Consider the following 44,024-nt stretch of genomic DNA (forward strand, 5'->3'; position numbering starts at 1 on the left):
ACACCACGCGCCGCAGCTTGCCGGACAACGCCGCGCCGGGCATTGCGCCTTTCCCCCAATGAGGGGCTGAACGCTGGCGCAGTCAAAGCCATGCAAGGCGTAGCTTTTTTGTAGGTGCCCACCCCGGGGGCGATGGGCGTGGCACACGACCTCAACAACGTCGCTCTCAACGGCATCGCCCTGAAAACCATCGCCCTACAAAACATCGCCCACGGGGTGGACTCCTACAACAAAAAAAAGGCTGACCTGCTCAAGACCTGAGGCCAAAACAGCCAAGGCATTTTCGAGCACGCTCAACCAAAGGCGTTGAGCGTTTGTCCTCCCGCCTCCACCGGGTGGGCATGCACCAGCACCACCGCCATCACACAGGTTTCAGTGCCCCGGTTGATCCAGTTGTGCACCGTGCCGCGCTGCACCATGACGTCGCCGGCCTTCAGGTGGACTTCCTCACCGGATTCGAGTTCCATGTCGATTTCGCCGGACATGACCACGATGTAATCCACCGAATCGGTGCGGTGCACGCGTTGCTGCACACCGGGGTGAAAGTCCAGAATGCGGAACACGGTGCCATTTTCAATGACCGAAAATTTGCCCTCACGCCGGCCTGCGTCCACATGGCCGTTGTTGTTGGCGGGGCTGGTGTCGGTGGTCCAGACGTTGCACACAAAACCGTTGGGGCGGCCTTGGCGGTAATGGCTGCAGACTTCGTCGATCTCGACGATGGCTTTGCCTTGGTCGTCGTGGCCGGTGACGACGCGGCGAATGGACGGGTTGATCGGGTTGGACATTCAATGGGCTCCTAGGAAAATAGGTTCAGTGGGCATCATGGGCCACGCGGCGCATGAAATCGGTCATGGCTGTCGCCAGGGTTTCTTCGTGCGGGCCCCAAGCCGAAAACGGCAAAGCAGGCACGTCTTCGTCCGCCACCGGCAGCTCAAACAGTTCGCAACCAGGGATCAGGGCCGCCGCTTCACGGCCATGGCGGGACACATGGGTTTTGTCGTTGCCGGGCACCACCCAGGTGGGCACACGGATGGCCTGCAGGGCCTCAATGGTCATGCCCAGCACCGGCTCTCGCGGGCCTTGCAAAAAAAACTGAAGCCAGTGGCGCATGACGGCCATGTATTGCTGGGGGTCCATGGCCATCAGGCGATCCTGGTTGCTGGGGTCTGCGGCAATCAGTTCCTGGTAATAGGGCGTGGCACACACCGCAGCCATGCCGCCTTGCTCGGCCGCGCGAATGAACTGGCCGTAATAGTTCTCGGGCAAGCGGCCCGCAGTGAAGGCCCCGCCCGTGATGCGCAGCAGCAGCAAGCCACGCACCGCATCGGAATGACGCGAACTGGTCAACAGGGCCAGCCGCGCCCCTGAAGAGCCGCCGCCAAAAAACGCGGGCACCGCGTTCAGGTGTTGCATCAGCTGCACCCAGTCGTCGGCCCAAATGTCTTCTTCACCCCGCTCACCTTCGATCAACACCTGCGAAGCCCCGGTGTTGCGCCGGTCGTGCAGCACCACCCGAAACCCCAAGGCCGAGATACGGCGCGCCAAGGGCACAAATTCGGCACCGCTGCGCCGACCGCCTGACACCAGCGCCAGCCATGGGCCTTGCTCGCCAAATATTTCATAGTGCAGGCGCACGCCTTCGTTGTTCACAAAGTCCATGGCTCAATCCAGCAGCACGGGCAAGTGCCAATCGATGGCCGATGCCACCGCATGGGCCACCTGCAGCACATGGCCCTCGCCGTGCATGGCCGCGCCGATCTGCAAAGCCATGGGCAAGCCTTGGGTGGACACGCCCATGGGGCAGGTCAAGGCGGGGTGACCGGTCAGGCTGAACAGTCGGTTGCAGGCACTGCGCTGCGCGGTGGGGTTCGCCATCAGGGCTTGCAGGGTTTCGGGCAAGGCTTCGCGACCTGGCCACATCAGCACGTCCACCTGCTCAGCCAGCAAAGTGCTGACCTGCTGTTGCCACACATCGGCCTGCACACGGGCCGCGTGATAGTTGTTCAAACTCAGTTGCGCTGCACCCGCCAGTTTTTGGCGCAAGCCCTGACCCAACTGGTCGGGGTGGTCACGCCAAATGTGCTGCAGTTGTTGAAACGCTTCGTAAGCAATCAGGGTATTGGCCGCCTGCACCACAGCGGGTTGTGGTGGCAAATCTACAGTGACCACCTGCGAACCTTCGGCTTGCAGTGTTTGCAAAGTCTCGTCAAAGCAGGCCTGGATTCGCGGGTCGTGCGTGGCCTGGCCGTTCTCAGTGTTGCGCCACAAGCCCGCAGGCACGCCAATGCGCAGCCCCCGAAGCACCGAACGCTGCACATCGGCGGTGCACGCGGTGGCCACATCGCTGCCGTGCCAGGCGTCCCAGATCAGGGCCTGGTCCAGCGCGGTGCGCGTCAAAAATCCGGCCACATCCAGGCTGGGGGCCAAGGCGATCACACCCGACATGGGGTAAGCATGGCGCGTGGGTTTGAGGCCCACCACACCACAGGCGGCCGCCGGGTGGCGTATCGAGCCGCCGGTGTCGGTGCCCGTGGCCGCCAGGCACAAACCTGCCGCCACCGCCGCACCCGAGCCGCTGCTGGAACTGCCGGGCATGTGCGCCAGATGCCAGGGGTTGCGTGCAGGCGTGAACAAGTCATCTTCTGAGGGCGAGCCAAAGGCCAATTCATGGCAAGCTGTTTTGCCCAAACTGATCACACCCAAACGCTCCAGGCCCGTCACCAGCGTGGCGCTGACCGTGGGCACCCAGTCGTGCAAATGCCGCGAGTGCGCGGTGGTGCGCACGCCTTGCGTGAGGTACACATCCTTGTGCGCCATCGGGATGCCATGCAAAGGCCCCCGGTATTGGCCTTGTGCGATTTCGCGGGTGGCTTGGTGCGCGGCTTGCATGGCGGCATCGAGCGTGGGCGTGACAAAGGCGTTGACTTGCCCATCCAGTCGCTCCATGCGGTCGATGTAGGCCTGCACCAGCTGCACCGGCGTGATCTTCTGCTGACGAATCAGGGCACTGGCTTGCGCCAGTGACAAGGCATGCAAGGGCGTGTCGGCGTGCATGTCAGCGGATGGGTTCGAGGGTGTCTTGATAGATTCGGCCCTGTGAAATTTGAAGTGAAAGGCTTTTCTTGGCACAGCAATCAGCGATGCAATCTGTATGTGAGCCCTGCACTCGGGGCGATGGGTGGTGGTCTGCGAGGCGCCATCGCGGCGAGGGCGCTGCTCCCACAAAAAAAGCGTTCACGCAAACTTCATCGGGCCGGATCAATAGGCTCATGCCTCAAGGCGCTGGCAGGGGGCTGGCCTTTTGAAACCAGTTGGCAATTTCCGAGCCATTCCAGAACACCACGCCGGGCTGTTTGGCCAGAAATTCCAGCATCATTTCAAAGTATCGGATGCGGTGCGCCGCCCCTGAAATGTAGGGGTGCACACCAAACGCCATGATGCGGGCGCCCTGCGCCGACTCGGCGTAAAGCCGCTCAAAGGCGTCTTGTGTGCGCACCAGCATCGCGTCCGAACGCTCGTGCGAGGTCAGCATGATGTTGATGTCGTTGAGCTCGATGGTGTAGGGCACCGACACCAGCGGTCCATGTTTCGTGTGCACGTATTGCGGTTGGTCGTCGAGCACCCAGTCGCCAAACCAGGACATGCCCAGTTCTTTGATCAGGTCGGGGGTCTCCAGCGTCTGGCTGCGGCCCGGGCCCAACCAGCCTTGCGGGCGTGTGCCCGTGAAGCAGGTCAGCACGTCCAGCGTCTGCTGCATCATGGCCCGCTCGTCCGGAATTTTTTGAATCGGGATTTGTTCGTAGCAATGCGCCATGAACTCCCAACCTGCGTCCAGCGCGGCCTGGGTCACGCGTGGACGGGTTTCGCACACCTTCGCATTGATCGACAGGGTTGGGCGAACACCCACATTTTTGAAAGCGTCCATGAGTCGCCACACGCCCACGCGCATGCCGTATTCATGCCAGCTCCAGTTGGGCACATCGGGCACGGGCGCTTGGCCCCCGGGTGGTGGCGAGACCATGCGCGGCATGGGGCGCGAAATGTCCCACTCTTCGATGTTGACCACCGGCCAGACCACCAGCCGAACACCTTCGGGCAGGTGCAAGGGGGGGCGATCGACGATGGCGGAAAAAGGCAAGCGGTCTTGCGGGCGCAGCACGTCGCTCATGTTCAGTTCACTCCACCGGGAATCGACGCGGCAATTTGCCGCAACTTGGCCGTCTCGGTCCGGATTTCTTGCACCATTTGATCCGGCGTGCTGCCCACCAAGCTCATGCCCATGCCGTTGAGCCTGCGCTGCACATCCGGGTCAGCCAGCGCGGTTTTGACCGAGGCATTGAGCCGCGCCTGGATGTCGGCTGGCAAGCCTTTGGGTGCAAAAATGCCCACCCAATAGGTCAGGTCGTAGCCCGGCAGGCCCGCTTCGCTGAGGGTCGGCACATCGGGATAACGCGGGTCACGCACCGAGCTGGTGGTGCCCAGGAAATTCACTTTGCCGGCATCGATGTGCGGTTTGGCTGCGCCATCAAAAATCACCTGGCACACCCCGGCCAGCACATCCTGCATGCCCGGTCCTGAGCCTTTGTAAGGCACATGCACCATGTCGACCTTGCCCATGGCGTTGAACAATTCGCCCGCAAAGTGCAAACCACTGCCCATGCCCGAAGTGGCGTAGTTGATCTTGCCCTTGTTTTTGGGGTCGCGGGCATAAGCCAGGAATTCGGGCAAAGTTTTGGCGGGCACTGTCGGGTTGACCACCATCAGCAAGCCGTATTTGCCCACCAGAGAAATCGGCGTGAAGTCGCTGACCGGGTCATACGACAAAGACTTTTCCACCACCGCCATGTAGGTCTTGGTGCCGTTGGTGGTCATCAGCAGCTGATAACCATCAGGGGCCATTTTGGTGACGGCTTCGCTGCCAATGCGGCCACCGCCCCCGGCCCGGTTTTCAATGACGATGTTTTGCCCCAGATTGCGCGACATGGCCTCGGCAATGATGCGGCTGGCCTGGTCGGAAAATCCGCCTGCGGCGTAAGGCACGATGGCCTTGATGGGGCGATGGGGGTAATTTTGCGCCTGGGCCAACAGGGCAGATGTGCCCAGCAGCAGACCCACACCCCATACTGCCCAGCGTTGGTGTCCAAAAGTCATCATCTGACCAGCCCCTTCTTTGTCTCGTGTTGTGTTTGCCTGTGGCTTTTCAGCGCAAGAAAAGACGACCACAGATTCAAAAACCAGTATGCGTGCTGTGTTTTGAGTTGGCAATCAGGGCGTTCCCCTTTTGCACTCTGCACGCACAAGCACTCGTCAAATATTCCAAATCATGGAATACTTTAAAAAATTTTTGAATCAACAAGTTTGCGACACCCTCCAACAGGCATCCTCTCGCCATGAAACTCCCTCCCAAAAATGAAGGTGCACAAAGCATTGGCCGTGCGGCCTTGCTGTTGCGCACTCTGTCGACTTTTGGTTCTCAAGGCGCCTCGCTGATGCAAATTTGCACTTTGACGCAGTTGCCCAAAGCCACGGTGCACCGCATTTTGTCGGCCATGCAAGAGGAACACCTGGTCGAGCGGCCCTGGGGCACACGCCACTATCGACTGGGGCCCGAGGTCTATGCCTTTGGCATGTCGGTGCTCAATGTGTTTGACATCAAAACGATCGCCCAACCCTCTTTCGAACGGCTGGCCCAGACCACGGGCGAAACGGTGTACTTGGGCATCCGCTGCGGCTACGACGCGGTGTGTCTGGACAAGCGACAAGGGCATTTGCCACAAAACGCCGAAATTTTGCAGGTCAATGACCGCTGGCCCATGGGCATTGGCTCTTTCAGCCTGGCCATCCTGGCCCATTTGCCCAACGACGAAATTGCCGACATTTTGGCCTTCAACCGACTGCGCAGCGGTGAAGACAAAACATTCAGCAAACTGACCAGCAGCATTCACAACACCCTGAAAAATGGCTATGCCTTGACCAAAACCCGATCTGCCCGTGGCATCTCGGGCATCGCCGTGCCCATCTTTGACCGGCGTCGTTACCCGATTGCGTCCTTGTGTGCTGTCTCGACCTTGGACCGCATGAAGGGCAGCTACCTGAGCGGACTGGCCGCCACCTTGCGACACGAAGCGGACATCATGTCCGCCCAATACGAGCTGGCCCGCATGAACCCGGCACAAGCCGAAACCTGGCGCACCGCCATCAAAGACCCCCCACCCCAACGCATCGCTTTTTGAGCGTGTCCAGCGACTGGCCGCCCCCAAGCCATGGAATACCCCCAGTCCTCAATTCCACATCACGGAACTTTGTCATTGGTCAATGTTGACCCGACTTTTAGAATGCCCGCACGATCAACAAAGACGGAGACTGGGCATGAAAAAACTGGTGCGATTTCTGAAGTGGGGCCTGCTGGCCCCTTTGGGTTTGTGCATGGGTCTGGTGCAGGCCCAAGGCTTTCCGAGCAAACCCATCAAAATTGTGGTGCCCTTTGGACCCGGCGGTTCGGGCGACATCACGGCACGCGCCTTTGGCCAGTACCTCGAAGCGCAATTCAAGCAAGGCGTGGTCATTGAAAACAGGGCGGGTGCCAACGGCATTTTGGGCACCGAAGCCGTCAAAAATGCCCCAGCCGACGGCTACACCCTGCTGCTGACCACCAACACCACGCTGGCGGCCAACCTGAGCCTGTACAAAAAGGTACCTTATGAGCCCCTCAAAGACTTTGAGCACTTGGGCCAATTCGGCACCGCCGCCTCGGTGGCCATGGTCAGCAAAGACTCCGGGATTCGCACCCCCGCCGATCTGACGGCTTACGCCAAAGCCAATCCGGGCAAGGTGTTTTTTGGTCATTACAACTCGGCCTCGCAGATGACAGCCGAGATGTTCAAGGTCAAGACCGGCGCCCCCATGACCGGCATTCCCTACAAGAGCATTGGCTCGGCTTTGCAAGACTTTTATGGCGGCCAGTTGCAGGTGCTGTTTTTGGAGTACCTGCCAGCCATGGCACACATCGACAACCCCAAGGCCACCGCCATTGGCGTGACCGGTGCCACCCGCTTTAAACCTTGGCCCAACGTGCCCGCCATTGGCGAGACTTACCCCGGTTATGAACTGGGCTTCTTCTTGGGCCTTGCCGCCCCAGCAGGCACACCCCCCGATGTGGTGAAAAAACTGGACGGCGCCATCGCCTCGGCCCTCAAGGACGAGGGCTTCCTGGCCCGCTTGGCGCAATTGGGCTTGGAGCCCTCCAAGGTATCCAAGGCCGAATATCCTCGCTTCATTCAAAGTGAAATCACCCGCTGGGCCCAGGTCATCAAAGACGCTGGCATCAAGCCCGAATAACCCCCCTACACCACCACAGGATTTGCCATGCGTCTCGGCTACTTCACCATGCCCTTGCACCCTTTTGAAAGGGACACCACAGAAACACTGCACGAGGACCGGCAGACCATCATCTTGGCTGATCAGCTCGGTTTTTACGATGCATTTGTGGGCGAGCATTTGACCGACAAAGCCGAAAACGTGACCAACAGCTTGTTGTTTTTGGCCACCTTGATTCCCGAAACCAAGACCATCAAGCTGGGCAGCGGCACCTCCAATTTGTCGCACTCACACCCCACGCTGCTGGCCTCGCAAGCGGCCATGTTTGACCACTTGGCCAAGGGCCGATTCATCTTTGGCATCAGCCCGGGCGCCTTGGCCTCGGACGCCGAAGCGCTGGGCATTCTGGACCAAGACCGCAACAAAATGTTCGCCGAAGCGATCGATGTGATCCTGGCCATTTGGGAGCGCGAGCCCCCCTACAACATCGACTTTCCGGACAACCGCTTCAAGGTGAGCACACAGGTCACCTCTGTCCCCGAAATTGGTCGGGGCTACTTGATGAAGCCGTTCCAAAAACCCCGGCCAGAAATTGTCGGCACAGTGGTGGCCCCCTTCTCCAAGGGCGTGATTGCCATGGGCAAGCGCGACTTTCACCCCATGTCGGCCAACTTCTTGATGGACCACTGGTTGAACAGCCATTGGGACAACTACTGCGAAGGCAAGACCTCGGTGGGCCAGACGGCCAACCCCGCAGACTGGCGCGTGGCACGCACGATTTTTGTGGCCGACGATGCGGCCACCGCCCAGCGCTATGGCCGCGCAGACGCCAACAGCCCTTACCGCTATTACTACCGCCAGATGTTGACAAAGATGATGATGTCCAAGCGTCACGTCATCTTCAAGAAACACACCGACGAAGACGACCGCCACGTCACACTCGATCGCTTGCTGGACGAGTTGGTCATCACCGGCACCGTCAACGAAGTGGTCGACAAAATCCTGGCCTTGCGCGAGAAAGTCGGCCCCTTTGGTGAAATCGTGTATGCCGGTATGGACCTGGTCGATCCAGACCTGGGCCGCCGATCGATGGAACTGATGGCCAACGAAGTGATGCCACGCGTGAACCAGGCCTTGGGGCTGGGTTCGGCGATCAACGCCAACGCGCCTGTGGAAACCGCTGCGGCATGACCCCGCAGGCCTTTCGGCAACTGATGCGCCTGCATCCGGCGGCTGTGAACATCATCGCCACGGGCCAGACGCCTCACCGCACCGGCATGACGGTGTCTGCCTTCATGTCCTTGGGGGTCGAGCCCCCCACGGTGGTCTGCGCCATCAACCGCAGCGCTTTCACCTACGCGCACATGGCCGACAACCTGGTGTTCAGCGTGAACACGCTCTCGGTGGCGCACATCGAACTGGCCAAATTGTTTGCGGGTCAAGCTTCTTTGTTTGGCGATGAACGCTTTGACGAGCAGCAATGGGGCCCCTTTGATTCGGGTTCACCTTTCCTGCACGATGCCGTCATGAGCCTGGAGTGCCGTTTGATTCGGCAAGTGCAAGAGAGCACCCACTGCCTGATGGTGGGCGAAGTCATTTCTGGCCGCTACAACGACACAGCCGCACCCTTGCTGTACCGCGATGGCCAGTGGGTCACCACCAGTGAGGATCTGCTGATGGTGCCTATTGAAGCTGCGGGCATGCGCTGAATCAACAGATGTGTGAAGTTGCCCAGTGAACGGGATTGGTGAAGCCCGCACCGATATCAGCGCATGGTCCAATAGGCCACGGCTTGAATCCATCGGTTTTAAAAAAGAGCTTCCAGAATTTCATGCAAAACACCCTCACGCAGTCCACACCTCCACCCATTCACACCGGCCAATGGGTGTTACGCCAACTCATCTGGCTGAGCATGCTTTGGTCGTTCGCCACAGCACATGCACAACAGGCATTTTCCTTCGTAGCGCTGGGAGATTTGCCCTACGGATCTGCACAAAAGGCCTACGGTCCTTACCGGTCGCTGATAGACCGCATCAACCAAGAAACCCCTGCTTTTTCTGTTCATGTGGGCGATTTCAAATCGGGCTCGACGCTGTGCAGCGATGAGGAATTTGCCTACCAACTGGATCACTTTCAGAGGTTCACAGGTGCTGTGGTTTACACCCCGGGTGACAACGAGTGGACCGATTGCCACAGAGCCAACAATGGCGCATATGACCCCTTGGAGCGTCTGACCGCTTTGCGGCAACGCTTTTTTACACCCGGACAATCCTTGGGCGCAAAACCCATGACGGTGCAAAACCAATCGACAGTCTCAAGCGCTTTCGGACGGTATGTGGAAAACGTGCGCTGGATGCACCAAGGGGTGTTGTTTGCCACACTGCACATCGTGGGCAGCAACAACAATCTGGAAAACCGGGACATCGCTGCCAACCGAGAATTTTTTGAACGCGATGCGGCCAACGTGGCGTGGATCACCTCAAGCTTCGAGCAAGCGCGTGCACTGCAAGCAACGGCCGTGGTGTTTGCTTTTCAGGCTGACGTTCTGGAAAACAAAACACTCTGGGAAGATTTTCCAGGTTGGTCAGGGTTCAAAAGCATCGGCAACACGCTGCTGCCCATGGCCCATCAGTGGGGCAAACCTGTCTTGGTGGTGCACGGTGACAGCCATCAGTTCAGGATTGACCAGCCTTTTCAAATCGATAAAAAACCAGTGAGAAACGTGACACGCTTGATCGTGCCTGGCGCATCGGATGTGCGTGCAGTCAAGGTGACCGTGAAAAACGCCAGTTTTTCTTTTGAGATGTTGTCGCCACTGCGATGAAAGAAAGTCACCTCAAGATGACAAAGGCAGCCCGATCAACTCCGAAAGGGCTTGCACGCTCAAACCGTCCACGGTGTCGATGACCACCAAACCCGCAGGGGTGCAAGCCAGTGTGGCCAAGTCGGTGTAAACCCGTTTGACGCAGCCAATGCCGGTCAGGGGATAGCTGCAGGCCTGCACCAGTTTGCTTTGGCCTTGCTTGGTCAGCAGGTCCATCATGACCCAAGTTTGTTTCGCCCCACTGGCCAGGTCCATGGCCCCACCCACGGCCGGAATGGCATCGGGCTCGCCCGTGTGCCAGTTGGCCAGGTCGCCCGTGGCGCTGACCTGAAAGGCCCCGAGCACGCAAATGTCCAGATGCCCGCCACGCATCATGGCAAAGCTGTCGGCGTGGTGAAAAAAAGCGCCACCGGGCAGCAGGGTCACGGGTTGTTTGCCCGCATTGATCAGGTCGTAATCTTCCTGTCCCTTGGCCGGTGCCGGGCCCATGCCCAGGATGCCGTTTTCGCTGTGCAAGAGCACTTCGCGGGTGGCAGGAATGTGGTTGGCCACCAAGGTCGGCTGGCCAATGCCCAAGTTGACAGTGGCCCCCTCGGGAATGTCTTGCGCCACGCGGGCGGCCAATTCGTCTTTGCTGCGTCGGGTGTAGCTCATGCCTTGATGCCTCCGGCCTGTGTGGCCACACGGTCGATCTTGACCACTGCCTGAACAAAAATGCCGGGCGTGATCACGGTCTCGGGGTCCAACTCGCCCAATGCGACTTGTTCGTGCACTGTGGCCACCGTTTTGCGAGCGGCCATGGCCATGATGGGTCCAAAATTGCGTGCCGCCTTGCGGTACGTCAGGTTGCCCCAGCGGTCACCGCGCTCGGCTTTGATGAGGGCCAGATCGGCATGGATGGGTGTTTCGTACACGTACATGCGGCCATCGATCTCTCGGGTTTCCTTGAGCGAGCCATCGGCATGTTTGGCCAACTCGGTGCCATAACCTGTAGGTGTGAAAAAACCGCCAATGCCCGCACCTGCCGCCCGAATGCGCTCGGCCAAATTGCCCTGTGGGACCAGCTCCAACTCGAGCTGGCCTGAGCGGTACAAACCATCGAACACATAAGAGTCGGTTTGCCGGGGAAAGCTGCAAATGATCTTGCGCACCCGACCGGCCTTGAGCAAAGCGGCCAAGCCCTGTTCGGCGTTGCCCGCGTTGTTGTTGACCAGCGTCAGGTCACGCGCCCCTTGCGCCAAAAGGCCAGCGATCAGCTCATCCGGAATACCGGCCGTGCCAAATCCGCCAATCATGACGGTGGCTCCATCGGCTGTGCCCGCCAGCGCCTCGCCGACCGAATCCACAAACTTGTTGATCATGTGCTGCGTACCCCCGTTGAATCTTCAAGCATAGCCTGCCCGTTTCGATTTTCACAGCACCCCAAGCGGCCCCACAGGCACGTTGGAGACTGCCCAAAGACCCCGCCAGCGCTGAGGAATGTCACACACAAGTCAGCCCAGGATGGGCTTTTCGATCAGGATTCACTTATTTTTGAAAGGACCATGCCATGCAGCCATTGCATTCACAGCACGCACCGGGCAGCACTGCGGCCCGCCGTCGTCTGCTTCGCCAAGCAGCCATGGCCGGACTGGGCTTGATGATGACTTGGGGTGCTGCACACGCGCAGTCTGGCTACCCCCAACGCCCCATATTGATGGTCGTGCCGCAAGCGGCCGGTGGCACCAATGACATTGTGGGGCGTTTGGTCAGCCAAAAGCTCTCTGAGGTGTTGGGCTCACCCGTGGCGGTCGAAAACCGGCCGGGCGCGGGCGGCAACATTGGCACACAGTTTGCCGCCAAGGCCCCCAAAGATGGTTATACCTTGCTCATGACCATCAGCAGCAGCCAGGCCATCAACCCCGCCCTTTATAAAAACCCGGGCTTTGACCCGGTCAAAGACTTCAAACCTGTGGCCTTGATTGGCGCGGTCCCCAACGTCTTGCTGGCCAATCCAGGCTTTACCGGTCAATCGGTGCAAGACCTGATCGCTGCGGCCAAAGCCAAACCGGGTCAACTGCAATACGCCTCGGCAGGCAACGGCACGCTCAACCACTTGCTGGGTGAAATGCTCAACAGCATGGCGGGCATCCAGCTGCAGCATGTGCCCTACAAAGGCGTGGCCCCGGCCATGAACGATGTGCTGGGCGGTCAATTGCCTTTTGTGTTTGCCAGCCTGCCAGCCTCGCTGAGCCACATCAAGGCCGGCAAGCTCAAAGCCCTGGCGGTGAGCAGCCCCAAGCGTTCGCCCGCCCTGCCCGATGTGCCTGCCCTGGCTGAATCTGTGCCCGGCTATGCCGGCACCTTGTGGATTGGCCTGTTCAGCCCCGCCGGTGTGCCCGCCGAGGTGTCGGCCAAATTGGGGGAGGCCATGGGCAAAACCCTGGCAGCCAAAGACCTGCGCGACAAACTGGAACAGCAAGGCGTGGAGTTGGCCGCACCGACCAGCCCCGAGCAATTCTCAACCCTGCTCAACGAGGACATTGCCCGTTGGGCCAAAATTGTGAAGTCATCTGGCGCTGCCATCGATTGATGAATCCACTCAAGAGACCCACGGGCCACCCTTGGATCTCTTGTCTTTCAACCTGACTTTTGGAGACAACATGAAAACCACTTTGAAACTGGCTTTGACCGCCCTGACCCTGGCCTGCACTGCGGTGCAAGCCCAGCCTTACCCCAACAAACCCATCACACTGGTGGTGCCCTTTGCCGCTGGCGGCCCCACCGACGTGGTGGCCCGCATGATGGCCATTCCCATGGGCAAGTCACTGGGTCAGTCTGTCGTCGTTGAAAACGTCAACGGCGCAGGCGGCACCGTGGGCGCAACCAAAGTGGCACGCTCTGCCCCCAACGGTTACACCATCTTCTTGCACCACATGGGCATGTCCACATCCCCTGCCCTGTACAAAAAACTCAACTTCGATCCGCTCACCGACTTTGAATACATTGGCCAGGTGCTGGACGTGCCCATGACGCTCATTGCACGCAAGGACATTCCCGCCAACAACCTGCAAGAGTTGATCGCCTACATCAAGGCCAACGAAAAGAAGGTGTCGCTGGCCGATGCTGGTTTGGGCGCGGTGTCCAACCTGTGCGGCCTGATGTTCAAGAGCGCCATCGGCATCAACATCAACACCATTCCCTACAAAGGCACAGGCCCCGCCATGAACGACCTGCTGGGCGGCCAGGTGGACATTCTGTGCGACCAGACCACACAAACCGTGCCCATGATCAAGGACGGCCGGGTCAAGGTGTTTGGTGCCACCACGCTCAAGCGTCTGGCCGCATTGCCCAACGTGCCCACTTTGGACGAACAAGGCCTCAAAGGCTTTGAGGTGAAGGTCTGGCACGGCATGTATGCGCCCAAAGGCACGCCCGCTCCGGTGCTGACCCAAATCAACACCGCGATGCGCGCCGCCATGGCCGAGCCCTCGATCGTGCAACGTTTGGCTGAACTCAGCTCAGAAATTCCATCGGCCGACAAGATGACCGCCAAAGGCTTGGAAGACCACCTGAAGGCCGAGATCAACAAATGGGGTCCTGTGATCCGCAAGGCGGGTGTGTCGGCCGACTGATCCTGGACCGGAGCGTCTGTGCTGCAACACCCGCTGGGGGTGCAGTGCAGATGCTTGAAACAAGGGCTGGGCCACCAACCGGCCCAGCACCCTCGCCTCAAACGATGTGCAAACCGCCATCCACCACCAAGGTGGTGCCGGTGATGAACGAGCCCTCCGAAGAGGCCATCCACAAAATGGGCCAGGCAATTTCTTCGGGCGTGGCCCAACGACCCAGCAAAGACGTGTCTTTGCGTTCGGTCTTGAGTTGCTCCACGCTCTTGCCAATTTTTTGCGCCCGCCCCACATGAAAATCCGTCAGTGTTGAGCCGGGGCACACCGCGTTGACACGAACGCCATGCGCCGCTTCTTCACACGCTAAGGACCGGGTCAAGGCCAGTTGCGCGGCTTTGGTGGCGTCGTACAACGCCATGCCTTTTCGGCCTTTGACGGCATAACACGACGACACATTCACGATGCTGCTGCTCCCTGACCGGCGCAAATGCGGCAGTGCCGCATGGCAGTAATTCGTGATGCCCACCAGGTTGACACCCACAATGGCTTGCCACTCCTGCGACGTGGCTTCGGCCGCTGGCGAATAGTTGCGCATGGCGGCGTTGTTGACCAGGATGTCCAGGCCCGCGAAAGCCGCCACGCAGTCGGCCACCGCTTGCAGGGCCAAGGCGCGATCGCTCACGTCCGCTTGCAGGCAGCGTACTTGCGCCTCGGGCATGGTCTGCAGCAAGGCGTGGCGCGTGCGCTCTAAGCCCTGAGCATCAGCATCCACCAAAAAAACCGAAGCGCCTTCTTGGGCAAAAATATGCGCCGTAGCCGCGCCAATGCCCGAGCCGGCCCCGGTGATCAGCGCCACTTGGCCGTGTAAACGAGCTTGGCCCATGCCGTTCACTCCGCCTTGGTGCCGGTGTCTTTGATGACCTTGCCCCAACGCTTGATTTCAGACCCGATCCAGTCGCGGAACTGGTTGGGGGTGGTGGCCACGATCTCAAACTCCATGTCCAGCAAGCGCTTGGTGATTTCGGGTGAGCGCACGATCTTCACGATCTCGCGGTGGTAACGTTCGATGATGGGTGCAGGCGTGCCACCCGTGGTGAGAAAGCCAATCCACGACGTGGCTTCAAAGTCCGGATAGCCCGACTCGCTGAGGGTGGGAATGTCGGGCGTGCTGGCAAAGCGCTTGAGACCCGAGGTGGCCAACAATTTCAGGCGGCCTTCCTTGGCAAACTGCTGCACATTGCCCGGCACAAAAAACCCCGCCTGGATGTTGCCGCCGATCAAATCACTGACTGCAGGCCCCGCACCTCGGTAAGGGATGTGCGTGATGTGAAACCCGGCGGCCGACTTGAACATCTCCATGGTCAGGTGCGAGGCACTGCCCAGAGCCACAGAACCATAAGAGTATTTGGCGGGATTGGCCTTGGTCTTCTCAACAAAGTCCTTGACACTGGTGATGCCCGAGGCCGGGTTGACCACCAGGTATTGCGGTGCCTTGACCATCAAGGTGATGGGGGCCAGGTCCTTCACCGGGTCGTAAGGCATTTTGTCAAACAGACCCACGTTGATGGCCAGTGGGCCGTTATAACCAATCAGCAAGGTGTGACCGTCCGGCGCGGCCTTGGCCACCATGTCGGCGCCGATGTTGCCCCCGGCACCGGGTTTGTTTTCGACCACCACAGGCTGGCCCAACACCTCTTGCAACTTGGGTGCAATCAAACGCGCCAGCACATCGTTGGTGCTGCCGGTGATGGGCACGATGATGCGCACGGGCTTGGTGGGCGACCACTCTTGCGCCGAAGCACCGGTCGCGGCTGCGAGCCCCAAGGTGGCCAGCACAAGGGCAGCGATTTGACGGCGATGGAATGTGGACATGGGGTCTCCTGTGGGTGTGATGGATGCCAAGGGTCAGATGGAAAAAACCGGCTCATCCAGGCCATTGGCCAGGTGTGCTTTGGCCCAAACCATGGGGTCATCGCCCTTGGGCAACAACACGCCCGCAGGCCGAACGTGTTGCTCGGACGCGTCCAAGGCCGGGGGTTCAATGCCTTGCTCCAACGCCACCGCCGCATCGTGCAGCATGCGCCGGGCCATGACGATGGCACGGTCGGTGGGCAGCAGTTTTTCGGCCGCATGGTCCTGGATGGAGCCCATGCTTTCTTGCAGCGAATAGTCTTGCGCCGAGAAACCAAACACCCCGCTGTACGCACGCTTTTCTTGCTGGGCCTTGCGGTCCATCAGGTAATCGTTGTCACGGTTGGCCTTGGGCACAAAACTGCCCGGGGCCTCGTATTCCACATGGATGCCTTTGCCCGCAGCCATGGCTTCGTGTTCTTCGGCGCTCAGCGGCTGCTTGGGTTGCCAGTTCATGCTCCAGGCCCAGCACTCGTGGTCGTTGACCGGCACCCAGGCGTGGCCACCCAAGGCATGGTGGCCAAACGGTGGAATCATCGTGAACCAGGGGAATAACCACTGGGTGATGCGCCAGTAAAAACTGTCGGGCTCGCCCATGCGACGGCCATACAAGCTCATGCCAAACGAGGTCTTTTCGATTTCAAACACCACGTTGCCGTCGGCCTTGATGTAGTCGAGCGCCTTGACGCCTTGGTGCATCGGGTCGGTGTCCACTTCATAGCGGTGCACATAGGACACGTGGGCCGTGTCGATGCCGCCTTCCATGGCCTGCAGGTAGCTGGAGTACTGAAGGCGCTTGGACACGAACACATGGCTGTCCGGCAAGGTGCACCACTCCAGCTCGGGGGGCTCGGGCATTTTGTCGGGTGGGCCCATGTAGGTCCAGACAATGCCGCCGCGCTCCACGCAGGGGTAGCCCTTGATGTGCATGTGCGCACAGGCCTTGGGGTTGGAGGGCACCTCCACACACTGGCCCAATCCGTCAAACTTGACGCCGTGGTAGGCGCAGCGGATGCCGTTTTCTTCGTTGCGGCCAAAGTACAGCGAGACACCCCGGTGCGAACAAAACTCACTGATCATGCAGGCTTGGCCATCGGTGTTGCGAAACGCCAGCAGCTTTTCACCCAGCAGCTCGATGCGCACTTGCGGACCGTCGGGCAGCTCGATTTCGCTGCTGGTCAAAGCGGGCACCCAATAGCGGCGCATCAGGTTGCCCATGCGGGTGCCGGGACCCACGCGGGTCAGGGTTTCAGACATGTCCTTGTTCATGAAAAAGCGTCTCCTTGGCTTGAACGGTTGACTGGCGCAGGCAGTGCGCACTGCGCAGATATCCATAAAATGATAATCTTGTCCATCAGGCGGACACATTGATACACACGCCCCTGACAGGGTTTTGAAAGGTTGGAGCATGAGCACCCACAGCGGTGATGGCGTCCGGGCTGTTGAGCGGGCTTTGGACATCTTGAAAGCGTTCTCGGTCAACGAGCACGAACTGAGCGCCGCGCAATTGCTCGAACGGGTCCCTTTGAGTCGTCCCACGCTGTACCGCTTGCTGCAAACGCTGGTGCAATCGGGTTTTGTGGTGTCCTCGGGCGAGCCCCAAAGGTTCAGGCTGGGCCCTGCGGTCGGGCAACTCACACACGTTTGGTCATCGGGCCTGAATGTGTCTGCGGTGGGCCAAACCATCATGCAGCGCGTGTGGGCCGCCACCCAGGAAACCGTGGCCTTGTTTGTGCCACAAGGCACCATGCGCCTGTGCGTTGCCGAGTTGCCCAGCCCCCAGGCACTGAGCTTCAAGCGGGGGGTGGGTTACCAAGAGCGCATCGTTTTGGGGGCCAGCGGCCAGGTCATCTTGGCGCATGCCAACACCTCCATCGAAGCCATCGAGCGTTATGCCGAAGGCCTGAACCTGGACCCCATCCGTTTGGCGCAAGAGCTACGCCAGATCAAAAAGCGCGGCTACGCCATCAGCAAAAATGCCTTGATCGAAGGGGCTGTGGCGATCGCTGCACCTTTTTTCAACAGCCACGGCCAGGTGGCCGGCTCCATTGCTGTGTTTGGGCCGGGTGCCCGCCTCAAAGATGCGAAGGTGCGCCAGTTTGGGGCCGTGTTGGTCAAAGAAGCCGCCGCCCTGTCGCAGGCTTTGGGCCACAGCTGAAGCGGGCCGCTGCCCAGGGCAAGCGCCTCAAGGTCGCCACTGAATGCCCCGCACCCAGCCCACACTTTCAGCGCCCGTGTTGTCACTGTCTGCCCCAATCAACACCGCACGCACTTTGGGCACAGCGGCCCCGGCGGGCAGTTCATCGGCAAACAACTTGGCAAAGTCGGCGGCCACGTCACGGGTTTCGGTTTGCCATTGGGCCAAAGGCGCGCCTTTGCCTTGCAGCGTGATGAAGCGCACGCGCTGGGTGTAGGGGTTGGCACCTTGCAGGCCAGCAGGGTGCACGCTGTCCCACACGTAGCAAAGCGTTGCGGCGGGCAAGTCTTCGCCGCTCACGCTGCGGGCGATGCGCAGCAAGGTGCGCTGGCCAAAGGGCACGCGGTCCAGCGGGTGATCGAACATCACACACACTTTGAGCGCCGCATCGTCACCCGCTTTGGTTTGGATGTCGGCCACACCTTGCCCGCCCGTGAGCGCTTGGTCCAGACGCCAGCGCCATTGCAAACGCCCCGGTTCGGCTTTGGGCAAGTCGTGCACCCAGGTGCCATACGAAGCGCGGGTGCTGACCTTGAGCGCCCGCTCGCCCTGCACCTCGGCCAGCTCGAAGCGGGTGGCGGGAATGTCGGCCTTGGACTTGGGAAAGCCCACAAAGCGCCATGTGTTGGCGGCTGCGCCATCGGCGGGCACCAGTGGCGAGATGCTTTGCGCGAAGGCGGATGCTGTGGCGCAGGCCAGGCCCAGCGCCAGCAGCGCGGGTATGGGTTTCAACGAGCGGTTCATCCGCGTCGCCAATCGTGGAACTTCTTCACCCAGGCCAGCAACTTTTGCGGCGCGTGGGCCCGCTTCCATTCACCGGCCGCGTACTTGTTGGCCTCGGCCATGGTCGGGTAGGTGTGGATGGTGCCCAAAATCTTGTTCAAGCCCAAGCCATGCTTCATGGCCAGCACGTATTCGGCCAGCAAGTCGCCTGCGTGCGAGCCCACGATGGTCACGCCCAAAATGCGGTCTTTGCCAGGCACGGTGAGCACTTTCACAAAGCCATGCGCCTCGCTGTCGGCAATCGCCCGGTCGAGGTCGTCGATGCCGTACTTCGTCACCTCGTACGCGATGCCCTGAGCTTGTGCCTCTTGCTCGTTCAGACCCACCCGCGCCACCTCGGGGTCGATGAAGGTGGCCCAGGGGATCACGCGGTAGTCGACCTTGAAGGACTTGAAGTCGCCAAACAGCGCGTTGACTGCCGCATACCAAGCCTGGTGCGCGGCCGTGTGGGTGAACTGGTAAGGCCCGGCCACATCGCCTGCGGCGTAGATGTTGGGGTAGAGCGTTTGCAAATACTCGTTGGTCTCGACGGTGCGGTGTGTGGGCACATCAATGTCTTCCAAGCCATAACCTTGCAGGCGGGCCACACGGCCCACGGCGCAGACCAGAGCGTCAAACACGATTTCCACTTCTTGCCCCTGTGTGGAAGCCACCAAAACTTTGTCTTTACCCCGGCGCTCGCAGCGCAGCGCCTTGTGCCCGGTGAGCACCAACACGCCGTCGGCCTGCAGCGCGTCGCGTGCCAGCGCAGACACCTCTTCGTCCTCGCGCACCATGATGCGCTCGCCCATCTCGACCTGCGTGACCTGTGCACCCAAGCGGGCAAAGCTTTGTGACAACTCGCAGCCAATGGGCCCGCCACCCAGCACCACAATGCGCTTCGGTATGTCGTCGGGCTTGGCAAATTCGTCCCACAGCGTGTCGCTGGTGACGTAGCCCACGTCATCGAGGCCCGGCAAAGGCGGCACGATGGGGCGTGCGCCCGCCGCAATCACGATGCTGCGCGCTGTCAGGCGCTGGAGTTGGCCGTCGTTCAAGGTCACTTCCACAGTCCAAGGGTTCACCAGCTTGCCGTAACCCTGCAGCACCTCCACACCCAAGCCGCTGTAGCGCGCCACACTGTCGTGCGGCTCGATGGCTTTGATCACGTCGTGCACACGCTGCATCACCGCCTTGAAACTGAAGCTGGGCGTGGCGTCGCTCAGGCCGTACTGTGCGCCGTGGCGCATCTGGTGGGCCAGCTTGGCGCTTTTGATCAAGGCCTTGCTCGGCACGCAGCCGTAGTTCAGGCAGTCGCCGCCCATCTTGTGCGCCTCGATCAAAGTGACTTTGGCTTTGACGGCAGCGGCAATGTAGGCCGACACCAAACCCGCTGCGCCCCCGCCGATCACGATCAGGTTGCGGTCAAAAGTCTTGGGGCGCACGCTGGCCCAGCGGGCATAGACCTTGCGCTTTTGAACGGCCGCCACCACACGCCGCGCCAACAAAGGAAAAATGCCCAGCAGCACAAAGCTGCCCAACAGCGCCGGGCTCAGAATGCCCCGCACCGAGTCCAGCTGCGCCAGTTGCGTGCCCGCATTCACATACACCGCCGTGCCCGCCAGCATGCCCAACTGGCTCACCCAGTAATACGTCCAGGTCTTCATGCGCGTCAGGCCCATGAGCAGGTTGATCAAGAAGAACGGCACCACCGGAATCAGGCGCAAAGTGAACAGGTAAAACGCGCCTTCTTTGTCCACACCCGCGTTGATGTCGGCCAAGCGCTGACCAAAACGCGCTTCTACCCACTCGCGCAGCACAAAGCGCGAAGCCAGAAAAGCCAAAGTGGCACCGAGCGTGGAAGCAAACGACACCAGCAGCAAACCCTGCCACAAGCCAAACACAGCCCCACCGCCCAAGGTGATGATGACCGCGCCCGGAATCGACAGCGCCGTGGCCAAGACGTACACCCCAAAGTAAACGGCGGCCACCATCACAGGCTGCTGCGCATAGAGCTGGTCAAAACTGGCTTGGCTGGCCTTGAGCTGCTCGAAGCTCAGATAACGCCCCAGGTCCAGCGCCACAAATGCACCGATGGCCAGCGCCAGCAAGAGCAACAAAACAATTTGACGAAGACGCATGAGGGGAAACTCCGGTGATGCTCATGGTCACAGTGAACCAAGAGCCATGAACGATAAACGCTGATGCTTTGTTATTCGGCTGAATGCCCTGAGAAGTTACAAGTTCGTCATCCAGATCGGACCCAGAGGCGCAGGGGTGTGACGCACAGTGTTGCAGGCCTCGCACCGCATCAGGACGCTAACTCGTATGCCGTGTTGCGCCCGCCACCCTCCAAGCGGCGCAACACGCCCCGCGCCAACAAGTCATTGATATCGCGCAAGGCCGTGTCAGCCGAACATTTGCCCAGGGTGGCCCACTTGGCGTTGGTCAGCTTGCCGTCCATGCCGTCGAGCACGCGGTTGAGCACCAGCGTCTGCCGTGCATTCATTGGCGTGTCTGCCCAGCGTTGCCAAAACTTCGCCTTGTCCAACACACCCGCCAGCAAACCATCAGCGCCCTGCACCGCACGCAGCAAGCAGGCCAAAAACCACTGCAGCCATGGCGTCACGTCCATCGTGCCGCGTTGGGTGATTTCGAGTTGTTCGTAATACTGTTTGCGCTCGCGCTGAATTTGCGCACTCAGGCTGTAAAACCGTTGAGCAGAGCCTTCTGCTCGGGCCAAGGCCATGTCGCCCACGGCTCGGCTGATGCGGCCATTGCCGTCGTCAAACGGGTGCAAGGTCACCAGCCACAAATGCGCCAACCCAGCGTGCACCAGCGCATCCCCCAAAGGCCCGGCATTGAACCACTCCAAAAACGCGTCTGTTTGTGCGGGCAAGGTGTGGGCGGGTGGTGCCTCAAAGTGCACCTTTTCGCGCCCCACCGGTCCCGAGACCACTTGCATCGGACCCGCTGCATCGTTGCGCCAGTTGCCCACCTGAATCCGCAGACGGCCGCTGAAGCCGGTGGGAAACAGCGCTGCATCCCAACCAAACAAGCGCTCGGCCGTGAGCGGCTGGGCGTGTTGCTGCGTGGCGTCCAACACCATGTCCACCACACCATCCACATGGCGGTCAGCGGGCGCAAGCGCGCCAATGTCCACCCCCAACTTGCGAGCAATGGACGAGCGCACCGCCTCCAAGTTGAGCGTTTCGCCCTCAATGGCGCTGGTGGTGATGACCTCTTGCGTCAAAACCTGCAAAGTCGCCAGATCGCGCTGTGCCAACCCCAAATGCGCCATCCGCCCCACCAACTCGCCTTGCGCACGGTGCAACTGTGCCACCGGCCCGGCCAAGGCAGCCGCGTCATAACGCCACTGCGGCCAGTCGGGGCGCTGCCAGAGGTAAGTGCGTTTGCGGGGAGTCTTGTCGGCGAACATGCGGTGATTATGCGCCATATTCACCGCATATATTGCGGTGAATAATCGAGTAATTCACCGCAACAGATTCCATACCTGTGTTGTTCAGTTCTACAACCTAGTTCAGCCAAAATCAATCGATGTGCGCAATGCGATACTTAAATGACCATGGGGCACAACCCATGGCCATCCAATAAAAATCAGAAGTTTTCAGGAGGTTTCCCATGGCAACAGACTTTGCCTTTCGCAAAAAAGCGATGAAGGAGCTGCCCACCAGCACCGGCGTTTATGTCTTGTGCGATTTGGACGAAGTGCCGATTTATGTCGGCCAATCCAAAGATGGCATCCGATCACGCGTATCGCGACACTTGACTTCGGCCAGGTCGGACATCATCGCAAACCGCCAAATCGATGTGTGGGAAATTGCCTATGTTTGGGCCTATCCCATTGCCGATGTTCAGGACATCACACCCACTGAAAACCGGCTGTATCACCACTTCAATAAAAAGTCGAAATTGATGAACGGCACGGTGCCGCGCACACCAGAGAAAGCCCCCATTCCCAAGGCTGCCGTCAAGGTTCAGGTGATGTCAGACAAAGAAATTGCCGAACGAAAAACACCAGAACAACGCCTGCCGCGACAAGCCAACCACTACGCGCAAATCGTGGGTCACTTTTTGGCCGTGAAAAATTCAACGCAAATTGCTGGCGCTATGGATGCACACTTTCAACGCCTGAACAAGTACCACTCTTTGCTGGTTAAATCGGCTGTGTCGTATTCAGATGACGGTGCCGAGAGCTGAAAGTCACGCACCACAAGCGGCTCGATAGCACTTAAAATAACTGTACAAATAGACAGCATTGGGTGATCAACATGCACAGTTTTTACGAATTTTTTGCTGGCGGCGGTATGGCACGGGCTGGACTGGGTTCGGATTGGCAGTGCTTGTTTGCCAACGACATCAGTGCAAGCAAGGGGCATTCTTACAGCGCCAACTGGGGTGACGAGCACCTTTCGGTGAAAGACATTTACAACGTACAAGCCAAAGAACTTCCGGCAAATGCCGACATGGCATGGGGCTCGTTTCCATGCCAAGACCTTTCACTGGCAGGCGATGGTGCTGGGCTTGAAGGTGAACGCTCAGGTGCTTTTTGGGGGTTTTGGAAATTGATCTGCGACCTCGATGCCGAAGGCCGCAAACCCAAGATGGTCGTTTTGGAAAACGTGTTCGGCGCTCTCACTTCGCGGGATGGCAAAGACTTCGAACTGATTGCCAAAGCCATCGCATCACAGGGCTACCTGGTGGGTGCCATGCTGATCGATGCCATTCACTTTTTGCCCCAATCCAGGCCACGCTTGTTCATCGTAGGGGTCGATGCCCATCTGAAATTGCCCGAGTTCTCGCACACCCACACCCCCAACCCCGCATGGCACCCTGCCGCCATGATCCGAGCGCACAACCGTTTGACGGGTGAGGCCAAAGCTGCATGGCGTTGGTGGTCGGTCCCGCAAAACGAGAAACCCCTGCTCACCCTTGAGAGTTTGATTGAAACCCATCCGCAAAGTGTGCAATGGCATTCAGAGCAAGAAACGCAGCAACTGCTGGGCATGATGACTCCTCTGCACCGCAGAAAAGTTCTTGCAGCGCAAGCATCGCCATCACCTCGCGTGGGCACCATTTACAAACGCACACGCGACGGCGTGCAAAGAGCAGAGGTTCGCTTTGACGGCGTTGCCGGATGTTTGCGCACACCAGGTGGTGGCTCCAGCAGGCAAACCATCATGGTGGTTCACGGCAACAGCATCAAAAGTCGCTTGATTTCATCTCGCGAAGCAGCTCGTTTGATGGGCCTGTCCGACGACTACAAGTTGCCCGAGAAATACAACGAGGCCTATCACCTCTTGGGCGATGGGGTTGCTGTGCCTGTCGTCAAACACTTGAGTCAACATCTCTTGCTCCCCATCGTCCAGCTGAATCACCTGTCGAGCCATCAAGGCCAGAAACTCCCTCGAGCAGCCTGAGTTTGGAATCTACATGGACTGCAACTGGCATCACCCCAACCGCCGATACCCCCACCCCACCCGCATCCCCGTGGTGATGGCACACAAGCCCGCAAACCCATAAGCCAACACCGCAAAGTGTTCATGCCAGATGCACATGGCGGCGAAGACCACGATGGTTTCGGTGGCTTCGGTCAGGCCGCCCAAGAAGTAAAAGCTTTTGCCCGGCAAGGCGGTGTCGGTCAGGCCACGTTTTTCGGCCAGTGCGGCAAACGCCAAGAAGCTGCTGCCGGTGCCGATGAAGCTGGCCAGCAGGGCTGCGGCGGGCAGGGCGTTGGTGGCGGGGTTGGCCACCGCAAAGGCCAGGGGGATGGCGGCGTAGAACACAAAGTCGAGCGCAATGTCCAGGAAGCCGCCCGCGTCGGTGGGCTGGGTCAGGCGGGCCACGCTGCCGTCCAGGCCGTCGAGCAAGCGCGAGGCCAGCAGCAGCGCCAAGCCCCACCACCACGCTTGCAGCGCAATGGCCACGGCGGCGGCCATGCCGATGGCAAAGCCCAGCCAGGTCAGCGCGTCGGCGCTGATGCCGGCGCGCACCAAGCCGCGTGCGGCAGCGTTCAGCGCGGGGCGCAAGAGGGTTTGTGCGTGACGGTCAAACATGGTTGGGGCTTTCTTCGGCGGTGGCGCGCAAGTGCAGCACGCGCTGCGGGTCGGCCACGTCTTGTTCGTCGTGCGTGACCAGCACCACGGGGATGCGCCGCTCGCGCACATGCGCAAACACCCACGGGCGCAGCTGGGCGCGCAGGGCGGCGTCGAGTTTGGAAAACGGCTCGTCGAGCAACAGAGCTTGCGGCTCAGCCAACAAAGCGCGCATGAGCGCCACCCGCGCACGTTGCCCGCCCGAGAGCGTGGACGGGTCGCGCTCGCCCATGCCGCTCAGCTCGGCTTCTTGCAGCGCTTGTTGCACGCGGGCTTGGCGTTGCGCGGTGCTGCCCTTGTTGCCGCTGGCGTCACTGACGGGCACGGCAAACAGCAGGTTCTCGGCCACCGACATGTGCGGGAAGAGCAAGGCGTCTTGAAAAACCAAACCCACACCGCGTTGATGAGTGGACAGGTGCGAAAGTTCGCGGCCATTGAGTTGCACCGAGCCTTGCAATTGCAGGGGCTGCAGCCCTTCGGACACGCTGGCCAGCGTGCCCGCTATGGCCGCGAGCACCGAGCTTTTGCCGCAGCCGCTCGGGCCCATGAGCGTGAGGATTTCGCCGGGCGGCACATGAAGGCGCAGGCCGCTCACCAGCGCGTGACGCGCGCTGCCCAAGCGTTCGATGTGAACGTGCAGGCCGTCGTTCATGCCGTGATGCACGGCATCTTGTGGGGTGTCGGTCAAGGTGTGGCTTTCATGGGGGCGATCTTCTCAAATCGGCGGGGCCTGCCCAGCCACGCGGCCAGCGCGAAGGCCAGGATGGGCAAGAGCATTTGCAGCGCAGCGTAGGCGCTCATGAGCGAGCGTTGCGCGCCCGCAGCCAAGGTGACGGCTTCGGTGGTGACGGTGGCAAAGCGGCCCGCGCCCACGTAGAGCGTGGGCAGGTATTGCGCCACGCTGACCGCAAAGCCCACGGCCCAAGCCGAGGCGATGGCGCGTTGGAGCAGCGGCCACTTCACGCGCCACAAATACACCCAGCGGCCATGGCCCAAGCTGGCCACCAGCGCGGCTTGGCGCGGGTCCACCGCCTGATACGCGGGCACCAGCGCCAGCAGCACATAGGGCAAGACCATGACCGCGTGCGCCAGGCTCAGGCCCAGCCATTGGCCTTCAAGCCGGGTGTGCAGCGCCAGGCTGTACAAGCCCACCACCCACAGCACCGAGGGCAAGACCAGCGGCAACAAGAACCAGGGTTGCAAGGCCTGCTGCCAGCGGCGCGGGGCCAGCTCCAGCCAGGCCACCGACCACAACAAACACACACTCGCCGACGCCACGCCCAGGCCCAAGGTGGTCCACACGGTGTGCGCGCTGCTGGCCACTTGTTGCCAGGCGCCCAGCGTCCACAGCTCGGGCCACACTTGGGGGAAAGGCCACACCCCCGAGACACTGCCCACGGTCAGGGCCAACCAGACGGCGGCGTAAATGGTGAGGATGGTGGTCCACAGGACATTCGGCGGCCAAACCCCCACAAAAACTGCCTTAGGTAGGCGCCTTGCCCCGGCCAACTTCAGGCGCTTGCCATGCTCCAACATTCGCCGCGAGGGCGCGGCTCCTACAAATCTACCCGCCACCACCCCCACCACCAACACCGTGCCCGTCAACCACCCCGCCGCCGCCACGCCTTGCGCTTGCGTGAGCAGGTCGGCATCGCTCAGCCATTGCCAGGCCAACACTGCCAAGGTGGGCGGTGTGGCGGGGCCGATGATGAGCGCCATGTCGACCACCGTGAGGCCATAGGCCAACACCGCCAGCAGCGGCCAGCGCAGGCGCGGGGCCAGTTGCGGCCAGACGATTTGTGCAAAGGCTTGTGCGGGGGTGCGGCCCAGGGTTTGGGCCAGGGCGTATTCGGCTTGCCAGCGGCGGCGCAGGTCTTCGCGCTGCATTTGGGTGGCGGCCACCCACAACAAAAACGGCACCTCTTTGAGCCACAGCGCCAGGATCAGCCCCAGGCCCCACGGGTCTTGCGTGGTGAACCACGGCGGCGGTGCGTCAAAGCCGGTGAGGCCCGGCGACACCAGCCGCAGCGCCCAGCCGCTGGGCGAGAGCCACAGCACCAGCCCGATGGCCATGGCCGCGTGCGGCGTGGCCAGCAAGGCAGGCAGATGCGACAGCCAGCGGCCCAGCTGTTGGCGGATGAAGCCACTGGCCAGCACATGCGCCACCGTGATCCACGCCAGCGCGGTCGAAGCCAGCCCGGTCCACAGCGTCATGCCCCAGGCGCGCCAGGTTTGCGGGTCGGCCCACAGGGCCTGCCAGGCGGCGGCGTCAAAGGCTTGTGTCAGTGCCAAGCCAAGCGCCCACAGCATGGGCAGACCCGCTAACGCGGCCAGCAGCAAAGTCCCAAGCACCTTCACAGAGCGTAGGTCGGTGGCTTCAGCCCCGACATGGGTTGCAGCCAAGGGCTGTGTCGCAGCTGAAGCTCCGACCTGCAAAAATGACGGCAAGAATGACTCGTGGTCATCCAGGGCTTTGTCGGGGCTGAAGCCACCGACCTACAAGGGCACACACTGGGCATGTCACACGCCGTAACGGCGGGTCCACTCTTTTTCGAGTGCATCGACCCACGAGGCGTGGGGCTCGGGCAGCGCGGGGGCGCTCTGGGCCAGTTGCCCGGGGCGCACAGCCGAAGCAAATCGGGCGCGTTCGGCGGCAGGCAAGCGCGCCACATCCAGCACGGTGGGGTCGCCCCACACGTCGATGTCGGCCTTGCGCGCCTGCGCAACCGGCGAGAGCAAAAAGTTGGCCACCACTTGCGCACCGGCTTTGCTGGGCGCGTTGTACGGAATGGCCACAAAGTGCGTGTTGCCAATCGTGCCCTTGGCGAACTGCCAGCTTTGCACCGTGGGGGGCAGGCGTTTGGCGGCGATTTCGTTGGCCGCTTCGTTGGGGTTGAACGTGAGGGCCAGCAGCAGCTCGCCGTCGGCCATCATCTGGCGCTGCGCGGCGGAGTTTTGCGGGAACTGTTTGCCGCCGCGCCACAAGTGTGGGTGCAGCGCATCCAGAAAGCGCCACAGGGGTGCGGCTTGCGCTTCCAATGCGGCGGCTGTGACGGGTTGGGCCAGCGCTTTCACATCCGGCGCGTGTTCGATCAAGGCCTGCTTGACGAAGGTGGTGCCATGGAAGTTGGGCGGGCGCGGGTAAGTGATGCGCCCAGGCTGGCTGCGGGCGAGGGCCAGCAACTCCCCCATGCTTTGCGGCAGTTGCGGCAGTTGGGGCAGGCGTTTGGCGTCGGCAAAAAACGTGAGCTGCGCCATGCCCCAGGGAGATTCCAGACCATCCGTTGGCACCGAAAAATCCACCAGCGTGGTCGGTTTGCCCACGGTGTCTACCCACTGGAAGTTGGGCAAGGTTGGCGCAAAGGGCGCAGACAACAGGCCATCGCGTTTCATGGCGGCAAAGTTTTCACCGTTGATCCAGATGAGGTCCACTGTGCCTTCGGTATCTTTGCGGCCGGCTTGTTTTTCGGCGCGCACACGCTTGACCACATCGGCCGCATCGCTGATCTTGACGTGCTGTAGCTTGACGCCGAAGTCGCGCTGCAACTCACCCGCCACCCATTGCAAGTAAGCGTTGATGCGTTCGCTGCCTGCCCAGGCGTTGAAGTAAACGGTTTGGCCGCGAGCGGCGCGCAGAGTGTCGGGCCATGGGGTGGCTGCATGGACAGCCCACGGGGTCAAGGCGGTCGCCCCCAACAGAGTCAGGGCTTGGCGGCGGTTGGTGAGCAAAGTGGCGTTCATGAAATGGATGTGAGGGTCAAGAAACAGTTGAAGGAAATGTACCTCAAGGGTCTTCAAAACAGCGTGGTGGCTCGCAACCAGGCTTCGGGCAGCAAGGGCACTATTTGCGCCTCTAACCACTTGTCGCCGCCACTGGCAATGGCCAGACCGGCCAGAAAGATCAAACCGCCAAACACTTTCTTGACCTTGTCCCCATGCGCCAGCACTTTGTCGCGCACAGCCTGAAAGCCCCGGCGCGAGGCGTAAGCCACCACCACCAAAGGCAAGGCCGCACCCAGACCGAACAGACCCAGCACAAGCCCGCCGCGCAGCGCACCGCCTTCGCTGGCCACCAGCGTCAAGGCCGATGCCAACAAAGGGCCGGAGCAAGGGCTCCAAACCAAGCCCAACACCGCGCCCAAAAGCAGCGCCCCCCACAGCGTGTCCCCCTGCAGGCGCGAAGACACGTTGTTGGCACCACTGGCCAGCGGCATCATCCATTGGGTGAAGCGCTCATTGAGCGCAGGCACCCACATCATCACGCCCAAGGCCATCAGCAGCACGGCGCCAAATAAGCGCACATGGTCGCTGTCCAGGCCAATCACCGGCCCCAAGGCACCGATCACAACGCCTATGCCCGCAAAAGACAAAGCCATGCCCAAGCCCATGGCCACAGGGGCCAGGCGGTTGCCCTGTGCAGCCCCACCCAGGACCATGGGCAAGATGGGAAAAACGCAAGGCGACAAAGTGGTCAAGCTGCCGGCCAGCAAGCTCAAACCCAGGTGACTGATGGCCAAATCCATGAGGTGCTCCTCAAATCAGGTGGCATGTTTACTGGGCCGACAGCAAAGCCGTCTTCAGCGCCTGCGGGTCGGTCACACCACCCGAGCGGTGCTTTTGCTCTTGGCCTTTGAAAACGATCAAGGTCGATTGCGCGCGTATGCCCATCTGGCGCTTGAGTTCACGTTCTTGGTCATAGTCCACCACCAGCAAGGTGCCCGGCACGGTGGCATCGCCTTTGAACGTGTTGAACGCTTTTTCTTGCACCAGACAAGTGGGGCACCACTTGGCGTGAAAGTGCAGACTGACGGCTTCACCGGCTTGCTGCTTTTGCGCCAAGGTCTGGGCGCTGTAAGGGGCAATGTCGATAGCGTGCGCCGGAGTCATCCAAGCGCTCAAGGTCAGGGTCAACAGCGCGAGGGCATTGCAGGTGAGGGTTTTGTGCATGGTTCATCCTTGTCTAGAGTTCACCGGTCTGCCGTGAGAAGCTGAGGTGCCCCTACATGCCGGTATCGATCATTTCGAATCAGGTAAGCGCAAAGTTACAGGTCCATGCAGCCATCAACACAAAAAAGGCGACCCACGGATCGCCTTTTAAGGGCCGGTCGTTAACGCACGATGGTGACGATCCCTGTGGGGTTGAGCTTGTTGGCCTGGTTGAGCATCGTCTGCCCATTGCTCGGGCCAGTGGCGCTGCCTATCGGGTTGGTCAACAGGGGTTTGAGCAAAAACGGGGCAGGACTGTTGTCTGGCTGAGGCTCGATCGAAATCACGGCCATGCCACCGGGCAGCTTTTTAGCGGGGTTGACGAAATCCTGTCCTGGGAAAGGCGGGGCCGCTGCGGCCGTACCCGCAGCGGGTCCTGCGCCATCACTGTCTGCACCGGTCACACGGGTGAAGCGTCCCGTGCTGGTGGGTTGGCCGTCCACCACCACCCATCCCTCGTACACCCAGCCTTCGGGCAGCGTGGGCAAATTCAGGCCTGCCTGTGGCGTTCCAGAACTGGCATCGACCCACCAAATGCCCTGGTCATCGGTGCCAGGGTTGGTGGGCGTGGCCAGGAAGAATTTGCCGGTGGCGCTGGTGAAGTCATTGCCCAAGGCCGATGTGTGTGCCACGCTCAGGGCGGCCTGGGTGCGTGCCGCATCAAAATTTCCGGCCAGCAAATGCGTTTTAGTGGGTCCTGGATCGGAGTCATTTTGTGGCTCAATGGTCAGCACATAGGCCGAAGCCCCAGCGATGTCGGCGCTGTCGATCTTGAAACTGGTTTGGCTCATCACACCTCGGTCGTCCACTGTGAAACGGCCCGCACTTTTAGCCGCACCATTGACGATCAACCAGCCCTCGTAAACCGAGCTTGCACCCAGGTTTTCCAGCCCAATCAATTGAGCTTTGATGGAGGGACTCGAATTGTCATTGCCACCGCCACACGCGGTCAAAGCAGCCGCAACGCATGCGGAAAATACCCATCGATTGAATCTCATACCGATCTCCTTTGATGTCTAAACCCAAGCCCAAAGGGCATGGTTGTTGTGTTGAGTCTTTCGACCCTCCCTTTCGCCCGGATGTGACCCATTCACACCCGAGTGTTGGACTGCCAACGCGCTTGCACCCACGCATCCAGCGACAGACGCCCCGGTCCCATCAGCAGCAGCGGGAGCAGCATGGCCATGTAGATCACGGGGAGCTTGAAATTGCCAAAGCCGTCGTTGGTGAGCGCGTAGCCCTTGAGCAGTTCACTCAGGCTGGACCACGACTCGGGCCAGTGCACGCTGAGCATGGCCACCACGGTGAGCACGATCAGCGAGGCTGAGAAAAAGCGCGTGCCCAATCCGATGACCAAAGCGATGGCACCCACGACTTCAAAGCCTGTGGCCAAGGCCCAATTGAGGTCAGCCGGGATGAGTTTGAAGGGCCAGGGGAACTGGTCCTGGATGTCGGCAAACCAGTTGCTGCCGTGCAGCTTTTCAAGACCGGCTTCGCCAAATTCCCAGGCCAGCAACAGGCGCAGGCTAAGCAGGCCGATCCACAGGCCCAAGTGGTCGAGTGCATCCAGGCCTTTGCGAGCCAAGTGGTGGGGGGTGTTCATGTCGAGGTTCCCAAGATGACGCCTTGCTCGCGCAGGCTGGTGAGGAGTTGCGCACCGAAGCCTTGCAAGGCTTGCGGATCGGGGTGTTGCATGTCGGTGGCCAGTTGCGCAAAGGCTTGTTGGCCACTCAGGCCTTGGTCGAGCAGGGCCAGCACATGGGCCGTGACGGCGTTGATTTCGATAAATTGAACGTTCAGCTGCGCATCGCGAAACACCACCAAAAATGCGGGTTCTGGGTGACGAGGCCGCCAGTCGGGGCCGATGTGGTGCACGGGCCATTCGCTGGCGACATCGACACGCGCCGGATTGAGCAACACGCGGCCTTGCATCAAGTCGCCTTGTGGGTTGTGTGCTGGTGGGGTGACGTCCATCACGTCCACCGCCAACTCGGCCCATTCGTAACGGGCCAGCTCGGCGAGCCAGCGTGGCAGGGGCTGGGCGATGGAATGTTCCGCAAGGTAACGCACAAACTCGCGCGGGATCTCGCGAAACCAGGGCGTGTGCGAAGGCCAGTCGCGGTAGAAGGTGCGGCACAGCCTGCGCCAGCGGGCATCGCCCAGCAGTTTTCGGCTGACCGGAAAGCAGCTGTCCAGAAAACCACAAACGTTGTTGAACAACAGTTCGTTGTACACGCCCATGCGTCGCTTGGGCACGCCCGGTGGGCGGCGTGTGTGGTGCGGGTCGCGCAGGTGCGCGGCCATCTGGTGCTGGAATTCTTGGAAGGCCAGCATCACGCCACCTGCCTGAAGAGGGATTGGGCTTGGGCTTGCGCACCCCATTGCGCAACAGCTTGCGCGCCGAAGGCCTGGTGCTGCAAGTGCGCAATGTGCGCCACCTCTTGGACGAGTATCGGCAGATCGGGGATGTTGAAGTCGCGCTCCAGGCAGGTGGGCACCGGGCGGCCGATGCGCTGGTAAGCGGCTTGCAGCAGTTGCCAGACCGGATCGATCACCTCGCTGCCATGGGTGTCAATGAGCAAGCCGTCTTCTTCGACACAGTGCCCGGCCACATGCACATAGCAGGTGCGCTCCAGCGGCAGCTGCGCCAGATAGGCTTGTGGGTCAAAGCCGAAGTTGCGGCTGTTGACGTAGATGTTGTTCACGTCCAGGTGCAGCAGGCAATCGGCCCGCTCGACCACGGCCCGCACAAATTCGGGTTCGCTCATTTCGGCACCCGGGGGCGCGATGTAGGTGGAGGCGTTTTCCACGCCGATGCGCATGCCCAAAATGTCTTGTGCGCGGGCAATGCGCTCGGCGGTGTAGCGCACGGCTTCTTCGGTCATGGGAATCGGCAGCAGGTCGTACAGGTGGCTGTCGTCAGCGCACCATGACAGGTGTTCGGTAAAGAGGGTGATGCCGTGCGTGCGCATGAAGTCTCGGGTGCGTCGCAGCAAGGTTTCGTCGAGTGCACCGGGGCCACCCAATGACAGCGACAGGCCGTGACACACAAAGGGGTAGCGTTCGGTGAAGGCGCACAGCGTGTGCGCAGAACGACCGCCCATACCGGCCCAATTTTCTGGGGCGATTTCGAAAAATCCGATCTCGGGCGGCACGGCTTGCTGCAATGCCGGGATCAACTCACGTCGAAAGCCCAAACCGGCTGGATTGAAAGTTGTATGCACCATGTACATCGCCTTGTATCGGTGTGGCGTCAGCGAACGCCAAGCACACCGTGGTGTGCACAGCTTCCGCTGACTGCTTCAGTCTTGAATCAAGATTTCTTGGCACCGCAAGAGGCGTCTTTTTTCTTGTCGCCACCGCAAGAGCCTTCTTTGGCTTTCTTGTCAGCACCGCACTTGGCTTCGCCGCACTTGCCGTCTTTGGCCTTGGTCGCGCCTTTTTTGTCAGCGCCGCACTTGGCTTCACCGCATTTACCGTCTTTGGCCTTGCTGTCAGATTTCATGTCGGCCTGCGCCACTTGGTAGCCGGCGTCCAGGGTCTTGGCGGCAAAGGGGTTGCCTGCAGCGTGAGCGGGCATCAAGGTGGCTGCGGCAAACGCAGAACCCAAAGCGATGGTGATGAGGTGTTGCTTGTTCATGAAATGCTCCTGAAAGGTTGAAGGTGAGTTGTTGACCGTTTTGGGCTGTACCGTGTGGCACTTGTCCATCGCTGTCATGGTGTAATCCGCGCCGGAACATTCAAAAGTTACGAAAAATGCAGGCCATTTGTTTCTTTTTGTATCTGTAACTTTTTCACCTCTTTGGACGAACTGACTTGAGCGAAAGCCTGCAAACCCAAGAAGCCGAACTGCACGCCGCATGGATGCAATCCCTGCAAGGCGATCAGGCCAGTTACCAACGTGCCCTCGGCCTCATGAGCGGCCATGTGCGGCGCTTTTTGCAAAAACGGATGCAATCCCAACTCAGCGATGTCGAGGACCTTGTGCAAGAAACCCTGATGGCCATCCATCAAAAACGCCACACCTACCAAAGCGACCAGCCCCTGACGGCCTGGATGTATGCGATTGCGCGTTACAAATGGGTGGACCATTTGCGCGCCCACGGCCGCCGCGAGGGCCTGCATGACGACATCGACGACTGGTCCGAAACCCTGGCGGTGGACAGCGAAGAAGAAGCCAGTGATGCGCACAAGGACTTGGAGGTCGTGTTGGCGGACTTGCCGCTGCGCCAACGCGAGGCCATCGAGCACACGCGGCTGATGGGTTTGTCGATCACCGAAACCGCCCAGCGGACCGGGCAAAGTGAAGCCTCAGTCAAAGTGAACATCCACCGGGGCCTGAAAACCCTGATGGCCAAATGGGGAGCCAAAGCATGAAAACGAACGACCTGATTGCCTTGCTGGCCAGCGACACGCTGCAGCCGCAAAAACCTGTGCGCCAGCAGTTGCTGCAAAAACTGCTGCTGGGTGCCGTGGTCTGTGGTGTGTTGTTGCTCGCCTTGTTCGGCCTGAACCCACAGATGGATCAAATGGCGGTGCATCCGGCCTTCATCACCAAAATGCTGTGGCTCACGGCCTTGATGGGTTTTAGCTTGTATGGCTTGTTTCGCTTGGCCAGACCGGGGGTGGGGGCGGGTCACACCTTCGTGGGTCTGGGGCTTGCTTTGCTGGCCATGGGCAGCCTAGGTGTCATTCAGTGGCTGCAAACCGATGAGGGTGCTCGCACCGCGCAGTGGATGGGCGGCTCGTGGGAAGTGTGCTCGGTGAGCATCGTGGCGCTGTCTTTGCCGGTGCTGGGTGCTTTGTTGTGGGCCTTGCGCCAACTGGCCCCAACGCGCCCCGCCTTGACGGGCGCGGTGGCGGGCATGCTGGCGGGCAGCTTGGCCGCCAGCGTGTATTCACTGCATTGCTCCGAAACCAGCCTGACGTTTTTTGCCGTCTGGTACGCCGGCGGCATCGCCTTGGTGTCGGGTGTGGGCGCGGTGTTGGGCTTGCGCGTGCTGCGTTGGTGAAGCAGGTCAGTCGTGGTGCGCAAGGCCTCAGGCCTCAGGCCACCGCCCCCGAGCCATAACGTCCGTGCAACAAATGCCCGGTTCTGAACCGCTCCAGCGCATACGGGGCCAAGGGCACATCGGTGGGCAGGCCCAGGGCTTGCTGGGCCAGCACCCGGCCCACGGCGGGTGAGAGCTTGAAGCCGTGGCCCGAAAAACCAAAGCCCACCACCAGACCCGGGACCTCGTTCACACCGCCCAGCACCGGGTTCCAATCAGGGGTCACGTCGTACACCCCGGTCCATGACGAGGCCAAGCCCGCTTCGGCAAACGAGGGAAAGCGGTCTGCCACTTGTTCACCCAAGTGCGCCACATCGTCCATGGAAATATCGCCTTGGGTGTTGTCTGGCCCGCTCAGGCTTTCTCCGGCTGTGCCCTCGCTCACCAGCATCTGCCGCCCGCCATAGCTGCGGCAATACAGCATGCCGGGCGAGCCCAAGTCTTTGTAGACCGGCATGGCGTAGGTGTAGGCCTCGGGGCCTTCGAGCGACATGACCTTGTGCCGCTCGGGCGTCAAAGGCACCTGAATGCCCGTCCATGTGGCCAATTCATGCGCCCAGATGTTTTGTGTGCTGATGACCACGGGCGCATGGAACACCCCGCTGGCCGTTTCCACACCACTGACGCGGCCTTGCTGCAGCAGCAAACGCGTGGCGCTTTCGCCTTCCATGAACTTGACCCCGCGCCTGCGGGCGGCGCGCGCGTAGCTGGTGGCCACCAGATAGGCATCGGCAAAGCCCGCATCGGGCTCAAAGCCGATCAAGGCGGCATCGTCAAAACGGCAGATGGGCAAGCGTTCGCTGGCCTCTTGGGGGCTGAGTCTGCTGAGCGCAATGCCACGCGCCTCTTGTGCGGCCAGGGCCTCGCGCAAGGGGGCCAACTTGGGGCCTTCGGGCGAGGCGATCAGGTAACCGCAACGCACCAGGCCGGCACTGGCGTCTTCGTCTTGCAGGTGTTCGGCAAAGTTTTCAAACACCGACCAGGACTGCTGCGCCAGCGCCATGTTTTCCACCACCGAATAGTGGGTGCGCAAAATGCCGCTGGACTGTGAGGTGGTGCCCGCGCCGATCTGATCGCGCTCGAGCACCAGCACACGTTGAGCGCCCAAGGCCGCCAGGTTGTAGGCCACCGAGGTGCCGATCACGCCCGCCCCAATCACGATTGCATCCCATGAACTCACATCGCACTCCTGTTGTTGGCCACCAGCCTAAGGGGCATGGCCGATTCGTGCATCAGTTTTGCACTGGCTGATCATCAGCATCAGCCTTGGCGCTGATGGCTTCAGCGGTCTTCGTTCACGCTGAGCAAGTTGGCGGGAAGGTTCAGCGCACTCCCCCATTCGCGCTGCAATTCGCGCACCGCCACCCGCACCATGGCCGCAATGTCCTGGGCCAGGGGGCCCAATTCGTCGGGCCGGTACACCATGTAGAAAGTGCGCTGCAGGGGCGGGTAAGCCTGGCCCTGATGCCGCAAGGCTGTGAGGGGCACACACTTCAGGTGCATGGCGTGGTAGCGCGACTGCCACAGGCACAAGGGGGTGGTCAGGGCGATGCCCAAATCCTCGCGCACCAAGCTCAGCAAGGGGTCGGTGGCGTCAAATTCAAACACCTGCTCGATGTCGGGGTCGTGGCGGGCCAGGTAGGCATCGACCAGCGCCCCCATTTTGGAGCGGGTGCTGTAATGCATGAAGGGCCGCAGACCACTGAGCTGGTGCAAGGACGCCAGAGGCAGCACCTTGAAGTCCGAGGGCACGGCCAACACAAACTGTTCTGAAAACAAGGCCAGACATTCACGCCCGGTGCCGGGCTTGGGGTCGTCGGTGGTGATCAGCACGTCCAACTGGTGGTTGTCAAACTGCTCGGCCAGTCCCGGGTTGATGCCCGACACCAGGCGCAGGCGCTGCACACGCCCGGCCAGGCCCCGCACCATTTGTGGGCCAATCGTGGCAGCAAAGGAGTCCACGCACCCGAGCCGCAGCAAGCTCCTTTTGCTGCGGCTCAGGGCGCGCACCGTCTCCGTCATGTGGCTGGCCCGCGAAAGCAGGTCACGCGCTTGCTCGTACAGGCGCTGCCCCGAAGCCGTGGGGTGGGCCGGCCGCGTGGCCCGGTCCAGCAGTGAGGCGCCCAGCGACTCCTCCAGTTGACGAACATGTTGAGACACGCCCGCCTGGGAAATGCCAAGCCGCTGCGCCGCCGCCGACACGGAGCCGGTTTCCACCAAAGCCACCCAGCTGCCCAGCTGTTCCCAGGAGGGGGGGACCACTTTGTCTGAAGCACGTTTTTTCATCGTAAGCTTGCGCGGCAGGGCCGGTCTGTATTGGTTTTTCTGATGCTCAGCATCAGAATTGGCGAAGGCTTGGCCTGCCCAGGCTTTACAGCCCACACTGTACGACTGCGAAGCGTTGGATGCCTGTTGCAAAAGGCCTTTGCTGACATTTTGACCGAACCCCCTCTTCACAAAGGAAAACCGATGAAACTCAATCGCCGACTGGTCTTGACACTGGTGGCCTCTGCAGCCGTTCTCTCGGGGGCCGCCATGGCCCAACAACGCGTGTTTTTCGGCATCGCCACGGGCGGCACGGGTGGCACGTATTACCCCTTGGGCGGCATGCTGGCCCAACTGATTTCCAACAAGGCCACGGTCGACGGCAGGAAAATCACCGCCACCGCTGAAGCCGCAGGCGCTTCGGTGGGCAACGCCAAACTGCTGGGCACCAAGGACATCGAGTCGGCCTTTGTGGCGGCCGACATTCTGGATGCGGCCTACAACGGCAAAGCCCAGTTTGCCAATGCGCCCCTGAAGAATCTGCGTGCCCTGGGTGCGCTGTACCCCGAGACCGTGCAGCTGATCACCCGCGCCGACTCGGGCATCAACGGCGTCAAGGACCTCAAGGGCAAAAGCATTTCCTCGGGTGCGCCCGGCTCCGGTCAGTACCAGTTGGTGACCGACCTGCTCAAAGTGCACGGCATGGCCCGCACCGATGTGAAAGAAGACAGCTCCTCCTTCACCCAAGCGGTGGACAAGATCAAGGACGGCAACTTGCACGCCACCTTGATCACGGGCGGTGTGCCCGTGGCGGCGGTGACCGACTTTGCACAAAGCCACGCCCTGAAGATCATCCCGCTGTCGGGCCCCGAAGTGGCCACCTTGCTCAAGGAGCAGCCTTACTACACCCAGGTGCAGCTGCCCGCCAACAGCTACAAAGGCCAGACTGCCGCCGTGCCCACGCTGGCGGTGATGGCCATTTGGGCCACACACGATGGTGTGCCCGAGAACGTGGCCTACGAAGTGACCAAGGCCTTGTATGAGAACACCACCATCATGGGCCAGGTGCATGTGCAGGGCAAAAACATCAACCTGAACACCGCCACCGCCGTGGCCAGCGTGCCCCTGCACCCCGGTGCCTTGCGTTACTTCAAGGAAAAAGGCATCGCCAAGTGACAGACCCCAAGCGCCTCGCCCTGGTGGCGTGGGCGCTGGTGGCCTGCGCATGGGCAGCACCTGGGGCTGCGCTCGCTTGCGAGCTGGTGCTGACCGAACACCGCAGCGGCCTGGCGCTGACCCGCTTGCCCCTGAACCCGGCGCAACCCGCTGCCGATGTGGCCTTCACCCACTCGGTGCTGGGCACCCCCGTGCTGGACCGCTATGTCTGGCGGCACAGCGCACAGGGCTGGCGAGCGCACTTGGTGGAAGAGCGCTTTGAAGGTGAGGGCTACGGCCTGCCATCGGCGGCCGGGCCGGGCGAGCGCCTGCTGCGCCATGGCGCGGGCTGGCGTTTGCTGCTGGACCGGGTGGTCGATCCTTTGGTGGTTTTGCCTTTGCCCGCCCAGTCGATGCGTGTGGTGCTGGCCGATGGACGCGAAGTTTTACTGGGCCAGCTGAGCCCCAAATCAATTGAAATGCGGGCTGAAAATTGCCCTTTGCCATGATGGACAACCCATGAGTACCAGCCAAGAAGAAATTGATCGCCTGATCGAGCAGTTTGACCCCGAATCGAGTTTCCGCCGCTTGGCCGGCTGGAGTGCCAAAGTCGTGATGGTCTTGTGCGCAGGTCTGTCGGCCTGGCACTTTTACACCGCCGGTTTTGGCCTGCACAACGAAATCGCGCACCGCGCCATCCACTTGTCGGTGGTGCTGGGGTTGTGCTTTCTGGTGTTTCCGCGTCAAAAACGATTGCCCGGTCATTGGGAATGGACCGTGTCGGTGGGTCTGGCGGGCTTTTACCTGTTCATGGGCTGGAGTCTGCTCGGCAAGATCGCCGAACCCATCCCCGACGCCATGCGCTACACCTTCTTGGCGGTGCTGGTGGCTTTGGCTGGTTTGTCCTTGCCGTTCAAGCATTTCGATGGCAGCCACACCCACATTCCTTGGCGCGATTGGGTGTTTGCGGCGCTGGCTTCGGGCTTTTCGCTCTACCTCTTGGTGTTTTTTCAGCACATCTACATTGAGCGCCCGGGCCAGCACACCCCGCTGGACCTGATGATGGGCGTGATCGCGATTGCCATGGTGATCGAGGCCACGCGGCGAACCATGGGCATCTTTTTGCCTTTGCTGGCCATCGCGGCGATTTTTTACGGCTTGCTGGGGCCCTACTTGCCGGGTGGTCTGTCGCACCGAGGCTACAGCTTGTCGCGCATCGTGGCCCATTTGTACAAAGGCACAGAAGGCATTTACGGCATCCCGGTCGGTGTGGTGGCCACCTTTGTTTTTCACTTTGTGTTGTTTGGCATCATGGCCCAGCTCACCGGGCTGGGGCAGTTGTTTGTGAACCTGGCCACCATTGCAGCGGGCCGTTTTTCCGGTGGACCTGCCAAAGTCAGCGTGGTGTCTTCGGGCCTGTTCGGCATGATCTCTGGCTCGGCCATTGCCAACACCGTGACCACGGGCGTCATGACGATTCCGCTGATGAAAAAAGTTGGCTTCTCGCCGCGCTTTGCGGGGGCGGTGGAGGCCTCAGCGTCGTGCGGTGGCCAGATCACCCCGCCCATCATGGGTGCAGCGGCGTTCATCATGGCCGAGACCTTGGGCATTCCGTACAACACCTTGATCTTGGTGGCGATTGTTCCGGCCCTGCTGCATTACTTTGCCATCTTGTTCATGGTGCACCTGGAAGCCAAGCGATTGAAGCTGCAGGGCATGGACCCGAAAGACATTCCTTCACTCAGCTGGGTGCTCAAAAGTTCATGGCACCTGTTCATTCCGCTGGTGGTCATGGTCACGCTGTTGTTGATGCAGTTCACGCCTTTCTTGGCTGCCTTTTGGGGCATCACCCTCACCGTGGCCTGCTCGTGGATTCCCCGTTTGATGGGTCCTTTGGGCAAAAACATGACGGGCATGGCCGTGGGACCGCAAGCACTGGTGCAGGGCTTCGAGATGGGTGCCAAAGCGGCGCTGGGCATTGGCGCTGCGTGTGCCTGCGTGGGCTTTGTGCTGGGCATCACCACGCTGACCGGCATGGGCTTCAAGTTCTCGGCCTGGGTGATCGATGTGTCGGGGCTGGCCGCGCAAATGTTCATGGTGCTGGACGTGTTCAACTGGCTTGATCTCAAGCAAGTGACCATTTTGTTTGGCCTGCTGTTCACCGCAGCCGCTTGCATCATCATGGGCTCAGGTGTGCCTACCACGCCCACTTACATCATCCTGGCCGCAATCGTTGCCCCGGCGCTGGCAGGCCTGGGGGTGCCGCAACTGGCGACACACTTCTTTGTCTTTTACTACGGTGTGCTGGCCGATGTGACACCGCCTGTGGCCTTGGCAGCCTTTGCCGCCGCAGGCATTGCCCGCAGCGAACCCATGCGCACGGGCATGACGGCTTTCAGGCTGTCCATGGGCAAGGCGCTGGTGCCCTTTGCTTTTGTCTACACGCCCGCTTTGCTGTTCATCGACTTCACCTGGCCTTCTTTCTTGCTTGCCACGGCTTGCGCTGTCGTGGCCGTGATGGGTTTGGGGGCGGCCTACACCGGCTTTGTGGCGCGGCCCATTGGCAAACCCTTTTTCTGGCTGCTCAATGCGCTGTCCTTGTCGCTGGTGTTTGCCAACCCGGTGGCGGCAGCGGTGGCCATTCCGGGGGTGTTGTTGATCTTGCTGTGGCACAGCCGCCCCTTGCCGCAAACTGCCTGAGCCCATGCCCATCCATTTTTTTGAACGGGCCCAACTGCCCGCCAGCCCCTGGAAAAACGGCGGGGGCGTGACACGAGAAATCGCGTGCCACCCGCCCAACGCCAACATGCAGGACTTCGACTGGCGCATCAGCATTGCGCACATTGCCCGCGACGGTGATTTCTCGATGTTCCCGGGTGTGGACCGGGTCATCACCTTGCTCGAAGGTGGCGGCGTGCATTTGAGCAGCGCCGACGGCAGCGTCTTGCATGCGCTGGACACGCCTTTGCAGCCCTTTGCCTTTTCGGGCGATGCCGCAGTGCATGGGCGTTTGCTGAACGGGGACTGCCACGACTTCAATGTGATGACGCGCCGTGGCGTGTGCCAGGCCGAGGTGCGCGTGTTGCGTCGTCGAGAGACTTTGCTGCCCGCCCCGGCCGGCTGGCTGATGGCCATTCAGGGCACATGGCGGGTGCAGACCGCTCACACAGAGAGCGACACCGATACAACCAGCGCCCAACAGCACGCGCTTGGTGCACAAACAGGCCTTTGGTGGCATGACGCGATGCTGGCCTCCCAATGCCAATGCGTCGACTCAGCGTCCGATGCGGCCTTGCTGGCCGTTCGCTTCACCCCCACCCCACACTAAAACACCACCATGCACCACCAGCTGTTTGCCGAACACGCCTTGTTGCCCGGGGGCTGGGCACGCGATGTCTTGCTGCAATGGAACGCCCAAGGTCAATGGCAGGCCATGGAGATAGGGCAGACCACCCCCCCCCAAGTGCCACGCGCCGCAGGGCCGGTGTTGCCGGGCATGCCCAATTTGCACTCGCATGCTTTTCAGCGCGCCTTGGCCGGGCTGACCGAGTACCGCAGCCACGCGCAAGACAGCTTCTGGAGCTGGCGCACGCTCATGTACCGATTTGCCGCACAACTCGGCCCCGCGCAGCTGGAGGCCATTGCCACCGGCCTCTATGTCGACATGCTGGAGGCGGGTTACACCAGCGTCTGCGAATTTCATTACCTGCACCACGACGCGCAAGGCCAGGCTTATGCCGACCCGGCCGAGATGTCGCACAGCCTGCTGCGCGCCGCCCAGCGCACCGGCATCGGCATGACGCTGCTGCCCGTGCTCTACCAAAACAGCGGCTTTGGCGGGGGGGCACCCACCGCGGGACAAAGCCGATTCATCCACAGTACCGAGGCCATGCTGCGCCTGCTTGAACGCTTGCAGCCCGCTTGCGATGCGCAATCGACCCGGCTGGGGCTGGCGCCGCACTCCTTGCGGGCCGTGACGCCCGAGAGCCTGCGCGAGGTGCTCACGGGGCTCAAGGCGCTGGACGCCAGCGCGCCCATCCACATCCACATTGCCGAACAAACAGCCGAGGTCGACGCTTGTGTGGCCTGGTCAGGGCAGCGCCCGGTCGCCTGGCTGCTGGACCATGCGCCGGTGGATGCCCGCTGGTGCTTGGTGCACGCCACGCACATGGACGCGCACGAATACCAACGCGCCGCAGCCTCGGGTGCCGTGGCCGGTCTGTGCCCCACCACCGAGGCCAATCTGGGCGACGGCATTTTCGAATTCAAGACCTGGCAAAACCACCAAGGCGCTTGGGGCATTGGCTCGGACAGCCACATCGCGGTGAACCCGGCCGAAGACCTGATGCTGCTCGAATACAGCCAGCGCCTGTCGTTGCGGCAACGCAATGTGGCAGCCCACGCGCAGCAACCGGACGTGGCCCAGGCCTTGTGGCAAGGGGCGGTGGCCGGTGGGGCGCAGGCGGCGGCCCGGCCCGTAGCGGGGCTGGCGGTGGGGCAGCAGGCCGACTTCATCGTGCTCGATGCCCAACACCCGGCCTTGGCGGGCTTGTCTCCAGACCAGATGCTGGCCAGCCATGTGTTTGCCAGCAGTCGGCAAAGTGCAGTGGCACAGGTCTGGTGTGGGGGTCGGCTGCTGGTGCAACACGGCCGACACACCTTGCACGACGAGGCCATGGCGGGGCTGGTGCAAGCGCGCCGCGACTTGCTGCAAGTCTGATGGCGGGTTGTGTTTGATCCGGCCGATGATGATTGCAAGAATGTTTTTTTGTGGGGGCGGGAATCCCACAGGAATTGTGGGAGCGACGCCCTCGTCGCGATAAGCCTTGCAGACCACCACCGCATCGCCCCGAGGGCGGGGCTCCTACAAAATGCGGGGCATCTCCCTTGTAGGAGCGACGCCCCCGTCGCGAAAAGTCTCGCAAACTACCCACAATCGCCCCGGGGGCGGGGCTCCTACAAAATGCGGGGCATCTCCCTTGCAGGAGCGACGCCCCCGTCGCGATAAGCCTCGCAGACCACCACCGTATCGCCCCGAGGGCGGGGCTCCTACAAAATGCGGGGCATCTCCCTTGCAGGAGCGACGCCCCCGTCGCGATAAGCCTCACACACCCCCAAGCATCGCCCCGAGGGCGGGGCTCCTACAAAATGCGGGGCATCTCCCTTGTAGGAGCGACGCCCTCGTCGCGATAAGCCTCGCACACCCCCAAGCATCGCCCCGAGGGCGGGGCTCCTACAAAATGCGGGGCATCTCCCTTGTAGGAGCGACGCCCCCGTCGCGATAAGCCTCACACACCCCCAAGCATCGCCCCGAGGGCGGGGCTCCTACAAAATGCGGGGCATCTCTCCTGTAGGAGCGACGCCCCCGTCGCGATAAGCCTTGCAGACCACCACCCCATCGCCCCGGGGGCGGGGCTCCTACAAAATGCAGGGCATCTCCCTTGATAGGGGTAGAGAAGGCCAAGGCCTCCCCTCCCTCCGAACCGTGCGAGCGGTTTTCCCGCACACGGCTCTCCAGTCAGTGGTTTCCACATCGGGATTGGCTCGCTTTCAATCGGGCCTGCATCATGGTGAACAGCCCCAACTCTGCGAAGTACGCGTTTGTCCAGTATTGACCACTTGTTTCCTTTGACGCCGTTGCCCAGCGCCGCCAACATACGATCCGTCCAGACTTCACGGTCCACCCACGCCCATTGGGCAGGGTCTGACTCGGCTTGTTTTAGCCCTAAGAGGCACTGCCGCCGTTTCGCTTTCGCTCTCGTTCATCTCTGTCCTTTTCGTATCCACTTTCCTGCCACCCTTGGCTCGTGCGGCTTTCCTACTCCGCAT

General features: G+C 61.1%; 45 protein-coding genes (1 of these 45 running past the window's edge). 19 read left to right on the forward strand and 26 right to left on the reverse strand.

What is annotated here, in order from left to right; translation table 11 throughout:
* Positions 1–62, forward strand: partial view of a carboxymuconolactone decarboxylase family protein gene (locus B9Z48_RS17455; protein WP_108380108.1) — the final stretch only. It extends 514 nt beyond the left edge of the window; only the last 62 of its 576 coding nucleotides appear in the window; the start codon falls outside the window, past its left edge; it ends in the stop codon at positions 60–62.
* A gap of 76 nt (positions 63–138) precedes the next feature.
* Complete coding sequence (locus B9Z48_RS22030; RefSeq protein ID WP_255350429.1) at positions 139–261, forward strand: hypothetical protein; 123 nt, start codon at positions 139–141, stop codon at positions 259–261.
* 32 nt (positions 262–293) lie between these two features.
* Here the strand turns inward: B9Z48_RS22030 and B9Z48_RS17460 are convergent, their stop codons facing one another.
* From B9Z48_RS17460 to B9Z48_RS17480, 5 genes are all read right to left on the reverse strand, one after another.
* Entirely contained in the window at positions 294–788 is a 495-nt protein-coding gene (locus tag B9Z48_RS17460) for a cupin domain-containing protein (protein ID WP_089952414.1), read from the reverse strand.
* 25 nt (positions 789–813) lie between these two features.
* Entirely contained in the window at positions 814–1,662 is an 849-nt protein-coding gene (locus tag B9Z48_RS17465) for an alpha/beta fold hydrolase (RefSeq protein WP_108380109.1), read from the reverse strand.
* Positions 1,663–1,665: 3 nt separating this feature from the next.
* Entirely contained in the window at positions 1,666–3,057 is a 1,392-nt protein-coding gene (locus tag B9Z48_RS17470) for an amidase (protein WP_146186321.1), read from the reverse strand.
* A gap of 220 nt (positions 3,058–3,277) precedes the next feature.
* Complete coding sequence (locus tag B9Z48_RS17475; protein ID WP_089952420.1) at positions 3,278–4,171, reverse strand: polysaccharide deacetylase family protein; 894 nt, start codon at positions 4,169–4,171, stop codon at positions 3,278–3,280.
* Between the two features lie 2 nt (positions 4,172–4,173).
* Positions 4,174–5,154: a tripartite tricarboxylate transporter substrate binding protein gene (locus B9Z48_RS17480; protein ID WP_158273309.1), complete on the reverse strand. Its 981-nt coding sequence runs from the start codon at positions 5,152–5,154 to the stop codon at positions 4,174–4,176.
* A 239-nt stretch (positions 5,155–5,393) separates the two neighbouring features.
* Between B9Z48_RS17480 and B9Z48_RS17485 the strand changes: the two genes are divergently transcribed.
* From B9Z48_RS17485 to B9Z48_RS17505, 5 genes are all read left to right on the forward strand, one after another.
* On the forward strand, positions 5,394–6,236 hold the full coding sequence (locus B9Z48_RS17485; RefSeq protein ID WP_108380110.1) for an IclR family transcriptional regulator: 843 nt from the start codon (positions 5,394–5,396) through the stop codon (positions 6,234–6,236).
* A 136-nt stretch (positions 6,237–6,372) separates the two neighbouring features.
* Positions 6,373–7,341, forward strand: a complete 969-nt coding sequence (locus B9Z48_RS17490) for a tripartite tricarboxylate transporter substrate binding protein (RefSeq protein WP_158273310.1) — start codon at positions 6,373–6,375, stop codon at positions 7,339–7,341.
* Positions 7,342–7,368: 27 nt separating this feature from the next.
* Entirely contained in the window at positions 7,369–8,511 is a 1,143-nt protein-coding gene (locus B9Z48_RS17495; RefSeq protein ID WP_089952429.1) for an LLM class flavin-dependent oxidoreductase, read from the forward strand.
* Complete coding sequence (locus B9Z48_RS17500) at positions 8,508–9,029, forward strand: flavin reductase family protein (protein WP_089952431.1); 522 nt, start codon at positions 8,508–8,510, stop codon at positions 9,027–9,029. Before B9Z48_RS17495 ends, B9Z48_RS17500 begins: the two co-directional genes overlap by 4 nt.
* Positions 9,030–9,151: 122 nt before the next feature.
* Positions 9,152–10,144, forward strand: a complete 993-nt coding sequence (locus tag B9Z48_RS17505; protein ID WP_199233543.1) for a hypothetical protein — start codon at positions 9,152–9,154, stop codon at positions 10,142–10,144.
* Positions 10,145–10,156: 12 nt separating this feature from the next.
* Here B9Z48_RS17505 and B9Z48_RS17510 read toward each other — a convergent pair whose 3' ends face one another.
* Together B9Z48_RS17510 and B9Z48_RS17515 are read right to left on the reverse strand one after the other, a co-directional pair.
* Positions 10,157–10,798 carry a 3-oxoacid CoA-transferase subunit B gene (locus B9Z48_RS17510; RefSeq protein WP_089952433.1) on the reverse strand — a complete coding sequence of 214 codons (642 nt, stop codon included), beginning with the start codon at positions 10,796–10,798 and terminating at the stop codon, positions 10,157–10,159.
* Positions 10,795–11,505 (reverse strand): 3-oxoacid CoA-transferase subunit A, encoded by a 711-nt coding sequence (locus B9Z48_RS17515; RefSeq protein ID WP_089952435.1) that lies wholly within the window; start codon positions 11,503–11,505, stop codon positions 10,795–10,797. Before B9Z48_RS17515 ends, B9Z48_RS17510 begins: the two co-directional genes overlap by 4 nt.
* Before the next feature lie 260 nt (positions 11,506–11,765).
* On the opposite strand from B9Z48_RS17515, the gene B9Z48_RS17520 reads away from it, so the two are divergent.
* Together B9Z48_RS17520 and B9Z48_RS17525 are read left to right on the forward strand one after the other, a co-directional pair.
* The gene (locus tag B9Z48_RS17520; RefSeq protein WP_228769062.1) at positions 11,766–12,716 is read left to right on the forward strand and encodes a tripartite tricarboxylate transporter substrate binding protein; all 951 of its coding nucleotides are present in this window, start codon (positions 11,766–11,768) and stop codon (positions 12,714–12,716) included.
* Positions 12,717–12,786: 70 nt separating this feature from the next.
* Positions 12,787–13,758 (forward strand): tripartite tricarboxylate transporter substrate-binding protein, encoded by a 972-nt coding sequence (locus B9Z48_RS17525; protein ID WP_089952643.1) that lies wholly within the window; start codon positions 12,787–12,789, stop codon positions 13,756–13,758.
* Between the two features lie 97 nt (positions 13,759–13,855).
* Here the strand turns inward: B9Z48_RS17525 and B9Z48_RS17530 are convergent, their stop codons facing one another.
* Genes B9Z48_RS17530 through B9Z48_RS17540 form a run of 3 tightly spaced genes read right to left on the reverse strand, consistent with a single transcriptional unit; the run spans position 13,856 to position 16,932 of the window.
* Positions 13,856–14,635, reverse strand: a complete 780-nt coding sequence (locus B9Z48_RS17530) for an SDR family NAD(P)-dependent oxidoreductase (RefSeq protein ID WP_089952645.1) — start codon at positions 14,633–14,635, stop codon at positions 13,856–13,858.
* Between the two features lie 5 nt (positions 14,636–14,640).
* On the reverse strand, positions 14,641–15,624 hold the full coding sequence (locus B9Z48_RS17535; RefSeq protein WP_089952647.1) for a tripartite tricarboxylate transporter substrate binding protein: 984 nt from the start codon (positions 15,622–15,624) through the stop codon (positions 14,641–14,643).
* A gap of 33 nt (positions 15,625–15,657) precedes the next feature.
* Positions 15,658–16,932, reverse strand: a complete 1,275-nt coding sequence (locus tag B9Z48_RS17540; RefSeq protein WP_089952440.1) for a Rieske 2Fe-2S domain-containing protein — start codon at positions 16,930–16,932, stop codon at positions 15,658–15,660.
* Positions 16,933–17,071: 139 nt separating this feature from the next.
* Here B9Z48_RS17540 and B9Z48_RS17545 point away from each other — a divergent pair, with 139 nt between their 5' ends.
* Positions 17,072–17,821 (forward strand): IclR family transcriptional regulator, encoded by a 750-nt coding sequence (locus tag B9Z48_RS17545; protein WP_108380111.1) that lies wholly within the window; start codon positions 17,072–17,074, stop codon positions 17,819–17,821.
* Between the two features lie 27 nt (positions 17,822–17,848).
* Here the strand turns inward: B9Z48_RS17545 and B9Z48_RS17550 are convergent, their stop codons facing one another.
* From B9Z48_RS17550 to B9Z48_RS17560, 3 genes are all read right to left on the reverse strand, one after another.
* Positions 17,849–18,604: a DUF3047 domain-containing protein gene (locus tag B9Z48_RS17550; RefSeq protein ID WP_108380112.1), complete on the reverse strand. Its 756-nt coding sequence runs from the start codon at positions 18,602–18,604 to the stop codon at positions 17,849–17,851.
* Positions 18,601–20,763, reverse strand: coding sequence for an FAD-dependent oxidoreductase (locus B9Z48_RS17555; protein ID WP_108380113.1), 2,163 nt, complete (start codon positions 20,761–20,763; stop codon positions 18,601–18,603). Before B9Z48_RS17555 ends, B9Z48_RS17550 begins: the two co-directional genes overlap by 4 nt.
* Before the next feature lie 170 nt (positions 20,764–20,933).
* On the reverse strand, positions 20,934–22,061 hold the full coding sequence (locus B9Z48_RS17560) for a Fic family protein (protein ID WP_108380135.1): 1,128 nt from the start codon (positions 22,059–22,061) through the stop codon (positions 20,934–20,936).
* 203 nt (positions 22,062–22,264) lie between these two features.
* Between B9Z48_RS17560 and B9Z48_RS17565 the strand changes: the two genes are divergently transcribed.
* Both B9Z48_RS17565 and B9Z48_RS17570 read left to right on the forward strand, forming a co-directional pair.
* Positions 22,265–22,843: a GIY-YIG nuclease family protein gene (locus tag B9Z48_RS17565; protein ID WP_108380114.1), complete on the forward strand. Its 579-nt coding sequence runs from the start codon at positions 22,265–22,267 to the stop codon at positions 22,841–22,843.
* Positions 22,844–22,914: 71 nt separating this feature from the next.
* Entirely contained in the window at positions 22,915–24,063 is a 1,149-nt protein-coding gene (locus B9Z48_RS17570; RefSeq protein ID WP_108380115.1) for a DNA cytosine methyltransferase, read from the forward strand.
* A 30-nt stretch (positions 24,064–24,093) separates the two neighbouring features.
* On the opposite strand, the gene B9Z48_RS17575 is transcribed toward B9Z48_RS17570, so the two are convergent.
* The 11 genes from B9Z48_RS17575 to B9Z48_RS17625 all read right to left on the reverse strand — a co-directional run bounded on the left by B9Z48_RS17575 (position 24,094) and on the right by B9Z48_RS17625 (position 33,364).
* On the reverse strand, positions 24,094–24,699 hold the full coding sequence (locus tag B9Z48_RS17575; protein ID WP_108380116.1) for a CDP-alcohol phosphatidyltransferase family protein: 606 nt from the start codon (positions 24,697–24,699) through the stop codon (positions 24,094–24,096).
* A complete protein-coding gene (locus B9Z48_RS17580) occupies positions 24,692–25,426 on the reverse strand; it encodes an ATP-binding cassette domain-containing protein (protein WP_233261182.1) in 735 nt (244 codons plus the stop codon). Before B9Z48_RS17580 ends, B9Z48_RS17575 begins: the two co-directional genes overlap by 8 nt.
* A complete protein-coding gene (locus tag B9Z48_RS17585) occupies positions 25,423–27,090 on the reverse strand; it encodes an ABC transporter permease (RefSeq protein WP_233261183.1) in 1,668 nt (555 codons plus the stop codon). The genes B9Z48_RS17580 and B9Z48_RS17585 overlap by 4 nt, the downstream gene beginning before the upstream one ends.
* 168 nt (positions 27,091–27,258) lie before the next feature.
* Positions 27,259–28,479 carry an ABC transporter substrate-binding protein gene (locus B9Z48_RS17590; RefSeq protein ID WP_108380118.1) on the reverse strand — a complete coding sequence of 407 codons (1,221 nt, stop codon included), beginning with the start codon at positions 28,477–28,479 and terminating at the stop codon, positions 27,259–27,261.
* A gap of 53 nt (positions 28,480–28,532) precedes the next feature.
* Positions 28,533–29,261 carry a cytochrome c biogenesis CcdA family protein gene (locus tag B9Z48_RS17595; protein WP_108380119.1) on the reverse strand — a complete coding sequence of 243 codons (729 nt, stop codon included), beginning with the start codon at positions 29,259–29,261 and terminating at the stop codon, positions 28,533–28,535.
* A 28-nt stretch (positions 29,262–29,289) separates the two neighbouring features.
* Positions 29,290–29,685, reverse strand: a complete 396-nt coding sequence (locus B9Z48_RS17600) for a thioredoxin family protein (protein WP_108380120.1) — start codon at positions 29,683–29,685, stop codon at positions 29,290–29,292.
* A 161-nt stretch (positions 29,686–29,846) separates the two neighbouring features.
* Positions 29,847–30,722, reverse strand: a complete 876-nt coding sequence (locus B9Z48_RS17605) for an anti-sigma factor (RefSeq protein WP_146186323.1) — start codon at positions 30,720–30,722, stop codon at positions 29,847–29,849.
* A gap of 92 nt (positions 30,723–30,814) precedes the next feature.
* Positions 30,815–31,327, reverse strand: coding sequence for a DoxX family protein (locus B9Z48_RS17610; protein WP_108380122.1), 513 nt, complete (start codon positions 31,325–31,327; stop codon positions 30,815–30,817).
* Positions 31,324–32,058, reverse strand: coding sequence for a DUF2063 domain-containing protein (locus B9Z48_RS17615; protein WP_108380123.1), 735 nt, complete (start codon positions 32,056–32,058; stop codon positions 31,324–31,326). Before B9Z48_RS17615 ends, B9Z48_RS17610 begins: the two co-directional genes overlap by 4 nt.
* Positions 32,058–32,951 carry a DUF692 domain-containing protein gene (locus B9Z48_RS17620; RefSeq protein ID WP_108380137.1) on the reverse strand — a complete coding sequence of 298 codons (894 nt, stop codon included), beginning with the start codon at positions 32,949–32,951 and terminating at the stop codon, positions 32,058–32,060. Before B9Z48_RS17620 ends, B9Z48_RS17615 begins: the two co-directional genes overlap by 1 nt.
* Positions 32,952–33,037: 86 nt before the next feature.
* Positions 33,038–33,364 (reverse strand): hypothetical protein, encoded by a 327-nt coding sequence (locus tag B9Z48_RS17625; RefSeq protein WP_108380138.1) that lies wholly within the window; start codon positions 33,362–33,364, stop codon positions 33,038–33,040.
* A 176-nt stretch (positions 33,365–33,540) separates the two neighbouring features.
* On the opposite strand from B9Z48_RS17625, the gene B9Z48_RS17630 reads away from it, so the two are divergent.
* Both B9Z48_RS17630 and B9Z48_RS17635 read left to right on the forward strand, forming a co-directional pair.
* Positions 33,541–34,101 carry a sigma-70 family RNA polymerase sigma factor gene (locus tag B9Z48_RS17630; RefSeq protein WP_233261184.1) on the forward strand — a complete coding sequence of 187 codons (561 nt, stop codon included), beginning with the start codon at positions 33,541–33,543 and terminating at the stop codon, positions 34,099–34,101.
* Positions 34,098–34,736 carry an NrsF family protein gene (locus B9Z48_RS17635; RefSeq protein WP_158273311.1) on the forward strand — a complete coding sequence of 213 codons (639 nt, stop codon included), beginning with the start codon at positions 34,098–34,100 and terminating at the stop codon, positions 34,734–34,736. Before B9Z48_RS17630 ends, B9Z48_RS17635 begins: the two co-directional genes overlap by 4 nt.
* 34 nt (positions 34,737–34,770) lie before the next feature.
* Here B9Z48_RS17635 and B9Z48_RS17640 read toward each other — a convergent pair whose 3' ends face one another.
* Positions 34,771–35,955 (reverse strand): FAD-binding oxidoreductase, encoded by a 1,185-nt coding sequence (locus B9Z48_RS17640; RefSeq protein ID WP_108380125.1) that lies wholly within the window; start codon positions 35,953–35,955, stop codon positions 34,771–34,773.
* Positions 35,956–36,056: 101 nt separating this feature from the next.
* Positions 36,057–37,061 carry a LysR family transcriptional regulator gene (locus tag B9Z48_RS17645; protein ID WP_108380140.1) on the reverse strand — a complete coding sequence of 335 codons (1,005 nt, stop codon included), beginning with the start codon at positions 37,059–37,061 and terminating at the stop codon, positions 36,057–36,059.
* 183 nt (positions 37,062–37,244) lie between these two features.
* Here B9Z48_RS17645 and B9Z48_RS17650 point away from each other — a divergent pair, with 183 nt between their 5' ends.
* From B9Z48_RS17650 to B9Z48_RS17670, 5 genes are read left to right on the forward strand one after another with little or no spacing between them, the layout of a single operon-like run.
* Entirely contained in the window at positions 37,245–38,216 is a 972-nt protein-coding gene (locus B9Z48_RS17650) for a TAXI family TRAP transporter solute-binding subunit (RefSeq protein WP_089952466.1), read from the forward strand.
* Entirely contained in the window at positions 38,213–38,704 is a 492-nt protein-coding gene (locus B9Z48_RS17655; RefSeq protein WP_089952468.1) for a DUF1850 domain-containing protein, read from the forward strand. Before B9Z48_RS17650 ends, B9Z48_RS17655 begins: the two co-directional genes overlap by 4 nt.
* A gap of 10 nt (positions 38,705–38,714) precedes the next feature.
* Positions 38,715–40,895 (forward strand): TRAP transporter permease, encoded by a 2,181-nt coding sequence (locus B9Z48_RS17660; RefSeq protein ID WP_108380126.1) that lies wholly within the window; start codon positions 38,715–38,717, stop codon positions 40,893–40,895.
* Positions 40,896–40,899: 4 nt separating this feature from the next.
* Positions 40,900–41,523 (forward strand): HutD family protein, encoded by a 624-nt coding sequence (locus B9Z48_RS17665; RefSeq protein WP_108380127.1) that lies wholly within the window; start codon positions 40,900–40,902, stop codon positions 41,521–41,523.
* A 9-nt stretch (positions 41,524–41,532) separates the two neighbouring features.
* Positions 41,533–42,915: a formimidoylglutamate deiminase gene (locus tag B9Z48_RS17670; protein WP_108380128.1), complete on the forward strand. Its 1,383-nt coding sequence runs from the start codon at positions 41,533–41,535 to the stop codon at positions 42,913–42,915.
* The last annotated feature ends 1,109 nt before the right edge of the window (positions 42,916–44,024 follow it).

The sequence above is a fragment of the Limnohabitans sp. WS1 genome (assembly GCF_003063265.1).
Lineage (GTDB): Bacteria > Pseudomonadota > Gammaproteobacteria > Burkholderiales > Burkholderiaceae_C > Limnohabitans_A.

Coding starts and splice junctions, on each gene's coding strand:
- B9Z48_RS17470 (WP_146186321.1), bottom strand. CDS start 3,057: ATGCACGCCGACACGCCCTTGCATGCCTTGTCACTGGCGCAAGCCAGT.
- B9Z48_RS17600 (WP_108380120.1), bottom strand. CDS start 29,685: ATGCACAAAACCCTCACCTGCAATGCCCTCGCGCTGTTGACCCTGACC.
- B9Z48_RS17485 (WP_108380110.1), top strand. CDS start 5,394: ATGAAACTCCCTCCCAAAAATGAAGGTGCACAAAGCATTGGCCGTGCG.
- B9Z48_RS17520 (WP_228769062.1), top strand. CDS start 11,766: ATGGCCGGACTGGGCTTGATGATGACTTGGGGTGCTGCACACGCGCAG.
- B9Z48_RS17540 (WP_089952440.1), bottom strand. CDS start 16,932: ATGAACAAGGACATGTCTGAAACCCTGACCCGCGTGGGTCCCGGCACC.
- B9Z48_RS17565 (WP_108380114.1), top strand. CDS start 22,265: ATGGCAACAGACTTTGCCTTTCGCAAAAAAGCGATGAAGGAGCTGCCC.
- B9Z48_RS17500 (WP_089952431.1), top strand. CDS start 8,508: ATGACCCCGCAGGCCTTTCGGCAACTGATGCGCCTGCATCCGGCGGCT.
- B9Z48_RS17510 (WP_089952433.1), bottom strand. CDS start 10,798: ATGAGCTACACCCGACGCAGCAAAGACGAATTGGCCGCCCGCGTGGCG.
- B9Z48_RS17530 (WP_089952645.1), bottom strand. CDS start 14,635: ATGGGCCAAGCTCGTTTACACGGCCAAGTGGCGCTGATCACCGGGGCC.
- B9Z48_RS17605 (WP_146186323.1), bottom strand. CDS start 30,722: ATGAGATTCAATCGATGGGTATTTTCCGCATGCGTTGCGGCTGCTTTG.
- B9Z48_RS17535 (WP_089952647.1), bottom strand. CDS start 15,624: ATGTCCACATTCCATCGCCGTCAAATCGCTGCCCTTGTGCTGGCCACC.
- B9Z48_RS17645 (WP_108380140.1), bottom strand. CDS start 37,061: ATGAAAAAACGTGCTTCAGACAAAGTGGTCCCCCCCTCCTGGGAACAG.
- B9Z48_RS17505 (WP_199233543.1), top strand. CDS start 9,152: ATGCAAAACACCCTCACGCAGTCCACACCTCCACCCATTCACACCGGC.
- B9Z48_RS17670 (WP_108380128.1), top strand. CDS start 41,533: ATGCACCACCAGCTGTTTGCCGAACACGCCTTGTTGCCCGGGGGCTGG.
- B9Z48_RS17620 (WP_108380137.1), bottom strand. CDS start 32,951: ATGGTGCATACAACTTTCAATCCAGCCGGTTTGGGCTTTCGACGTGAG.
- B9Z48_RS17590 (WP_108380118.1), bottom strand. CDS start 28,479: ATGAACGCCACTTTGCTCACCAACCGCCGCCAAGCCCTGACTCTGTTG.
- B9Z48_RS17545 (WP_108380111.1), top strand. CDS start 17,072: ATGAGCACCCACAGCGGTGATGGCGTCCGGGCTGTTGAGCGGGCTTTG.
- B9Z48_RS17460 (WP_089952414.1), bottom strand. CDS start 788: ATGTCCAACCCGATCAACCCGTCCATTCGCCGCGTCGTCACCGGCCAC.
- B9Z48_RS17475 (WP_089952420.1), bottom strand. CDS start 4,171: ATGAGCGACGTGCTGCGCCCGCAAGACCGCTTGCCTTTTTCCGCCATC.
- B9Z48_RS17550 (WP_108380112.1), bottom strand. CDS start 18,604: ATGAACCGCTCGTTGAAACCCATACCCGCGCTGCTGGCGCTGGGCCTG.
- B9Z48_RS17595 (WP_108380119.1), bottom strand. CDS start 29,261: ATGGATTTGGCCATCAGTCACCTGGGTTTGAGCTTGCTGGCCGGCAGC.
- B9Z48_RS17610 (WP_108380122.1), bottom strand. CDS start 31,327: ATGAACACCCCCCACCACTTGGCTCGCAAAGGCCTGGATGCACTCGAC.
- B9Z48_RS17490 (WP_158273310.1), top strand. CDS start 6,373: ATGAAAAAACTGGTGCGATTTCTGAAGTGGGGCCTGCTGGCCCCTTTG.
- B9Z48_RS17465 (WP_108380109.1), bottom strand. CDS start 1,662: ATGGACTTTGTGAACAACGAAGGCGTGCGCCTGCACTATGAAATATTT.
- B9Z48_RS17570 (WP_108380115.1), top strand. CDS start 22,915: ATGCACAGTTTTTACGAATTTTTTGCTGGCGGCGGTATGGCACGGGCT.
- B9Z48_RS17635 (WP_158273311.1), top strand. CDS start 34,098: ATGAAAACGAACGACCTGATTGCCTTGCTGGCCAGCGACACGCTGCAG.
- B9Z48_RS17650 (WP_089952466.1), top strand. CDS start 37,245: ATGAAACTCAATCGCCGACTGGTCTTGACACTGGTGGCCTCTGCAGCC.
- B9Z48_RS17515 (WP_089952435.1), bottom strand. CDS start 11,505: ATGATCAACAAGTTTGTGGATTCGGTCGGCGAGGCGCTGGCGGGCACA.
- B9Z48_RS17625 (WP_108380138.1), bottom strand. CDS start 33,364: ATGAACAAGCAACACCTCATCACCATCGCTTTGGGTTCTGCGTTTGCC.
- B9Z48_RS17495 (WP_089952429.1), top strand. CDS start 7,369: ATGCGTCTCGGCTACTTCACCATGCCCTTGCACCCTTTTGAAAGGGAC.
- B9Z48_RS17575 (WP_108380116.1), bottom strand. CDS start 24,699: ATGTTTGACCGTCACGCACAAACCCTCTTGCGCCCCGCGCTGAACGCT.
- B9Z48_RS17480 (WP_158273309.1), bottom strand. CDS start 5,154: ATGACTTTTGGACACCAACGCTGGGCAGTATGGGGTGTGGGTCTGCTG.
- B9Z48_RS17660 (WP_108380126.1), top strand. CDS start 38,715: ATGAGTACCAGCCAAGAAGAAATTGATCGCCTGATCGAGCAGTTTGAC.
- B9Z48_RS17560 (WP_108380135.1), bottom strand. CDS start 22,061: ATGTTCGCCGACAAGACTCCCCGCAAACGCACTTACCTCTGGCAGCGC.
- B9Z48_RS17665 (WP_108380127.1), top strand. CDS start 40,900: ATGCCCATCCATTTTTTTGAACGGGCCCAACTGCCCGCCAGCCCCTGG.
- B9Z48_RS17615 (WP_108380123.1), bottom strand. CDS start 32,058: ATGCTGGCCTTCCAAGAATTCCAGCACCAGATGGCCGCGCACCTGCGC.
- B9Z48_RS17555 (WP_108380113.1), bottom strand. CDS start 20,763: ATGCGTCTTCGTCAAATTGTTTTGTTGCTCTTGCTGGCGCTGGCCATC.
- B9Z48_RS17525 (WP_089952643.1), top strand. CDS start 12,787: ATGAAAACCACTTTGAAACTGGCTTTGACCGCCCTGACCCTGGCCTGC.